Consider the following 50101-nt stretch of genomic DNA (forward strand, 5'->3'; position numbering starts at 1 on the left):
CCACCCAACAGCATAAAAACTGGTTGATTGAACGCTAGCCCTTTGATATCCCATAAGGCAATATCCAGCGCACTAATGGCCGCAATAACAGCTCCTTTTCGACCGAAAGCGACAGTCGATCGGTACATTTTTTCGAAAAGATATTCCGTATTAAGCGGGTTTTCGCCGATCAGGAGCGAGGCCAGTTTGCTATCGATGATCTTCTTGGTTACGTCGGGGCACAAACCTGCGTTGCCAATGCCAATATGTCCTTCGTCGGTTTCGATTTCGACCACCAGCCAGCTAAAAAACCGGAAAGCGGCCTGTGAATCCTGTTGAAAGTGAAGGGGGCTCAGGGGCGTCGCAAAGATGGTATCGCCTGTTTTAACCGGCCCGTTCCATTGATAGAGTTTAGCCCTGACGGCACGAATTTTCATGGTACGAATGAATTATACGAAGATGTCTAAATAGGTCACCTCTTCGGAAGTCGGTAGGATACCGTGCTTCAGGGAGGAGTTAAAATAAAGGCTATCGCCTTCTTTCAGTTGGTATTCAACCTCGCCAATCTGCATTTTCATCTGCCCCCGAATGACGTAGATAAACTCTTCGCCCTCATGTGACAGCTCATGCGGTTTGACTTCCCCTTTTTTACCCACGAAAAGAAACGGCTGCATTTTCTTCTCGTGATATTCCGACGCATAGGGATAAATGGAATACCCTTTATCCGTCTGCGTCAGGCTTTCTTCCGCTTTTTGGCGGGGTGTCACTATCGCATTTAACCAGCCGTCCTGTTCCAGTAAATTGGAAATCGTCGTACCCAGCGTATTGGCGATTTTGACCAAAGCAGCTACCGATGGAATCGTTTTATTATTCTCAATTTTGGAAATCATGCTTTTGGACAAATCACTGGCATCGGCGATTTCCTGAAGTGTCCGGCTCTGATTAATGCGGAGAATTTTAATCCGATCTCCCAGGTTCAACTTGGTGCTATTGTTGTCGATTGAAACCATATTTCTTTGTTTACTTCTGTTCAATATTGTTGAACGAAAGTAGCTATATTTCAACAGACACGAGGTAAAAAACAGGTTAAAATGGGATCGTTTACAGATAGATCACTCCCAGCTCAATTTTAGCAGTGATACACCCTGCCGAGGCAACGTGAAGGTTAGGTTTGCTTCTCCACCCTTTACCGTAATCGTGCTGGGTGCAGAAAGCTCTTTTAGCTGGCCTGCTTTTTCCAGTTCAGCAACCTGTGCCGTCGTTGGATTCTTTGGCGATCCCATTTTCTTCCAGACTTCATAGGAGTTGCTGTTTTCCTGATCGATGCGATAATGGTGAAGAACAACTTTCTTGTTGGGCAGTCCTTTCAATTGAATCGACACAGGAGCATCCGGCGCGGGAACATTATCATCATGGTAATTCCAGACCATCACGGCGGCCGATTTAGCATCCTTGGAAGCCAGCGCGTTGATGTCCGATTCGCCCCGTACGCTCTCATCCCGAACCCGAGCGTAATCATACGCTAAGCCGCTTTTAACCTCGACGCGTGTAGTCGGCATCATACCAAACATGCGGAATACGTTCAGCACAGGCTTATCGACGCCATTGGTAGCCAGATCGCGGAATCCCCGGAACCAGGGTTGGTTTTCGAACTCGAACGCCCAGGTAACCGCACCTGCCAGATTCACCCCACGCGACTGCGCCAAGTCATATTTCCGGGCGAATGAAGCGGCCGTATAACTGGAATACATAGTGCCATTCCGGTACGCATTCTGCGGATTGAAATCCTCCGAACAGGCGGCACAACCTTCTGGATCGGACTCGCCGATAATAATGGGTAGGTGTTTCAGGCTGGGGTACGAGGCAACAATTTCAAAGCCTTTATCGATATCCCGTAACTGCTTTCCAATATTCATCTGGACATGCCCATCCACGATCTTAGGCGCTCCTTTGGCGTGAAACGTGATGAAATCAATCGGAGCCCCTGTCTTACCCGTGACGTAATTTTTGCCACTTACGATGTGCTCCATAAACGCGTTGAAAAACTTCTGAGACTTTTCGCTGAGTGGGCCAGTTACTTCGGGTCCACCCATACGAGCGGTCGGTAATGCCCGTTTGACGGCATCAGACGTATAATCGTAGAGTTTAATGTACTCTTCGGTCGTACCTTTCCAATACGGGATGTCGGGCTCGTTCCAAAGCTCCCAGTACCAACTTTCGACTTCCTTCTGACCATACTTCGCGATGGAGTGCTTCACCCATTGGTAAACCAGTTCGGCCCATTTATTATAATCTTTTGGAGGATAAGCCCAACCGGTAAAGATATCATAGTTCTTATGACTGGGGTCCCAGCTGTGGCGGTACGGTTGCGGATTCGTAGAAAGCGCTTCGGGCATAAATCCAATCTGAGCAATAGGCTTCATGCCCCGCTCGATGAACGTATCGAAAATCTTATCGACGATGGTCCAGTTATAAACCGGTTTGCCGTTTGCATCTTCCGTGTACGCATTCGTCGATCCCCATTTGAGGGCGGCCTCTCCATCGCCCGTTACCAGCAAACTATGCACCCGAACGTAAACGGGTACTTTACTCAGCTTTGAGATTTCGGTCAGTAATTTCTTGCCGTCCTTCATATAGGTGTAGTTCGGCTCGTCGTAACCAAACCACGCCCAGATTGGTTTCAGCGGCCCCTTATCTTTGGCCAGATCCACCTCAATTTTTGTGGGTTTCTCGGTACTGGTCTGCGCCAGACTATCAGCACCGGGAAGGGAGATGAATACACAGGCACTCAGTGCCATTAACCTTAGCCAGGCATTGCATGTACGTTGATTCATAAAATCAAAAAAGATAAGAAATGTATTAAAAGCATTGATTGACAGAGCGAACAGACCGTTTTACGTATCGAGATAAAGCCATCAGCCACCTTAATTATACCCTGTATTTTGCTTGAGCGCCGTATTGCGACTTAGCTGGAGGGCAGGAATTGGAAACAGTACGTGTTTATCGGTAGCCGCTGAAATACCCAATTGTTTCGCGTTGGTAATCAACCGGTCATGACGGATCAAATCCCAGCGGTAATGCCCTTCGCCAACAAATTCACGGGCTCGTTCGGTTAGCAATGCATCCCGAAATTGCACCTGGCTGAGTCCGACCAAATCAGGGTAAACGCTGGCTGGCTGCGCATTCACCGTACCCACAGCCCGCGCCCGTTGACGTACTTTATTGATTGCGTCGTAGGCTGCCGGAGTTGGCGTACCCAATTCATTGATCGCTTCGGCGTAGGTAAGTAGCACGTCTGCGTACCGAATCAATGGATAGTCAACACCTTCCCGCAGGATACCCGTTGAAAAATCAACCCGGTTGAATTTGGTAAGGAAAGGGGCATACATTTTTACCGTATCGCGCACCAGATCCTTGATACCATTTTTATAATAATAGGGCATCTTATCGCGCACCGACCACCATTTCCGGTACGTATCGGGCGAGTTGGCAAAAAACTCTTTTCGCGCCTGAAAAATCACCAGATCTTTTAACAAGTGAAACTGGATGCTGGTACCATTTGACAACGACATTGCCGGAGGGCCGAACAAGTAGATCATCCGCGTTTGATACAGTTGCGATGTACTGTTGGAATTGCCCCCGTGCTGAATCGCGAAAATCATTTCTTTACCATTGCGGAAGTCGGGATTCACAATGTTTTCATAATCGGGCATCAAGTCAAACACTTTCGAATCGATTACTTTCTTCGCTTCATCAGCCGCTTTTTGCCACTGCCGCTGTTGCAGGTATACCTTTGCTAATAGCGATGTAGCCGCTAAGGAAGTCGCCTTGCCCGCTGTGTGATCGCCCTCGCTATACGGATTCAATTCACTAGCCGCCGTTTCCAGATCTTTGACAATAAAGGCGTAGACTTCCTCGGCCGTATTTCGCGGTTTATTCACTTCGCTCAGATCGGTCGTACCTTGTGTTTGCAAGGGAACACCACCGAAAATACGGACTAGATTAAAGTAGAAGAGCGCCCGTAAAAACCGGGTTTCGCCATCTAACCGGGTCTTGTTTGGAATGGTGGAAACGGCCAGTTTATCAATCAGGACATTCGCCCGGTTGATAGCGGCATAGTAATAATCCCAGGCCGTTGACAGTTCGAGTGCGTCGGAATTCCAGGAAAACGTGTTGAAATCGTTGGTAACACCTGATCGGTCGCCGGAGCCGTTTGCGGAGCCGCCCCCAATCAGGATACCCGCCGTTACGTCGCCCAGTGTCACCCACTGTCCATCACGATAGGTGTCGTCCCACAAGCGTCCGTACACGCCATTCAACGCCAACTGTGCCTGATCGCTGGTTTTATAGAAAGCGTCAACGGCTACCTGGCTGTACACTTTTTCATCTAATGCATCCTTACAACCCGTGCTTCCGGCGAGGAGTAATCCCACGCAGATGGCCGTGACTTTATTGGTTTTAAATAGGGTAATCATGGAAAAGGCTGGTTTAGGAGTTAAAAACCCAGTTTGAGATCAAGGCGCAAGGTGCGAGCCGATGGATACCCATAGCGATCCATGCCTTTGGCCGTATTGCTGGAACCGTACGAATTCAGCTCAGGATCATAGCCCGTATAGTTCGTCAGAACAGCCAGGTTATCGACACCAATACCAATCCGGGCGGTTTTGATAATCTTGGTGAACGACGGAATTCTGTAGGTCAGCGCGATGGTCTGAACACGCAGGAATGAACCATCCTCGACCATAATTGAGCTAACACGCTGAGGATTTGAAGCACCAGCACCCGGATAAATACCATTCGGATTCGTTGGCGACCAGCGATCCAGACGCATAGCCGAAACACCCACTCCGTCGAGTAACCACTGCTGCTTAGCCAGATTAAGCACCGAATTTCCGTACTCACCATACACAAATACATGCAGGCTAAGAGGGCCATACGTTATGTCGTTGGTCAGGCCGAAATTGAATTTCGGATTCGGATTGCCCAGAAATACGTCATCGCTCTCTGTATTATACGTACCGTCGCCGTTCACGTCTTTGTACCGAATGTCGCCGGGTTTGGCGGCTGGCATTGTACCGACTTGCTTGATTTCTTCCGCTGATTTCCAGACGCCTTCGTAAACCGATCCATAGAACTCACCGACCGAATGTCCTGGCTCCAGACGGGCCGTGTTTTTGTCGTGGGGCGTTACATTGCCACCACCAACCCAGCCGGTGTATTGGTACGGCGCACCACCCAGCGACAGGATCTCGTTGCGGTTGAAGGCAATGTTGAAGTTCGTTGTCCAACCTAGTTTACCCGTCAGATTAGTGCTGTTTACCCCAATTTCAATGCCTTTATTGAGCATCGCGCCCGTATTTTTCAGGACACTACTAAAACCCGTTTGAGACGAAATGGGGACATCAAGCAGCAGATCGGTCGTTTTCTTGTAATAGGCATCGACCGAAACATTAAGCCGATTTTTGAAGATAGCCAGATCGATCCCCAGATTGTATTCCTGCGTTTTCTCCCAACTCAGATCGGGATTAGGAATGTTATTGGGGTACGCAATCGGCACTTTTGAGCCGCCGAAAATGTAAGAACTGCGCGTTCCAAACGACGTACCAAGCAGTGACAGTGACCTATATACGCCGATGGATTCGTTGCCTGTTCGACCGAAACTGGTCCGTAATTTCAACTGGTCGAAAACACCTAAATTTCGGATGAAGGGTTCATCCCCCAGCTGCCAGGCGAACGCGACCGACGGGAAAATACCGTACTTATTATTGACGCCAAACTTCGAATCACCATCCGCCCGAATCGATGCCGTGAGCAAATATTTATCGTTGAAGGTATAGTTTACCCGACCCAAATACGAAATGAGTGTCCACTCGTTCTGGTTGCTACCCGGCGTTTGCGGGCTACTGCCAAGTCCTAAATTATAATATTGGAATACATCGCTGGGGAAACCGAAAGACGACGCATCCAACGTTTCGTTTTTCTCCCGCTGGTAGGTATAGCCAGCCAACACTTTGATTTTGTGGAGACTATTGATCGTTTTGGTATAGGTCAGCGTATTGGAGTTGGTAACGTTGAGGTTCCGCACTGCTATTTGCCGCGCTTTTCCACTCGCCCCCGCTGCCGCTTCTGACCCGATTGGATAGTATTCATGGTAACGCCAGTCGCGAATATCAGCGCCAATCCGAATATCCAAATCCAGCCCATCCATGATATTATAGTTGGCATAGGCGGTACCAATAAGCCGCAGCGTATTGCTCAACTGTTTATACTGTTCGGTCATGGTCAATGGATTTTCCAGACCACTGCCTAGCGGGAAGTTGCGCAGATTGTTTGGTATGCCGAGACTGTCCCGCGCCGGAATGGTTGGTGGCGCCTGATAGATCGCATTAATGACATTAGAAATACCTTCATAGCCTTTCGTATCCGTTGGAACGGTGTACTGATCCGTTACACTAAAGAGCAGACTTTCACCAACGCGTAGACGCTTGCTGATATCGGCGTCCAGATTAATGGTAGTGCCGTAGCGTTTGAAGCTTGAACCGGGCAAAATACCATCCTGATTCGTATAATTTCCGCCAATCAAATACCGCAGATTCTGCCCACCACCTGAAAACGCCAGCTTGTACGTTTGTCGCGGTGCGGCCTGAAATACTGCATTTTGCCAATCCGTACCATTCCCAAACGCGGCCACCTGAGCGGGCGTATAGGTCGCTGGTCGGCCTAGTAATGTAGCGCGTTCATTGGCCTGTTGCGCCCATTGTTCCGCATTTAAAAACGGAAGTTTGCGCCGGGCCTGCTGTACGCCAACCGATACGTCGAAATCGACATTATGCTGATTGGCTTTACCTCGTTTGGTACTGATCAGAACAACGCCATTGGCCGCTCTTGATCCATAAATAGCTGTTGCAGAGGCATCTTTAAGCACTTGCACCGACTCAATATCCGATGGATCAATCGAATTCAGTGGATTAGGAGCGCCCCCGAACGAACCAATATCTGTGCTGGCACTCGTTTGTGCACCACTGCTGATCGGCATGCCATCAATCACATAGAGCGGAGCACCACCAGCCGACAAAGAAGCCGTTCCCCGAACCTGAACTGCAATACCACCACCAGGCGCGTGTGAATTGGTATGTACCTGTACACCAGCAATTTTGCCCTGCAACGCTTTATCCGGTGTATTGATGGTAGACGTTTCAATATCTTTGGCAGATATGGAGCCAACCGCGCCCGTCAGATCTTTCTTTTGCTGCGTTCCATACCCGACGACAACAACCTCTTTCAACTGTTCTGCATTGGGCAGCAATTTGACATCGATAATGCTTTTGTTGCCTAATGAAACTTCGTGCGCTATGTAGCCCATGAACGAGAAAACCAGCGTCGCAGAGCCTTCTTTTACATTCAGCGAAAACGTCCCATCAGCTCTTGTCGCTGTACCGATCGTCGAGCCTTTCACCACGATACTGACGCCAGGCATGGGCTGATCGTTTTCGTCGGTTACCTTACCCGAAATGGTTCGATCAACGTTGTTCAGTACGTTGGAAGACCTTTTCTCGAATTGCGGGAGTATCGGTTTAGCATAATACGAACCGCTTTTTCGGCCAGTTCTGGACTCTTCGCCAAGCCCTGCTGCACATACCTCCCAAGCCCCTGAAACCAGGAAGGCCATGGAGAGAACAGGGCATAGGAATCTTGTAAAATCCCTATGCGGATTTTGGATAATTTTCTTCATGAAAGAGGTATGATTAGGGTTTAGGGCATACGTATCTGAAAAAGCAAAACGCCTTTTCCAGTACAAATAACATAGTTTATTAAAATTCAACAATGTTGAATACAAAGGTAAAAGCCGATTTTAGGAAGTCAAGCTTTTTACAATATTTTTATTTTTTATTAAACTATTACGAGTATTAATTTCAGCTAATAGCAACAAAAAAGCCTGAAAATCAGGCTTTTTTTGATAGATATAAACGCTTAAAAATGATGCTTATTTTTTTCGTTGGATAACCGATAACGCTTTAGCGGCAATCGATGCGGCCGTCAATCCGTACTTTTCCATAAGTTGCTCCGGTGTCCCACTTTCCCCGAACGAATCGTTTACGGCCACCATTTCCAGCGGGGTCGGATGGTTTAACGAAAGAAGCTGCGCTACGCTATCGCCCAACCCACCATTCATTTGATGTTCTTCAGCAGTCACGGCGCAGCCCGTTTTATAGACTGATTTTAGAATGGCTTCCTTGTCAAGCGGTTTGATGGTGTGGATATTGATAATGTCAGCCTCTACACCTTGTTCCGCCAGGAGTTTACCGGCTTCCAATGCCTGCCATAATAGGTGACCCGTCGCGAAAATGGATACGTCAGCTCCCTCATTGAAGACGATTGCCTTTCCGATTTCAAAGGGTTGATCGGCAGAAGTAAAGTTTGGTACGACTGGGCGCCCAAACCGCAAATAAACCGGTCCTTCGTAGTCAGCAATAGCAATCGTAGCGGCTTTGGTCTGGTTGAAATCGCAGGGGTTTATTACCGTCATTCCTGGTAGTGCCTTCATCATACCGATATCTTCCAGCACCTGGTGCGTTGCGCCGTCTTCACCCAGTGTGAGACCAGCATGGGATACACAGATTTTAACGTTCTTATTGGAATAAGCTACCGACTGCCGAATCTGATCCAACACCCGACTTGAGCCAAAGTTGGCAAACGTCGTGGCGTAGGGAACCAATCCGTTCAGGCTCAGGCCAGCCGCAACGCCAATCATATTTGCTTCAGCAATACCGCATTGGATGAAACGATCAGGGTTTTCTTTAATGAACGTATCCAGTTTCAGGGAGGCTACCAAGTCAGCGCATAAGGCAACGACATTCGGATTTGAACGACCTAATTCGGCCATGCCCGCGCCAAAACCAGAACGGGTATCTTTCTTTTCGGTAAATGTGTACGTTTTCATGGGATCAGAATTAGTAGTCGCCAAGGGTTTCTTCCAGTTGAGCTAGGGCTGCGGCCAATTGGTCATTGTTCGGTGCCGTGCCATGCCATTTATGCGTATGCATCATGAAATCAACGCCTTGCCCCATCTCCGTTTTCATGATTATGCAGATGGGTGTGCCCTTACCACTAGCCTTTTTAGCTGCTTTCAGCGTAGTGAGTACTTCGTCTAGATTGTTGCCATCCATGTGAAGTACTGTCCAGCCAAACGCTTCGTACTTAGCACCCAAATCCCGGTTATTCAGGACTACGTTGGTTGGTCCGTCGATTTGCTGACCATTAAAATCAATGATTGCAATTAGATTATCGAGTTGCCGATGCGGAATGAACGCTGCCGCTTCCCAGATCTGCCCTTCCTGCTGCTCTCCATCGCCCATTAAGCAATAAACCAGATGCGGATCTTTTCGAATTTTCTTGCCGTATGCAGCCCCGGCAGCTGCCGATAGTCCCTGCCCTAACGAGCCAGACGCAATTCGTATACCAGGTAAGTGTTCAGCGGTTGCGGGATGACCCTGTAGCCGGGAATCCAGCTTGCGGAACGTAGCCAGCTCACTCACAGGGAAATACCCTCGGCGACCCAGGACAGAATAGAGCACTGGCGAGATATGTCCATTTGACAAAAAGAACATGTCTTCGCCTGAGCCACTCATATCGAATATAACCGAATCCTGATCGTCTGTTTTCAAATCCATAGCCTGAAAATACAGACTGACCAAAACATCGGTGCATCCCAGCGAACCGCCTGGATGGCCCGATGACACGCCGTGTACCATCCGAACAATATCCCGGCGCACCTGAGATGCTACTTTTTTTAGTTCACTGGTTATCATATAATTACTATCTGTAGTTACTCAGAAACTTTGCTAGTCCGTTAGTGGTAAAAGGTGATTTAGATGTATTGATTAATGATACTTTCGAGCCATTCCTGCTTACCACTCCGAAGTTGAGGCTCACCATTTGCCAACGTATAACTACGTAAATCTTCCAGACTCAATTTCCCTTCTTCAAACGCCTTTCCCTGACCACTGTCGAATGAGCTGTACCGCTCCTGGCGAAACTTGAGGTAATCAGAATCCTGAAGGATAGCATCTGCCACAATAAACGCTCTCGCAAAGGCATCCATACCACTAATATGGGCTACAAATAAATCGTCTATATCCGTCGAATTCCGGCGCACCTTAGCATCGAAATTGATCCCGCCGGGTTTAATACCTCCGGCCTGATGAATAACCAGAGCAGCTTCGACCAACTCATATAGATTGATTGGGAACTGATCTGTATCCCAGCCATTTTGGTAATCTCCCCGATTGGCGTCAATACTGCCCAGCATACCCGCATCAGCCGCTACCTGTAATTCATGGTCAAACGTGTGGCCTGCTAATGTCGCGTGGTTTACCTCAATATTTAATTGAAAATCGTCGTCCAGACCGTATTGACGAAGGAAACCAATCACCGTAGCCGCATCATAATCGTACTGGTGTTTGGTGGGTTCCATGGGCTTAGGCTCAATAAAAAATGTACCGGTGAACCCTTGCTTACGAGCATAGTCGCGGGCGATGGTCAGAAATTGGGCCAGGTGCTCAACTTCCCGTTTCATGTTGGTATTCAAGAGCGACATATAGCCTTCGCGGCCACCCCAAAACACATAGTTTTCTCCGCCTAAAGCAATAGTGGCATCAATTGCATTTTTGACCTGTGTTCCAGCATAAGCCAATACCGCAAAATCAGGATTGGTAGATGCCCCATTCATGTAGCGGGGGTTCGAGAATACGTTGGCCGTACCCCAAAGCAGTTTTACCCCACTTGCCGCTTGTTTTTGCTTAGCATAATTAACAATCTTTTCCAGCCGACTCTCATAATCACTGGCAGAAGGACCTTCGTCGACCAGATCAATGTCATGGAAACAGTAATACGGAACACCCATTTTGGTTATGAACTCAAACGCAGCATCCATCTTCAGTTTTGCCCGTACATTGGCGTCCTGATCCTGATCCCAGGGAAATACGCGCGTTCCCGGACCGAACGGATCACCACCTGTTCCGCAGAACGTATGCCAGTAACTGATGGCAAAGCGCAGTTGATCGCGTAAGGATTTTCCACGGATAACTAACTCAGGATTATACCATTTGAAAGCTAATGGATTTTTAGATTTTGGTCCTTCATAGCCAATAGAACCAATACCGGGGAAAAATTCGCGGTCGCCCAGTGTAATAGTTGAGGATACTTGTTCAGCAGTCATATCGTAAATAATTCAGTGGTTTTCAAGAGATAATGTCAATGGTCAACCGCGTCTGCGTTAGCCATTCGCGATCTTGTTTTATTAATCTAACTCGTTGCAGAGTATCAAAAACAGTATCAAATAGCATTAGGTGTATTATTGACACTTATTTTTATCGCCTGTAAAAGTGGTACTTATTATTTTAAATGTCAAGTTGACATTCATTATTTTACACAAAAAATTGCTATGATTACTGATAGCCGTTTATCTCAAAATAGTACAGTTGTGGATTAATACACTTACAAGGCTAATTCAGAGGTGGGTATGAAACTTAAGAAGGCATTAGTGATTTGGCCATATTTATGATTATCAAACTGATAAAAGAACGCTCCCCGCTTTGAAAAGCCCTTTTGTTTCTCTTCCAGCTTGATGAGAAGATCCATCGACAGAATCTTCCGGCTAAAATTTCGCTTATCGAATTCTGTATTATAAATCGCTTCGTATAATTTCTGGAGTTGGGGGATTGTAAACTTTTCTGGCAAAAGTTCAAAGCCGATAGGCTGCTGCGCAGCCCTATACCGTAGTCGCTTGATAGCTAAATCGACCATGTCACCATGATCAAATAACAATGGAGGAAGGTGATAAATAGAAAACCAGTTGGCCTGATAATCCTCTGAAATTTTTGTCTCGTAGTCTGCTACTTTAACTAAAGCGAAGTAAGCGACTGAGATTGTTCGAACAATCGGGTCTCGATTCGGATCGCCAAACGCGTGTAATTGCTCTAGGTATACGTTCGTTAGGCCAGTTAGATCAAATAAAATTCGGGCAGCGGCTTGTTCAAGACCTTCATCAGGCTGGAGCCAGCCTCCCATCAGAGACCAGGTTTTATCCTCTACTCCCCTCTTGACAAGAAGCACTTTCAGCATTTCTCCGTCAAAGCCAAAAATGATTGAATCTAAAGCTAATAAATAAGGTTGCTGCTGTTTATATTGCTCTAACATGCTATGGAATTTCGGAATCTTTTGCCTCTGAAAGACAATATTTCATTTAATATCGAAGGTAAGACGAAATACCCCAATATTTTGCAGTTCAAACGAAAGGTATAGACAAAACAAAACCCCAACCATCGGCAGGGGCGTGTCATACACAATTATTATTATCCTAACTTTTAGACTTTTAGTAATCAGCCTAGTCACAAAACAAATCCCGGCTCATCCTTGGCCGGGTTGTCTGATGTTTACTCAACATTAAATACAGTTTGATAAAGCCATACAATTCGGTTGTAAAAATTCAGGTTACGGCACTCTCCTTTCTACGTTCAGTTCAAGTTACGGGGTACTTTTTTCTACGTCCAGTTCAAGCTACGGTACTTCTTTTCAGTTTGTTCAAGTTACGATTGGTACTCTACAATTAAAGTCAAGTTACGGTACTCTTCCTCTTAAAGTTTGTTCAAGTTACGGCAGGTATTAAATCCTTTATCCGATTCAGTGAGTCAAAATTAGAACGTGTAGCCGACAGTACTACTTCGAAAATTGTTCAACTAATTACAAATTCGCCATAATAAATAAATGCCTTATAGTCAGCATATTAACTAAAAAACAAAAGCATGATTTTTAGAGATTGTTACACCTATTTTTGATTTTGTTGCGGGGGGATTGGTGGTACAAAAGACGAAATCAAAAACCCCTGCCATCACTGGCCAGGGGTTTTGAGTTCTATAGCATGTCTATGGGTTAGACAGTATGATTTAGACTCAATCTGTCCGTGATAAGTAACAAAAAAACGCCAACTCTATAAGAGTCAGCGTTATATTCATTTTCCATGAGTACTAACTTATCGTCAGTCAGGGAATACAATCTTTATAGCTACACGGGGGCTTTATAGTGACCCGCTCTTTTATTACCCAGTTTATTTTTTCCCTGCCCTCCAAATCAAATATGCGCTAGCTCCTACTATACCAGCCACAACCAGCACGGGCACCCACCACGGACCTTTGTAGATAACTCCGTAATAATCTCCCGGCAATTCCTCTACTGTTGTTTTACCGTCCTTCATATGGATGTGTGTTTTAGTTATACTTGTCTGCTGGCAATACCGTGTTAACGCGATGGACGCCAGGGCGATGAACGTAAATATAATGACCTCCTGATACGTGTGTTTTTTCATCATGTTATCCGGTCTCAATTCGATCCGTCACCAGAGTTCAGAAGTCTCGACGGCTATACTTATTTTTTCACACTCACTTTTTTAGTAGCAGACTTAGCAGCAGTCGTTTTGGGAGGGCTCTGTTTTTCTACTGCAGCAAGCGCCTTTGGCTTTTTGGCAACCTCACTGCGCTGGACTCGACCCAAAGAAACTTTAACCGGGTTGTTGATGACCGCATAAAACTCATCCAGGTAGGTTAGTGTGCGCTTTACATAGACGGAATCCAGGTGAGGGTTATTCGTATAGAGGGCGTAAACCTGTGGTTTCAGTTGGTTGAACCGCTCAAATACCCGGTGAAACAACTCTGGAGAGAAGGCAATACTTCGGTAAACCCGTTCCCGTACCGAGGCCGTTCCAATGTTCTCGGAAGGGCGGGCATAGAAGGCATCGACGATGCCCGATTGGTCGAAATCGTAAGGTACCGGCACAGGATTTTTAATTGTAGGAACCGTTAGGAGCCGGATATTATGTCGATAGGGTACCGACCAATCCGTGTTGCCAATCAGGTACTCAAACACAGCCAGTGTAGCCATGTGCAGAGAATCCATGTTGGCCATGCTGATTTGCCGAAGTTTATTAGGTACTCCTCCATTACGTTTCATCAGATCGGATTCATCTTCCAGCAGCACTCCCCAACGGGATTCGGCAGGTCGTTTACCGGCTGAATCGACATAGTTTACCCGGCATAATCGTGCCCGAAAACTGTAGTCTGTGAGCAGATTGTAAAGCCGATACACCAGGTACTCCCGCACAACGTATTCCTCACCTTCGCAGTGGGTTACCAACTTTAGCCTGTTCTGGTTAGCAAACACGGTCTGACGGGCTTTCTTTTTGGGTACATCCAGATACAGGGGTGGAAACGAACAGTTGTTCCACAGCTTACGAAAGTTGCCGCGTACCTGGAGTTTTACGGGGAGTGTTACGGTGTCTCCCTGAGCCCCATGATACTTGAGCTGGGCAGAGTGGATCATCGTGGTGTCGCCCCGGTCTTTGATAATGCGCGGAAAAGAAGCCGTGAGGGTAAAGGCCAGTATCGAGTCGCTGCCGAAGAGAACATTGCGCTGCGTCGAATCAGGCAAGGAAGCGTTTTGTGCGAAGGACCCGACTGAAATCGCCAGTATAAGGATCAAAAACACAAGTAGACTTTTCATTGATAGGACAAATGGCTTATACCGAGGTTTCATAATCTCAGTAAAGATATTTTTAAATGTCGTACAAAAACGGATTCCGAACGTACGCATCCTGTATTCATCAATAAAAAACCGGACTAGAACAATCGCCTAATCCGGTTTTTATTGATGCTGACAACTAGGTGTAGCCAATCGTTAATTGGCTCGAATGCAACGGAAACCAATCGGGTCCATAACTGTCAGCGGGGCCTTCGGGTTGGTAGTCGGCGATTTGACATAGTAATCCGGTCGCTAAAAATCAGCGCACCACTTGAATGGTGGGAAGAAGACACAATTAATGAAGTAAGGCAGTATCGGCTTCTTTATGAATCTCGACCTGAGTGGTAATTCGTTTTCGTCCTGTTACTAATACCAGCAGGGCAATCGTTGAAGAGCCAGCCATTCCCAGCACCATTGGAAGAGCTGAAGGAACCTCGAACATACTAATAAATACCGAAATTAAGGTGCCCATTCCCATTTGGAGAGCCCCCATCAATGCCGAAGCACTTCCGGCATTTTGAGCAAAAGGAGCCAGCGATAATGCGGCTGCATTGGGGTTTGTAAAACCGATGCAGCAAAGAAACAGGAAGAGAAAAACCAGAGTGATCGGAAGCGTCAGCCAACCCGCCAGTGTAACGCCCAAAAACGTTAAGCCAATAATTACCTGACCAATCAAGGCAACGTTGACGATTTGTTCGCTCTTGTACGTGCGGAGCAATAAGGTATTTACCTGGCTTGCCCCGATGAAACCAACCGAAAGAGCAGCGAATATCCATCCATACACTTTTCCATCGGTATGAAACACCTCCATAAACAAAATCGGTGAGCCCGACACATAAGCAAATAAGCCGGAAAAGGCGATGGCGCTGGTGAAGGCATAGGTGTTAAATTGGGGTTCACGCAATACCTTCCAGAAATTAAGCAAAATCGGTTTGGGCTTCAGCGAAATGGACTTGTCGGGTGTATAGCTGGTAGGTAGCCAGAAGAAAACAGCAATTAAAATAATAATGCCCATCCCCATCAGGATAACAAATACAGTTTGCCAACCTAAGGCAGTGGTCACATAACCACCCACCGTGGGCGCAATCATTGGCGAAGCACCGACTACCAATAGTAAAAGGGAAAATACCTTGGCATTGTCCTTTACTGGAAACAAATCGCGTACCATTGCCACTGATGCCACTGCTGCTGCGCAACTACCGATGGCTTGAATGACACGCATAAGAATCAATCCGTCGATACTCGTCGTTAACGCACAACCTGCCGAGGCAACTATGTAAACAATCAGCCCGATATACAACGGTTTCTTTCGGCCAAACCGGTCAAGTAATGGTCCATAAAGCAGTTGTCCTACTGAAATACCGATGAAAAAACCGGACAAAGAAAGCGATACTTTGGCAGCGGTGGTGTGCAGATCGTTGGCGATGGCCGGGAAGCCGGGTAGATACATATCAATGGAAAACGGCCCCAGCGCCGTTAGACTACCCAAGATCAGAATCAGGAAGAAATATGTCTTTTTGGACATCGAAAATTACGGACTACTTTTACCTCAATCAACCCTGCCGTGTTCATACAAGTTCAGGTTCAATACGGTCTGAAACGGTTAAAAATTATCAAACAATTTCGGAGATTAGCCGACAGGTATATCGACGACGAAACTCCGCGAAGCCATACTCAACGGTAAAAATCGGGTACATTCGATTGGCATTATCCACCAGAAGCTTTACCAGGGTGAAAATCTCGGCGATGTAGAAAGGAAAGATTTTTTCATCAACCTGAGCGACAACATATCCGATTCGTTTAGCGCCCACAAACGAGTACAGGTGGAATGTATCGTGCGCCCTTCATAACGGTTGATCGTATTTTTCGACATAACTTCGATGCACTACAAGAGACTAATTCACGTTTCAGTAGCTGCTTTTGTCGCTTCATACAGAGTTACCTATGGGCATTCAGTAGGCTCAACTAGTTTTGACTACGAAATGATGACATAAACAAACGCTTCCTGACTATTCCATTATCCTCTTTTTATGAAAATTCTCGAACTTGACCTGTATAGTAACGACCTGGAGGCTACGCGACTTTTTTACGTTAGTCGATTAGGATTACCTCTATTGGTTCATTCAGCGGCCCAAATCACTGTATTAGTTGGACACACTCGCCTGACATTTCGCCTTGTCGACCAGCCAGTAGCGCCTTATCATATTGCGATCAATGTACCGAGCGATTCGCTGGATGTACTTATGTATTACTACGATCTGGATTACCTGCCTACGCATACGCCTGAAAAGACCGTTGCTTATTTCCCTGATTGGCAGGCCAAAGCCTGTTATTTCTACGATACGAATGGCAATCTACTGGAGTTTATTGCCCGAACGGAGCTCAACCTGAATAACCCAGCTCTAACCGTACCGGAATTATTCCAGGGCATTAGTGAGATCGGCCTGACCACGCAGGATGTCGCTTATACAAGCCACGAGATTCAACGGCGATTTCGGGTGAATCAATTCCATAAAACAACGCCAAAACCCGATTTCAATGCACTGGGCGATGATAATGGTCTGTTTATTCTGGCGAAGGAAGGTCGTCACTGGCTGTTCACCAACACAAAAGCAGGACTTAATTATTGTCGGGTTCAATTCACCAATGGCTCATCTGATGTTCAGCAGGAACTGTATTCGTATGAAGTGAATCAGTTACCAATCGGCTATGCGATGGATTATCGTCAACGCTACGTTTCGGAGAACGTGGATGCGCAGATGGCCATCAGTGAGTCGTGAATAATTTGTTGACAATTTTTTCCCCGTGTCGCATTTATTCAATACCCGGCCTATTCCGCGATCTACCTTTGCATAGTAATTAAACCAACAACTTTTTTAACAACAGTACTCATGAACAAAACAATCATTAATCCCTGGCAATGGCAAGACCAGTTAGGCTATGCACAGGCCGTTGAAGTTCCGGGCGGAAGCAATACCCTGTATTGCGCTGGGCAGGCAGCCATGAATGCGCAGGGGCAACCTGTTGAAGGCAGTATGAGCGAGCAAATCGAACTTTGCCTCAACAACCTGGACGCCGTATTGGAGAAGGCAGGATACGCCTTTCAGAATGTTGTACGGCTCAATTTTTATACGACGTCCATTGAGCAGTTTTTTGCCGCTTACGGTCAGGTTATTGATCGGTTGAAACGTAGCGGTTGTACACCATCCAGTACGTTGACCGAAGTACAAGCATTGGCTTTCCCGCAGCTCAAGGTTGAAATCGAAGCAACAGCAGTCAACTAACTCTTCGGCTCTATGTGTCAGACTATCAACCAGCTAAAGGGAGGCTGTAACCTTTGTCCTCGCCGGAACCCGTGTGTGGGAAAACAATCAGCCCTCAGCGCAACAGCCACAACGAATCAGGGCCGTTTGTCGCTTTATCCATTAACAATTAGTTCCTCTAAAACGACCAAGTCCAATGCAAAACCAACGTTATAACGTGTTCAATCAAATTCATAAAGGCCTGCGGGGTATGCTTTATGACTCGGCCATTCGCCTACAACAAACCGATTTTTCTCAGCCAGAAGCCAGTACAGTGGTTGATCAGTTAAAGCAGGTACTTCTTTTTTTTGATGATCACGCCGAACATGAGGACCGATTTATTCTGCCTCACATTCGCAAACACAACGCTCAACTCATTGATGAACTGGAAAAAGATCACGAGATCGATCATCGCTTAACCCAGACACTTTTTGATTATATTCAGGAGTGGACGGATACGCTGTCTGCTCCCCAGCGAGAAGCTATTGGCCAACGTATAAGTTTTGCATTCAGCGAGTTCATTGCGTTTAACCTCTACCACATGAACAAGGAAGAGAACGTGCTGATCTATCTGCTTTGGAAGCATTATACCGATGATGAGATTCGGGCAATGGAGCACGAGATTATAACCTCTATTCCACCCCAGACATTGATGGCCGAGAGTCGCTGGATGATGCGTTCCATCAACAACAAAGAGGTAATTGGCTGGCTGTCGGGGGTGAAACAGGGAGCGCCAGCAGAGGTGTTCGGCCACTTCCTGAAAATGGCTGAAGAGGAACTACCCGCCGAACGTCTAACGAAAGTACAGGCCGCGCTGGAACTGGCCTAAGTACAGGCATTCATCACATCCCCGTCTATTCACCGCAATGAACACAAGTTATCAGGAATTCAAACCATCGCCAGCCTTACAGCCTTTTGTGGAGTGCTACTGGCTCCATCATTTTGAAACGGTCGGCCAGGAAGAATCACCTGTTCAGCGCTGCCTGCCGTTTGGCACGTTGGAATTGATAATACATCTGGATGATAATCCGGCTTATGTGTTGATGGATAACAATTGGCAGAAGCTCCCGCAAGGTTTTTTTGTTGGCCTTTATCGGGGTAACGTGCACTGGAAGGCGGTAGGAAGCGGACGAAAGTTTGGTATCCGACTGAAGCCAGAGAGCTTACTACAGTTGTTCAATATCCCTGTGGCTTCGCTGTTCAACAACTTTACCGATCTGGATTCTTTCTTCGGCCGAGATATTAATCGGCTGGTCGAAAAAGTGTACGGTTTACCGGCTATTCAGGATGTGATCAACGTTTCAGAAACATTTCTCCTGGCGCAATTCCAGAATCTGACGGCCGAACGGAATTACCTGGTTGAAGCAACCCGGCTGATCCGGCAAACCAAAGGCAGCGTTACGATCGAAGCACTTAGCGAACAATTATCCATCAGCAGACGCCAGTTAGAACGTAGCTTTAAAGACTGTTACGGTACGTCTCCCAAGATGTATCAGCGCATTATTCGCTTCCGGAACGCGTATGAGTCGTTCCAGCAGACCTCAACGGCACCGAATTGGCTGGACGTTTCGTACAACTTCGGCTATTCAGATCAGGCCCATTTTATCCGGGACTTCAAAGAGTTCTCGGATGAAGTGCCAACGCTGGTCTATCAGGATACGGATCAATATTTTCGACGTTCCTGCCGACAATTTGCCCGAATGAGTGCTTAACTAGTAGTCATCAGGCCGTAAGCTAAATCACTCTTTTTTATCGAATTAGGGTCGATCTGAGGTTAAATCAGATCGACCACAGGATTCCTTTTTTCTAAAAACCATGAAACGTCTATTTAAAAAATTAAAACGTAAACCAAGCAATGGCCCTAAAAGCCGAGTACTGACTCGTCGCTCGCAGTTATGGTGGGGCCACGAGTAAGCATGGCTGCTATAAATCGGCTTCCATGAACAGTCAACCAATAGTTTTCTTTTAAAACCAACTCATAGTATGAATTTCAAACTGCCTGTATTCTCTTTTTTTCTGGTAGGCGGTCTCCTCGCAGGCTGTCAGGATCACCGGATTACCACTCCCGTTCAACCGACGATGACCACACTCGCTACCGGCTTAGTGGGACTAATTGGCGTGGAAACTGACGCTAGTGGACGGTTATTCGTCAGCGAGCAAGGGACTGGTAACAACGATGGTCGTGTATCGGAAATCACTCCGGATGGAAAAGTGCATCCGATCATTACGGGCCTGTACTCCTTCAAACGCCCTGATAATGAGCTAGACGCTACCGATCATCTGCTCGTAGCCGATGGTATGCTGTATGTTCTGAACGCCAAGGGACTATACACCCTGAATCTCGCATCCTACAAAACCGATAATGCACCAATTCCAGCCTCTAGTCTGACTCCCGAAAATATTCAGAAGTTCGTCATCGATTACACCTTTACCGAGGATACTGGCGAATCGCATCTGTATAGCATGACCCTGGGGCCAGACGGTGCGCTTTACTTCGCAGATGCAGCCGCCAACGCCATTATTCGTCGGTCGAAAACCGGCCAGTTAAGTGTAGTAACGGCGGTTCCTGGTATTAAGAATCCCAATCCAGCTGGCCCACCTCCAGGACCACCGTTTATCGAATCGGTACCAACGGGAATCACCTACGATGGTAAGCAGTTCGCTATCAGCACGTTGCTGGGTTTTCCGTTCCCGGCTGGCAAAGCCCTTATCTACCGGATGGACCTGTCAGGCAATATCACTCCCTTCCAGCAAACCTTCAACAGCTTGGTCGATATTGAAAATGATGGTAGTGGAAATTATTTAGCCCTTGAATTTGCCGCGTTTGGTCCAACGGGTTTCACCCCTAAAACAGGTCGATTGCTACGAGCAAAAGGGAGCAGCAGTGACGTATTGCTCAATAATCTGAATCTACCAACAGACTTAAAAATTATTGATAATCATACGGCATATCTCACCAGCATGGGAGACGGAGCCTTATTGAAAATCACATTCTAGTCTACTTTACCCCTAAATCCCCTTCGGCGAACGTCGCTCATATTCAGCTAAAGTCTGCTGAAGGAGATTTAGGGTAAATAGAACCTGATAAGGCGATTGTGAAATTGAATGACATTTTCGACATTTGTCAATGGCAATTACGACTTAAACGTACTCTATATAAGCTCTGATTCAGCGGTCTATATGTCCACCTGTTTCCTACCTCCCCGACCTTATTTTCCTACTTACAGTACCTATTTGGCCGCGGACCCGATTCGATTGCGCTGCCAGCACGCTTTTCCTAGCGTTCAGCTATGATACCTGTCAACGACTCTCGACTTCGTTGGCTTGGCCCTGTTGGCCTTTTTTTGTTCGGGAATATATTTTTCCGACTCTCGTTTTGGCTTCAGGCCAGTCCGCTTGCACGCGCCCACTCAGCAGTGGTCGGGTTGGGAGCGGGTTTTTTATTTTGGCAGTTAAACCGCGCTGTCACGCGTTATCTACAACGCAGGTACCCTGGCCTGGAACAGGCCCCTAAACGACTCCAACTGCTGCTGATACTGACTCCCCTACTCGTTAATGCAGCCGTCTTTTTTCGCTTCGGCTTTCATTTACTATTGGGCTCAAGGGAAGCACTTTGGCTCGGCCTGGTCGACTACGTTACATCGGTAGGTATTCAATTATTTTATCAGGTAGTATACATCAGTGTTTATGAAGGTGGCTATGTATTAACTCAGTGGAAACAAACGTATAAGGAAAAAGAAGAACTGATAAAAATTCAGTGGCAAACCCGTTTTAATTCGTTGAAGGGGCAGGTCAACTCTCATTTTTTATTCAACTCACTAAACGCACTTTCAGCGCTAATTGACGAGTCACCAGCGCAGGCCAGTCAGTTTGTTGATGAGCTGTCGAAGATGTATCGCTACCTGCTTCAGGCCAATGACCAACAATTGGTTTCGCTGCGTACGGAATTAGATTTTATTGAGTCTTACGCACACCTGTTGCAAACCCGACACGGCACCGGAGTTAGTGTACAGATGATGGTTGAGGAAAATTACCTGTCCAGCCCACTGCCTCCGTTAACCTTGCAATTACTGGTCGAAAATGCCGTCAAACACAATATCGTTCTGACCAATCGCCCCTTATTAATTGAAATAGCCACGACGACAACGGGTCAGTTACAGGTTCGAAACAATCTCCAGCGGAAACCCATACGTGCACTCAGTAATGGCGTTGGCCTGACCAATATTGTAGCTAAATACCGAATGCTAACTTCAACCGACATTATCATTCAGGAAGACAATGAGCATTTTACGGTTCTACTACCCTTACTCGACCAGATTTAACGAAGAGCGAACTCAGTAACATATTTGTTCATCTTCACCATTTCCTCAACTCAATCGCTCGCTGTTTATAACGGTTCGTACTTTACGGCCATTTGCTCCAACCCTTGCGCGCTTCAGACACCGCCTTACTCGACAATCATTTTCTCCGTCTGCCGCCTTACTCCATCTGTAATAATCACTGAGTAGTGTCCTGCTGGTAATTTTGAACTATCAATATCAATTGTGTTGATTCCTTTCTTAAGATTATATGCTTTTAGAAAGACCGTCTGACCACTTGTCGTAACGACAGAGATTGTTACCGATTGATCTATTGGATTATTGATGAGCAACTGAGCGACTCCATGCACTGGATTGGGCACTAACTGACTCAATAAAGCATCGGAATCTATTCGAACCGACCGAATCTTGGAATAAGTCACGCTGCCATCCAGATCAACCATTTTCAGACGATAGTATAAGGGAATTCCTACAGGGGCTGTCTGGTCAACATAACTATAGACTGTCGAAGCTCCGTTATCGCCCTTTGCCATTACCCAGGCCAGATTTGTAAACTCGTGTGCGTCCTGAGATCGTTGGAGTTGATATCCCGAAAACGCCTTTTCAGCGGTTGAAAGCCAATCCAATCGCACGGCTTGTGGCTCAGCTTTCACCTCAAATGCTACCAGGTTGACGGGCAAGGCAGCTCCCTGAACCCAGGTCGCAAAACTATGTGCTGGCACCGTTACCCGCAGCACACCGCCCCCCGATACCACGGGATTGCCGGTGGAGGTTGTTCCTGCTACTCTTGTAAACAGCACACCAGGCCCAACACCATTGCGCTGTATAACAGGAATTTCGACATCCATTGGCTGATCGCCATAGTTAATTACATTGAGTACTTCTTTGCCGCCTACGCTTCCAGTTGCATTATTCTGGTAAATCAGTGATCGCTTGTAACAACCACTAAAATAGTTGATGGCCGGTCCCCCAAATTTGTTAAGGTAGTCGATTCCCGAAGAGCCATTTATATACGTTTTGAGAACACTGATGAGTTGATCGATCTCCGTTTTCAAACCGCCTTGCGGCCAGTTTGGAAAATAGCTATATGCCTGGGGAACGCAGGCAGACCCATTCCACGTAGTTACCGCTGATGGGTAGCCGTAATAGTCAGGCCAGAAGATTGTAGGTACTCCCAACTGATTGTTGGTGAGCATATAAGCATAGCTATTGAGCGCATCGGCCCGATCATGTATAAGCGCGTCACCAAATGTTGGATCGGAACTTCGAAAGTCATGGTTGTTGAGCATGGTTACGACGTTGGTACCATTAAAACTACTCCCATCGTGCAAACTTCCGGTAAAAATGCTGCGTACATCCCAGGAATTAGGCTCGTTACAATCGGAGGATGTACTCACGCCATTCCCTCCATCGCTGGCTTTTTTGAGTTGATCACGGAGATTAAAGTCAAATACCTTTGGATTAAGACCTGCTCCTCCACAGGCATTTAATCGGCTATACACCTGATTCAACCAACTTCCCTGTGGGCCAGGGTCCTGTCCATACCATTCACCAACAATTAAGCTGGGATCTTTACCCGCTGAGTGTAAAGCACACAAAAGATCGCCCACAAACGAAGCCGGAAAATGCTTGATCGCATCCATCCGTAAACCCCGGATTCCGACTTGATCCCAACTCCAGATGGTCCAGTCGATCAGTTTCTGTTTGGTGTCTGGATTTTGATGATCGTAATCATAGAAATAATCCATACTCTGCTGACTATAGGCTGGCCCTAAACAGGTCGCATTGACATCGGCGGCTGGATCGCCAAGCCAGTTAGGGCGAAAATTACTACCGTTCATGCAAGGTCCACCTCCGGGTAATCCGCAGAAATTCGTAAAGGTTTGCGCCCGAAGCTTATAGGCTGGATTGAAGCCTCCACCTGCTGCAAACATATTCGCCTGATCGGCCAGATCGCGAGGAGAACCGTTTCCAGAAGAACCGAGCGGATCATACCAAATTTTCCAGGGACGGTGATTCGAATAGGATGTAATATCGCCTGGGTTAATATTGATCATCTGGATAAACAGAGTATCCGTCAAATTGAAATCAGCCATGCTGAGCGACACTTGGAATTCATCTGAATCGCCATTGCTATCAATTGTAACCTGATAATTTGTGCCCAATTGAATCGGGTAAGCTGGCCCCTGCTCAGGAGCAATAACGGTTGGTAGATTAATAGGTGCCCACCGCGAACCACCAATCTTATTTGTCGTTACGTAAAGCATATATTGGCTACCGACATAAGTACTTGTCCGCGAGCTAATATTGATGTAGTAATTCCCTGTGCCATTGCCAGTCGCACCTCCAACTGGTAGAATCATTCGATATCGATCCGACGGATAGGAATACTGGTAGCAATTCTGATTACTGGTATTGCCCGCGTGGTTCATAATGTAGTCCAGAACGGGGTCATTATTTTCGGGCAAACCGCCATCACGGTGGTTATATATCATATCGCCAACGACCTGCATACCAGCACCGGAAAAGGCAGAAACCATGTTCAGAATTTGCTGCTTGGTTCCTAAGGCCGTCATCGTACCAGCGGTCCCGATGTAGAGGTCCTTAGGATCATAACCTCCACTATTAGGACCGTTCCCCTGAAATGGAGGAGTCCAGATATGGGTAAATCCTGAAGCAGCTAACTGAGCGGCTTTAGCAGCCATCGTGTCGGCCCAGGCAGCCCCACACTGTGCTTTCGGAATATCATAATAAAACCCCTGCATCAGCACTTGCTGGGCCGTTACCGCCAGGAGAGATGCACTGTAAACCGCTACTAATGAAATAGCTTTTCGTAGAAAATTCATAAAGTTAGGGTAATTGAAAAAGCAGGATAGAGAACTGGCTTGCCTATTCCCCACCCTTCCGGCCATTCTTACTAATTAGTGAATCACCAGGCGTTCGCTTATCTGCACGGTTCCTTCCTGAAGACTAAACACATACACACCTCTGGTTAGCGTATTCTGAGGATACAAGCGATAGACCGAGTCGGATTCGAGTTGTAGATCAAAGGAGATTGGCTGGCCAACCAATGTCGAAAAGCGAAGGTTCTCGGGAGACGCATTTTTTAACCGGATTCGAATGGCATGCTTTTCGGTAGGATTGCCGAGCAATTCGAGTAACGGCTGACGCTCATCATACAGTACAGCGATGATTTTAGAGAGTGTCACTTTTCCATCCAAATCAACCTGACGAAGGCGATAGTAATTGATCCCTTTCGCTGGCGATTCATCCGAAAACGTATAATACTGGGTTGACGTAACAGTGCCTTTACCTGCGTTTCGGCCAATTGCTTCAAACGATTTAGCATCGGTACTGCGCTCAATGTCGAAATGACTATTATTCTGTTCTGCAGCCGTTTCCCATTGCAAATTAATAACGCCGTCGCCCATTTTGCCGTTAAAGGAAACTAACTGCACCGGCATTGGATTCTGCACAATTTGCCAGCATTGATAGTCGACCTCATAGCGGGCACGTCCATGAAAACCGGGTCCCATTGATACACGGGCGTCTGCATTTCCAGGCCCACGCGACAGATCAACACTGGCTGTAGCCGTAAAATCAATGGTAAATGAACCGCCTGACTGGTTGATACTAGCGGCTGGTACTGAGAACGTTTGCTGTAATGAAGTGCCAAACGAAGCGACATTCGTACCTACCGATGGATAATACCAGGATTGGTTAGGCTGCTGCATTGCCCAATCATAATTATTCCCATTTCCGGCATCAAAAACAACTAAATTCTGCGTAACGGTCTGCATTCCAGTGGAACCACTTCCACCGTATTGACTTGACGACCAACTCAGTTGGTAGTTAGCCGTAATATTAAAACTGGACTGCGCTCCTGAATTACCGCCGATAACCAGAAAGCGCAATTCATCGGCACCAACTCCTGACCCATCACAGACTGCCCCATCGTCAATCAGAATTCGGGCTGCGGTAGGAATGCACACAGTTCCGGTCATAGCCCCGTTAGAAATTACTGAGGCCGGGTTCGGGTTTGTCCATTCAGTTAGTGTAATGCGTCGAGTCGCTGTTGATGAAGCTGGCCAGTTTCCCCCTGCTGTTGTTCCTCCACAACCTGGATTTTGTGATACAGCCAAACTACTCCGATTGGCTCCGCTTTCACCAATATTGCCGAAAATCTGCTTTTGAATGACTGGACAACCCGGAACTGTCGTCGATGGCAAATCGGGTGGACATTCAATCTGTAATCCGAAGGAGCTATTATTCGTACTACAGGCACCAGTGCAGCCCGTTCGTTGTGGTCCAGTAGCATATGTGCTTGTACTAACCATCTGCCATACATAACCAGGAGCCGGGGTAATAGCCGGTTGTGCCGTTGCTACCTGTCCCAAGCCATATAAAAGTGTTATTACGCCAAGGATACGTTTTTTCATAAACATTGAGTGATACGTGCTATTTCGCAAACTTAATTCACTAAAAAAGTAGATTGCGTAAACAGCATGCGGGTTTAGTTACTAAGATTATAAGTAAATTTTTCTTGGTCGTAAATATATATTTTTGTATCTATAAAATTATTTTAGTTTATAAATTTTGAGAAAAATAAGTCTTACATTTTCTAATTAGTACTATCTAACTTATCATTTTTTTCCAATGACATCAGACGTGAGACTATCTTACCAATGTTTACGCCTAATAGCACTTTCTTATAATAAATTTCACCAATTCCTATTTTTATAAAATTTCATATAAGTATTTCAGCACAAAGCGATATTTATTTATACCTTAATGATCTCATAAAAAAAAGGTTCTTAGAATAACCCCCTTCATCGTGATACAGTTAGGTATTCGCCAACATAGCTATTTCTGTCTGCTTCTTAGCCTTTTTCTAAATTTAGCATGGATAGCGAGGGTCAAAGCCGCGAAGATTGATTCAATTCGGGTTACGGTGACAGAGGGAACGAATATGGCGGCCGACCTTTCGCCGGATAAGAAGTTAATCGCCCTTGATTTACAAGGAACCATTTGGGTTGTATCTGTAACTGGTGGCATAGCCAAACCGATCACCGATCCACTCGGCGATTGCCGCCAGCCCAGTTGGTCGCCCGACGGAACTCAGATTGCATTTCATGCTTTCTGGGATGGTCGATATCATCTCTGGACGGTATCAAAAAACGGAGGAAAACCTCGACAATTGACCACTGGTCTATACGACGACCGTGAACCACACTGGTCTCCTGACGGAAAATCAATCGTGTTTTCTTCGGATCGAAGTGGGAGCTACGACATCTGGCAATTAACGCTGTCAGACAATAAACTAACTCAGTTAACAACTAACTCAGCCAACGATTTCAATCCGGCTTTTTCACCCGATGGCCGTCAGATTGCCTTTATCTCTGATCGGCTCGACGCGCCGGGTGTCTACGTGATCACGCCGGGACAATCCGAAAAAATCGTTTCGGCCTCCAACGATAAATTAGCCAGTCCAGCCTGGAGCCCTGATGGGTCAAAACTGCTTTATAATAACCTTTCCAAATCGCAAAGTGGCTTAACTGCTGTTCCTATAGCAGGAGGAAACGCACAACTATTGACTGAGCCATCAGAAGATGTTTTTCCATTTCGGCTGTCCTGGATTTCTACCGACGAATATATATATACCGCCGATGGTCTTATAAAACGGTGTAAACTAGGCAGTAGATCAGCCGCTACCATTCCATTTCAGGCCATCATTACCCTACCTCGTAATACGTACAAACGCAAAACCTACGATTTCGACACTAAAAAACCACAACCCGTTCTAGGTATCAAAGGACCAACGATTTCACCCGATGGCCGTCAGATTGCCTTTGCGGCATTAGGCGATATTTGGATCTTAACCAAAGGCAATAAGCACCCCAAAGCGCTTACCAACGGCCCCTTCGTTGAAGTCGATCCTGCTTGGTCACCTGATGGCACAAAATTGACCTACGTTTCAGACCGAAACGGTACGATGGATGTCTGGATTCATGATATGAAAACGAGCCAGGAAAAGTGTCTAGTCGATATGGCTGACGATTTACACTTTCCTACCTGGTCGCCTGACGGCAGTAAGATCGCCTTTTACCAGAGCGATCCACGCAACGCCTGGGGACGAAGTACACTCTATACGGCTGATGTAACATATACAGCTGACGTTAATACGCCCAAAACACAAAAAATTCACGAGTCAGTTTTTGTACCCAGTCAGCCGAGTTGGTCCCCCGACGGCAAAACCCTTGCCTTATCAGCGCTGCACCCCTACTCATCTCGGTACCGTGAGGGAGTTAGTGAGGTACTCTTAATTTCATTTGACGGAAAAAACGATCGATACGTATCACCTGCGCCCGGCCATAGTTTGGCAACGCGTAGTAAAAATGGGCCTGTTTGGTCGCCCGATGGCACACAGATGGCCTACATTCTGGACGGCCTACTCTGGACTACAACCGTTACGGCTGATGGAACTCCCAGCGGCCAACCCCGCCAGTTGACTACCGAGCAGGCCGAAGCGCCCACCTGGACGGGTGATTCTAAACATCTACTTTTTCTGGCAACGGATGTCCTAAAAGAAGTGTCGCTGGCCGACGGGAAAATTGAAACAATTCCTATGGAGCTAACCTGGCAACTCCACCAACCCAGCGATCAGACGGTTGTTCATGCCGGGCGATTATTTGATGGTAAAGCCAATACCTATCGCCAGAATGTTGACATTTTAATTGAAGGACATCGCATTAAAGCCATCGTACCCCATCAGACAGGCAGACCAGGGAAGTTGATCGATGCCTCCACGAAAACGGTCATACCGGGCTTGTTTGAAATGCATACTCATCAACATGCCATGACGGGCGAGCGACTGGGCCGATTATGGCTATCCTATGGAATTACCTCCATTCGTGAGCCCGGCGCCGATCCGTACGATGCGCTGGAACGTAAAGAATCCTGGGCCAGTGGCACCCGCCCAGGTCCACGGCAATTCTTTACAGGTGGCCTTACGGATGGAAATCGTATTTATTACGGCGCGGCTACCAGCATCAACTCCGACGAACAGCTTGATCGTGAACTTAACCGCGCCGTTCGCCTGGGCTACGACCTGATTAAAACCTACGTCAGGATGCCTGATGCGATGCAACAACGCATAACGACTTTCGCCCATGCACACGGCTTACCCGTATCCTCGCACGAGATTTTCCCGGCTATGCGCTATGATGTTGATGCCGTTGAACACATTGGCGGCACCAGTCGACGAGGGTATTCGCCCAAAATCACGGCGATGAATCGAAGCTATCAGGATGTTATTCAACTCCTGGCCAAGTCAGGCATGAACATCACGCCAACAGCTTCCTTACAAGGTGGTTTTTTTGTGCTGGCCTCAAAAGATCCAAATCTCACCGAAAACTTGCAGTACAAGACCTTTTTCACGGAGGATTTCAGGAATTCGCTTCAGGCTGGAGCCGCTCAGATCACGAAAATAAATCCCGGATACCTGACCAACTTCGGCAATTTGCAACAAGGCATCAAGAAACTAATCGCTGCCGGTGCTCACGTAACGACGGGAACCGATAGTCCTTTTGTACCCTATGGCTTAAGCCTACACACGGAACTGCAATGCTTCGTCGACGCTGGTTTAACCCCCTATGAAGCTTTACGCTCGGCTACGCTCTGGGCCGCCGAAACGGTCGGCGTCAGCAAAGACCTAGGCTCAATAGAACCCGGAAAGCTAGCAGATATCGTCATTGTAAATGGTGATCCACTAAATAAGATACAAGACGCCCTCAAAGTTGAACAAGTCATCCGGAACGGCGAAATTTTCCATATCGATAATCTGCTCAAACACCCTTGACGATCAATCGGTTGATGATATTTAGTTTATGACATTCAATATTTTTTTCAGATTTTTCTTAGGCTAGGCTTGCAAAAAGAAACTTGAATCCCCATATTTGCAGTCCCAAACAACGGGCAAGGGAGTTTAGCTCAGCTGGTTCAGAGCATCTGCCTTACAAGCAGAGGGTCGGCGGTTCGAACCCGTCAACTCCCACCATTGAAAATCAAGCACTTAGCAGATAATGTTAAGTGCTTTTTTTGTTCCGACTAACACGTTTACTAACACAATTGCATAAGTACCTCTGAGAAATTGTATGTTCCAATCTTCTATACCCTCCATTCTATTAATAATATATATTGAATAGAAAAAATTATATGTTACCTAAAAGGATGGATTACTGGTTTAATAGCAAAGTTGCTATCTAATATAAGCATTAAATATATATAAGCTAATTCCCAGATGTCTCGCTTGAAGGATGAAATCCAGAGTAAGATTGTAGTTCCTCGATATGGAGAAGACATGGGCTTTAAGCCTGCTCCTGGCCGTTCCGCTCGCATGAAGCGCGTCAAGGCAACCAAATCAAAGCCCGAGCTAAAGCTAAGACAAGCGATTTGGAACGTAGGCCTCCGGTATCGTAAGAATTATAAGAACTTACCAGGCTCACCAGACATTGTAATTATCAAATACAAGCTTATTGTATTTGTTGACGGTGACTTCTGGCATGGCCATGATTGGGATGTAAAAAAACTTAGACTAAAACATAACGTAGGATACTGGATACCAAAGATTGAGCGCAACATTCAGCGGGACAGAGAGACTAACGAGGCCCTTACCTCGTTGGGATGGCTAGTCTTAAGGTTCTGGGAGCATCAGGTCAACCAGCATCTAGGCACATGCTTGAAAGAGATCTTAGCCAGCGTTGATGAAAGGTTTTTTGAGTTGAAATTGCCTGATATATAGCTCAAGACATGCAGGTATTACCCATTTTAAAATGCAGGGCTTAGTTTTTAGTATTAAATGCAGTAACCACAGTGGCAATGGATGCCATTATTGTAGTGACCTTATTGTAAGTATCAAATTGGTCAGGCTTGAGTTGTCTTTTTAAATTATCCAACTCATACAATACCTTTTGAATATTTGCTTCATTCAAAGCATCCATGACGGAAAAGCCACTGAAGAAATTTATGAGCTTCAACCTTCAAAATGAGAGCAGGACCAATTCTAGCAAGATTGTAGTTGTCGATTAAACCACGGTCTCCAAAGTCCTCAAGAATAATATCAATTGTATCCTCATCTATTGCAGTAGAGTTTATCAGGCCATTCCAATCAAATGGAGTCATCTGGCCGGGGTGTACATTGTCACAGAGCCATTGAAGAGTGTCATCTTGCATCTGTGAGGTAATAAGCGGAAGCATAATATTGGGCTTTGAATAGCGCTTAAATGTGGTTCAACTGGTCAATTTTCGCAAATTTAGAAAGTCATAGACTTGTCAGTTAGCTTAAGCTTTCAAATACATTGATTCTGAAGTCAAGGTGGGCGTAGCCATGCAAAATAGATTGTTTGTAGTAGGCTATAGACTTAAAAATGTCTTCGAACGCTCTAATTGCTGAATAGCTAATATTGTGAACTAAGAATATGGCGGTGGCCTGTGTTATCTCGATATGAGGGTCATCTGGCGCTGGATAAGTTGAGTGAAACTGAATTTCCGGCCTTGGAATGAAAAGCGTATCTGAGATAGAGCTATAATGAGTTGTAAAGTCATTCTTGAGAATGTAAGATTTACCTAGCTCACTAAATAGCTTATCATCGAAAATAGCTTGAAAGCTTTGTACACAAGGCTTTCCTTCAAATGGTCTCTTGTTAAGTATAGTCTGTATCTGCTCTTGCTGAGCATGTGTTAACTTTTGCCTTTTGACCCTTCATAAATATTGACTGTATTGCCAATTCTACACACAAACATAAAAGAAGGCATAAAGCCACTTGTCAGGAAGCCGTACAACAACAATTAATAACAATTTTATTCCGACTTTACAGAGTGCGTCACATTTTATAGAAAATGACCGAATTAATACCGCTCATCAAAATATTCTTCATCGTCAATGAATGTTCGCCTGGTTTGGCCACGAAACTCTATATTGCAATATAGATGGCTTTTTTTGTAAGCTTCAAGTTTACTTACGGCCTCAATCTCAATCTCTTCTTCAGCATACCCGTAAGTTGTTCCTGAGAAGGTGTCTTCACCTGGCTCACGGATTACTTTAATATAAAAGACCCTTGGTTCAGAAGACATCATTAGGTTGTTTATTAATTAAATTGGGGCTGGTTTGCAATTAAGTGCTCAATATAAACCATTGAGTACAAATCTTTATATATGCGATGAATGAATGGACTATTGATGAAGCTAGAAAGGAGTTACGGCACATTCGTAAACAAGATGCGAAAGGCACAATAAGCTATAGTTTAATTGACCTTGAACGGCTCATAAGCGATCCCAGATTCCCGAAAAGGACGAATGACGATTATATAGAGAAGCTACGGGCTTTAGCATCGCCGAAGCGCCTATAGTTACGAATTTTAGATGGTTACAGCTATCCGAAAAGAAATCATAATGCTGTAACAGCATTATACTTATAATAATTTATATTAACGCAATTTTAAAAGAGTAACAAAAATATAATGGTACTCCACGACTCGATAAACGGGCAGGCTACAACCGGCTATACCCCTACATTAATTCAACCAAAACTCAAATTTATTGACTTATTCGCCGGCCTTGGTGGCTTCCATAAATCCTTGTCAGAGCTAGGGCACGAATGCGTATTTGCTAGCGAGATAGATGTAAGCCTACAAAAGTTATACGAGCGAAATTGGGGCATCCTGCCCCAGGGAGACATTCGCCGTATCGTAGACCACTACATTGACCAAATCCCTCCTCACGATATACTTTGCGCTGGGTTTCCCTGTCAGCCATTCTCCAAAGCGGGTAAGCAAGAAGGCACGGATGACAAAGAAAGAGGGACATTGTTTGACGAGATCATTAAGATCCTAAAGCATCGAGAACCTAAGTACTTTATCTTAGAGAACGTAGCTTACTTAGCCAAGCATAAGAATGAGGAGACCTGGTCTAAGATGAAAAAGCAATTGGAGGGAGCGGGCTATACTGTTGATCAATGTATCTACTCTCCACATCAATTTGGAATCCCTCAGCACCGTCAACGCATCTTTATTGTTGGGTGCCGCGCAGGATTATCCCACTTTACTTGGTATAATACGACTCATTCTCTACTGAATGTTCCTGAATTTCTAGATAAAAATCCAATCATAAAGCGTGAATTACCCAAAGCAGAGATAGCCTGTCTAGAGTTGTGGCAAGAGTTTATTCAGGCCATTCCAGCTGAAAATCGCATAATTGGCGCTCCAATATGGGCAATGGAATTTGGGGCTACTTACCCCTTTGAGGGACGAGCTCCAGCAAACTTTTCTAAGAAGACGCTCAGTCAGTATAAAGGCTCTTTTGGCAAGAGCTTAGCGGACATGCCAAAGAAAATGCAGCTAAGAAATCTCCCTAACTATGCACGAGATCGAGAGGAGTTTCCTAATTGGAAGAAAAGCTACATTCATCAAAGCAGAGAATTTTATAAGCGCAATCAACCCCATATTGAGCAGATCGTACAGCGAATTGCCCGATATGAATCGCAAAGTTGGCAAAAGCTAGAATGGAACGTTGGAGAAGTTGCAGAGCGTGACATTTTTAAATACATCATTCAGTTTAGAGCGTCTGGCATACGTGTGAAAAAAGCTGACTTTTTCCCGTCGCTCGTATGCTCAAATACCCAAGTCCCAATTCTTGGCTGGGAGCGACGATATATAACTCGTGAAGAGGGGGCAAAGCTTCAGGCGTTAGAAGGAATAAAGTTGCCCGAATACGATACCACTTGTTTTAAAGCATTGGGTAATGCTGTAAATGCTCATATTGTTAAAGTGATTGCTGAAAGCTTGATCCATGGCAAGCAATACCATCAATCTCCAAGTCGGCTAAATCGTTCGAGCCTTAAAAGTGTCGTCAGCAGCAGTCAATTAGAGCTAGCTTTCGGGTAATGAGTACTACGCAGGAAAAGATTAGCATTCGCCCAGGAGTGGCTATGCTTGGCATTCTAAAGCACATCGAATACGATCATTGGTATGCTATTGCCGAATTTGTCGATAATGCTATTGACAGTTACTTAAAAAACGTGTCGGCTCTAAAAGATATAGAAGGTGACAGCTATCGCCTGGAAGTAGCTATTGAAGTGGACACGAGCGAGAGTTTTATCCGAATAAGAGATAATGCGGCTGGCATTGATGAAAAAAATTACGCTAGAGCCTTTCGGCCTGCTGAGCGTCCCTTAGATGCATCTGGCCTATCCGAGTTTGGCATGGGCATGAAGTCCGCAGCTTGTTGGTACTCTGATTATTGGACGGTGCGGACAACTGCGATAGGTGAGCCCGTAGAGAAATTGGTGGTATTTGATATGGATAAGATCTTCGAAGATAAGCTAGAAGAGCTTCTTGTTGATACTGAGCCAATCTCTCCATCAAAGCATTACACCGTCATTGAGTTATTGAAAGTCCATCGGATGCCACAAAAGAAGACTATTGCTAAAATTAAAAGCCACCTAGCAAGTATTTATCGAGACTTTATTCGTAGCAATAGCTTAAGACTGTCGCTTAATGGTGAGCAACTTACTTATGATGAGCCAAAGATCTTAGAAGCCCCCTCATATGACAACTTAACAGGCCCTTCAGTAATCTGGAAGCATGACGTTCACTTTCCAATCGATGATGCTTTGAGCGTCCATGGGTTTGTCGCCATTCGTGAAAAAGGATCAACCTCAGAAGCTGGCCTTGCTTTGTTTCGTCGCGGCCGAGTCATTCAAGGCAGCTTTGATGAGACATTCCGTCCACCACAAATCTTCAAGAACCCAAATAGCTTTCGCTATCAGCGGGTTTTTGGTGAACTGCACTTAAATGGATTTGAAGTAAGCTTTAGTAAGCGTGGCTTTCAAGCAGATGAGAACATGCAAATCTTCCTAGACTTGTTAGAAGATGACCTGGCTCCTCTACTTGAGCAAGCTGACCATTATCGAGTAAAAGCTTCTGAGACCGACTATAAAAATACCTCAGCAGTAGTTGTAAAAAATACTGTAGCTCAACTAGAACAAAACGCCCAAGAGATTCTCACTACTATACGTAGCTTGCCTGCTTTAGATCTTGATTTGAACCAGCCCTTAAGTTCAACAGAAAAAGCCAGCAATCAACTGTTTAAAGTCGAGTTTAACGACTCCACTTGGGAAATCTTAATCGAGATGTCGTTTGACCCCTCAATTAAAAATTTCTACGAGATTGGAGATCATTTAATCCCTCAGTACTTACTTGATCGGCAAAAAGATGTCCGTCAAGTTGGCATTCGCTTGTCCTTAACTCATCCATTTATGGAGTACTACGCAGGAATCGATAAGTCGCGCATGGAGCCGATCCTTAAGATTATTGCGGCTTTAGGATTAGCTGAGACGGTAGCTAAAAGCGTTCACAGCACTGGACAAGGGGAAATTCGTCGAAATTTTAATGCTTTAATCTCTAACCTTTTGACCAAACAATAATCCACAAGCCATGAGTGAGCAAATCCGAGTTATTCAACCTTCCACCATATTTTCTACTTGGGAGCCAATAAATATGGGCAATGAAGTTTTATCCCTTTTACAAGCAAAAGATCGCCATAACAACTTAATTGATCCGGAGGGTAGGCCAACTAACGCAGGCCTACAGATCATTAACGAAACAACTTCAATCCTAGAGCTATGTGGTGACCCAGAAACAGAGGTCTTTCGGGAGACAGGATTGGTCATTGGCTACGTTCAGAGCGGAAAGACTCTGTCATTCACGACGCTAACGGCCATGGCACGGGACAACGATTATAAATTGATTATCATTATCGCAGGCACGTCTAAACCACTTAGTCAGCAAACAACCGACCGATTGCAACAGGACTTACGGCTACCGAGAAGTGATCGGCGTTGGATGCTCATTGCCAACCCTAAAGGTACCGACCAGCGCAATAGCATAAAGGCAGTGCTAGATCAGTGGACAGACCCTTATTTTCCTCGCAATGAGTGCCAAACGATAATTATTACGGTGATGAAAAATGGAAGTCACTTGAGAAACTTAGACGCTCTGCTTCAAACCTTTAACCTCAATGGTGTCTCCACATTAATTATTGATGATGAAGGCGACCAAGCCAGTTTAAACACGAATGCGAAGCGAGCAGCTGATGAAGGAAGGCCGCTAACGGACGTCGAAGCAAGCACAATATACCGTCGAATTACAGACATTCGCTCCCGGCTTCCGCATCACACATTTCTACAATATACCGCTACTCCACAAGCCCCGCTCTTTATAAATATTCTTGACCGGCTTTCGCCAAACTTTATCAAACTCTTAACTCCAGGAGAGAGCTACACGGGAGGCCGGACTTTCTTCATTGAGCGGCCAGAATTAGTCAGGCCAATACCTACTCATGACTTAGATAGCGATGATAACCACCTCACTGCTATTCCTCAGTCACTGCTGGAAGCTCTGCGTATCTTTTATTTGGGCGTAGCCGCTGGATTTTACAATGGGGAAGCAAGCGGATCGAATCGAACAATGATGATTCACCCATCTCGGACGACTGGTGAGCACCGGGATTACCAAAATTGGGTAAATAATACTGTCAACAGTTGGATACGCTTATTGGATGAGCCTGAAGGGAACCAGGATAAGGAAGAGTTCTTATTAGTGATGGAGCGATCGCATGCCGAGCTTAGCTTGACCGTGCCCGGCCTACCGTCTTTCGCAGAACTTCAATCAAGCCACGTCCTGAATAGAGCGTTGCGATACACACAGCGTATTGTGGTCAATGCGAGAGCGGGACGAACGCCCGAAATCCCTTGGACGACTAACTATTCCTTTATCCTGATTGGTGGCCAGGCGCTTGATAGAGGCTTCACGGTAGAAGGGCTTACCGTCACATACATGCCCCGTGACATTGGGACGGGGAATGTAGACACCGTCTTACAACGGGCACGATTCTTCGGCTACAAGGGCAACTACTTAGGGTATTGCCGACTGTTCTTGCCAAATAGCGTCATTCACGCTTACCGTGATATCATACGGCATGAAGAGGACGTGCGTAATCGATTAGCAGAATATAATATTAATAACCTTCATTTAGATAATTGGAACCGACAGGCCGTCCTTAATTCCATGTTAAGTTTGACGCGAAGAAACGTCTTATATGACGAAGTCGTCAGAAGCATTATCAGAGGTAATCAGTGGACCGATATTAAGTCACCACAAGATACAGAAGAGCTAATTGGTGAAAACTTAGAAGTATTAATGACATTTGTTACTGAGCATCAGAGTTTGTTTATGCTCGATCCAGGCGATCCTCGGCGTACTGAAGAGCAAAAGAATTTGTTAGCAAAAATTGCCGTAAGAGATATATTAGACAATTTACTTAATAAGCTAAAATTCACTCGAGCAACGGACTCGAATAACTTCACATTAATTCGCAGCGTGTTGACTGACCGTGCAGATGCATTGCCTGAGCTTACTTGCAACCTATACTTAATGTCGGTCACTGACATTCAGCATTGGTCGCCAAGTATCCGGGGGATTGATGGAAGGGGGCAGATAAGTCAGTTGTTTCAGGGCTCTAACGTTAATACAGGCTATCCAGGCGCACGTAATATTATGGTTCCAGGCGAGATTAATGTTCAGGTTCATTTATTAAACATTCGTGATATGCTGGGGGTGGCTTATCGTCGCGTCCCAACCTTAGCGCTCAGTTTACCAAGTAGTCTAGAGAGTCACACGGTGCTTCAGCCAACGAATAGTAATGAATTTATACGACCTATTTAATACCATTGCTAGCCCTGATGGGGAGAATATGTATAATGCTGAGCCAGTTACTCCTTATTCACCCCATCGACTGGCTAAGACACAGGATTCCTATCCAGCTTTATTAATTCGAACGGAGCATAACTTTAGTCAGAAGCCACGGCTTAAGCTTCAGAATTTGAAAGTGCTTACAGACATTAAATGTCAAGTTAATACAGGGCTAGAGAGTTATGATGAGCTATTTACGGTCATAATATTTACTAGCTCTGATCCTGAGCTACAAAAATATTTCTTACGAATTACTGAAACTTTGATTGATGCCTTACCAGCGTTGCCAACCGAACAACATGTTTTAGAGATCTTGTTTCGATATACAGAAGTCTTTAAGTTATTAACCGAAGTTGCTCGGAAACCTGCACTGGGTCTATGGGCGGAATTGTTTGTTATTGCCGAAAGTGATATGCCAGCTTTCTTAGTTGAAAGCTGGCATACAAATCCGACGGACACATTCGACTTTCAGTGGGGAAATAATCGCCTTGAGGTCAAAGCAACAGTTCAGGATCGACGTATACATACTTTTTCAATGGAGCAACTTAACCCAGGTGAAGGTATTCAGGTAAAAGTGGCATCTATTATGACAAAGCAGACATCAACTGGCATTACGATTCTTGCTCTTGTTGACATGATTAAAGGCCAGTTAACTAACAGCCAATTACTAGAAAAGCTATTAATTCAAATCGCCAGAACGCTGGGTAAAGATTATAAGGAAGCAACTCGGCTAACCTTCAGCGATGACTTGGCTAAGGAATCTATTCGCTTTTTTGACAGCTTACAAATACCAAGGATTAGTCGAAATGATGTGCCTATAGGAGTTACGAACGTAAAGTTTCAGGTACAGTTGTAAGCCAATCAAAAAACCGACTGACGCCTACACAAACTAAAACCATTCTTGTCAATAGATGCATCGGAGTAAAAGGATTTGAGAATATTCCTCCCGTTAGTTTGCTAAAGCATTGATTTTTTATTTGTTACATAGCAATATAGCTCAAAACAATACTCAACAGTGGCCCCTAAACCTGACGAGAGATATATTGGCTTAGTTAAGTGGTTTCGTGATGAAGTACGGGATGCTAATTATGGGTTCGTCCATCATATTGAGCTTGGCGACTTATTTTTTCATGAGCGCAGTATAGAAAAAGGGCAGGTACTTAGCGCATTCACCGAGAACAAGGCTGTGACGTTTGCTATACATCCTTCCAGAAAGCATGTCGATAAATACGAAGCAGTAGGGGTTCGGCTACTCATAACCGAGCAAGACCATTCTTTCCTGCTACAGAATTTTCTGAGCAATGTTAAATCCCGTGGGGTGTATAGTGATTATCCCGTACTACAAAAAGCTTTACGCGAACGGATCATCACGTTGTTTAATTCGAACGCAGATGCCAGTAACAGAGAGACTTTATTTAGTCAATATCTTTCGTTCCTTGTAAAGAACGCTTCTCAAGAAAATCCTAATGGTACAAAAGCATTTTTAGAAGCAATGCTCAAGATCGGCAAGGATCTTTTTGAGCAATATTATTCTGCCATTACAGTTGAGCTATATACATTAATTTCAGAAGAGATAATATACGATCTATGGCTAAGCAGCTATCTTCCTAACTGCCCAATTGATCATGCTTCATTACTGATCATTCAAACCGGTAAGGCCCAGCGAAGGGTAATTTTAGATAAATGTACTGTTGAAGAAAGAAGCAATATCCTGTTCAAGGTCGCTCTTCATTACGAGCAACACCCATCCGAATGCAATCTAGAGAGTTGCTGTGCTCTTTTAGCGCTAACGCGGGAGTTCATGCCTGATAAGATAAAAGCGGTGTTTGAGGTTCTAGAGACGGCAGTAAGCCAGGAAGTGCATTGCGGAATCTGGCTAGAAGAGTTTACGGACAAATGCCCTATCTCTTATTTAATTGCTGTATTGCTGCATAAGGATAAAGCAAACCAGGACAAAATTCTACGGCGATGCACTGAGTTGGAATGCCTAGAAATATTAACGTCAGTAGCCAAGAATATTATTGATCAACAAGCTTGGAATCGAGGGGAGCATATAAAGTTGCTGGATCTAATAAAGGAATATATTTCAGGACATTATGATGGTATCATTGACATGATCACTGTCAGTCTACCTCCTTATCACAAGCTTGACCTGTGGCTGAAGGATTATTATGTCACTCTGGACTTCGATCAATACAAGCCTTATGTTTTTACGTTATCAGTAAACGACCAAAAAAGATTTGTAAAAAAAACTCTTCACTACAAAGCCGAAGGTCATGTAAAATTAACGGCGGAAGACTTACTATCATTGAACGTAATTGATTACGACACCAGTAAAGCGGCTGAAAAGATTGATGGCCAACATTTAGACTATTCCACAAGTATTATCCTCAATACAACCTCAGCGCTACTTCGACAGGTCAACTTCGATACAAGGTCATCTATTAAGGAAGAGGAGCGTAAATTATATAATATCATATTATCTCAATTGCGAGACCCAAACGATATTCTCGAAGTGACGGGGTATTTTGACAAATGTGAGGGGCGATGCTCAGTACGTAAGCATGTTCATCAGGACGACAAAGGCGAGATCGTGTCCGTTGAGCGGGAGTATGTCCGTTATAAAGTACCTGACCGTCATTTGGTTTGTGATGGTCGAAAAGCTGTCAATTTAGAGACGGGCGAAGCAGTACTCGATGAATCGACTAACGAAGAGTTCTGGTGGTGTGCTAATCAGAAGTGCTTTCAAGCATCGAGGCAGTTACATAAAGCGGATGAGTGGGAGAAATACACACTTATTGACATGCTTGCCATACTCGGCATCAATTACCGACCAAAAGAGCTTGAGACATACCTAAGCTTGATTAATAAAATTAACCGTTTCCTTAAGCATATGCGATGTCGAGGTTGTGAGCAGATCCTAAGGCCTATCAGACAATCTAATTATGCTTTCTACGGTGTTAATGATTTTCATTGCACGAATGAGGCCTGCTCAAGACATGGTGAGACTATTTATCTTACGCATTGTCTGAATGGGAAATGCGAGCAAGTGGTTGACAGTCGAGATTGTGTAAAATGTCGACCAGCGGAATATGACTCGGATCGGTGCGGCTGGTATGTCTGTAATTATTGCTACTCCTGTTGTTCGGATGATGTTATTGACAGGCGTAAGTACATTTTGCAGAAGACCGGACAGGAATATAGATGCCACCATCAAGGACATAGGGGGCGCTACATATGCTGTAATAAATGTGGCTTACCCATGCAGACCGATACATTCGATGAGGCTGAATACTCTAAAGCCTTAAACTGGTTTATTGCACAGGCCCAACTTAAGACTTCAAAATTTGTGATAAGTAGTGGTCAAAACAAAGCAGGCAAGTGGTGGTTCAGATTTTCTAGAGGGGAATTATCTCAATCTGAATTTAAAAAAAAATTGTTTAAGCTAGAGCGGTTAGGATTTAACATTCCGAACATTGCTGAAGAGCGTTTAGTACAGCTAGTGGCTGAGCCGTACAAAGTAAGACGCCAGGGGAGTGAGATACTCTTCTGCGAGACTTGTAACACAAAAGTGGATCTATCAGAAGATTTTGAGCGAACTGCAGCTATTAAGTATTTTCATAGCACTTACTTTTCAGATAGAGGTCAAACAGCTTATAAAGACTAAATCAGTAAATATCACCAACGCAGGTTTTCGGCAACTTGCTTTTTACACTGTATGTTGTCCACTTTCAATTGACGATATACAGGGGTGGGTTAACTACAATCAACCTGTGATTAGAAATTGAGGCCGGGGTGGGTTTCCCCACTAGTTGATGCCAAGTCAAAAGTAAAGCCCTAACCCCGATCTCTCTGTTTAACTGGATTTATATAAGATAAGACTTGCCATACAGAAAGGCTAATAAAAAGTATTTGGTAAATATATCTGACAAAAGCGCCCCTAGAGAGTTGTTTTAGTAAATAAGAAAGAGCAAGTTTTATAGCAACTTTATTTTTCACGCCCCTCAACCGCCACCCAATTTTGTCTATAACGAATGGCCTGCTAAGTTCTTACCTTCTAAGCGCTTGATCTCAGCATCAATAATCTCCCGTTCTAGCCGTAACTTGGCTAACCTAGTTCGCTCATAATCAGCATGGAAGTAGTCAATCGCTTTCTCAATGACCACTGCTTGACTTAACCCTAATTTCTCACTTAGATTCCCAATTTGCAATAAAGTGGAGAAGGGGACTCGTGGTGAAATTTTTCGTTTCATATCAATTAATGAATAAAGTATAGTTTTGGTTACGCCACTCAAACGCCAGTCCTTTTTCAGTCAGTAGTTCCATGCAAAGACTGTGCAAGTAGTAAAACAATGAAACCAATTAACTTTTCCTTGAAAATCAACAAGTTACCCATAAATGTCAGTAATTTCCAATGTTTGAATTAAAAGTCTATATATTCACCTAACATAGAAAACAACAAAAAATAGAGCTTATTGGCGTAAAATGGCTAGTGAGGGAGAAAAAGTAGGCTGAAAGGATTAAACCTTTTCTCTTGAACCATTGCGTACAGTTATCAGGTGTTCAAGGTTAAAATTTTATTTCCCTATTAGCGAAGAATTTACAATTCTCAGCCAGTTTTTCCCTTTGAGGTGGCTAAACCTAATTGATTGAAAGGCGGCTGGGTTCGTTGCCAATTGAAATAACTTGCTGCCGTTTGTTGCTTAATTGTATGTGAAGGATCCGGTAGTTTTGACTGATACCGCTCAGTTGGGTAATCCTCCAAATATTGGGGCAATTTCAGTAGTACCTCACTTTGAGTAGGGTTAGGGCCATTCTTTATCTTCATTGGGGTAGTTAGGCGTTCATCTATATTTGCAGCTACTCTACCGGTAGGCTCTATACGACCATTCGTTTCATTCTTGCTTCTGCCGTTTTTGCCGGGAGATTGACTTTTCGGTTTCGAAATTGGGACTCGTGCAATCGCTCCTGCTGGCAGTTCATAAGGGGTTATTTCTTTCCAGTTTATACCCGCGTCTCGGCATCGACTGAAGAAGGTTTTTAACTGTACTTCTTTGTAACTCCGCAGACAATGACTGTACTGACGGTCACAATTTGCGGGGTTGTATTCAGGATTAAATTGACTAATTACATGAAAGTATTCCCGCCCACCTTCCCCAAAGCTACTGGCCAAATCACAACCGATAGCGTACCAATAGTTGTACCCAGAAGTAATGTCAATGCTTCGGCGCCTAATCTCTCTAATGCAGGATTCAACCCGTTCTCGTTCAGTATTCGCATTATTACTTGGTGCAAAGTCTCGAGTAGAGCCAGGCCTGGGTTCGTCATATATGTCAAAGAGCATTACCTTTTCGGCAAAGTAAGCGTCAGGATCATAGGAGTAGCCGCGTAGACTAGCCACATTACGGGGTTTGTTATCGATAATAATGCCGTAGTAGGCAAACACTCGTTTAAGTGCATCAAAGTGCTTGTTATGCCACTCAGGGTAAGCAATGGGTACCAGGCCCCAATACCCTGTGCCAGATACCGATAATCCGCAGTAGGCAACAAAGGGTAACTTGGCTATTTGTGTCTTCAGGTCGGCATAATTGCGGATACGAGGATTATCTTTCAGGTCAATATCGAACTGAAGCACACCACTGTGGTGCACTAAATCCGACGCCTGTCGGTAGATGAATACTCCGCTGGGTGTAATAGCTGGCAAGGTCGCTTTGACCTCATCTCGTTTGAACTTGTCCGTCAACTGACGAATCAGTTCAACCTTCTCCCTGTATTTGCTATTGGTCAGCCAAGTATAGAGATTAACAGGCTTGGGATTGCCAGCTGTATTGTAATTGGCAAAGCACGATACCTCAACATTTAGCACTTCTTTAGCCAGAATGTATGTAGCCATAATTGTGTTAGTGGCAAGGTGGTAAAAATAGGTGGTAACCTGTATTGCCACCTGTTTTGGTTGGTGGCAATGGCAAAGACCATATAGGGGGTCTGCCACCTGCCACCAATAATTTTCACTTAAGTGGTTCAAAGCGGTAGTACTCGTTTTTGCCTTCACTATAGCCGTAAAGTCGTGCTAATCGCCCAGCGTTGTCAAACATTTCAGGTTGCTGATCTATTAATTCCTTCAGTCGGTTACGTATCGTTCGATCACTAGCATTGAACTCTTTCATTAGTACCATGACTACCTCCCCCTTTTGTACAGGGCCTTCACTCAGTAGGCTTTCCAGCCGCTCGGCTATATCTTCGACAGCCGCTTTGTGCGTGCGGTAGTTGTTGTGAGTTATTACTGCATCACTGCTAGCTAGTACCAATCCGTTTGCCTCATCACTAAATTGCAGAAATACCGGTTCAGGGCGCTTACTTCGACGCAGTTTGAGATACTTCAGTTTGATGAGTTCTGAATCTTCCCCTTTCTCCGTTTTCTCAATGCCAATTTGTAGGACTGTGCTGGCTTTATTAACGGCTTCTGTACCCGTATGCCCTCTTGCCTTATCGGTTCCTGGATTTTGGTGAATGACCAGCAGAAATGTGGCGTTGTGACGATCGCAGAGGTTACCTAGAAAATCAAACAATCGCATGGACTCTTTAGGATCGTTAAAATCGCCAATGGCATCAGTCACTACATCGATCAGCACAAACAGGTGCAGATTGGTTTGATCTCGGGCGTGGCCAATAAAAGCTTCTATTGCATCAAATCGGCGGGACCGGTCAACGCTTTTAACAGAAGTGAATCGAAAGTTAGCGGGCTTATCTTCGAGTTTGTAGCCTGCCTTTGACTTAATCCCCTGAATGGCATAAGGCAACTCTTCAGTTAGATTCCGCTCTGTATCAATATAGCAGACGCAGAAACGTTCTAGCATTGCCCGTTTAAACCCTAAGAACTTTGAATCGTCGTCGTTACCGGTCGTTAGCATTAACGCTGCTAGTTGTTCAGCTAGTCGAGACTTATGCGAGCCAAAAGCGCCCTGCACAATACTAATGGTACCCCGTCCAATAATGCCGATTTCCTCACGGGTAATCAGGGGCGAACTCCAGACCACGGCTTTGGTCGCTAGATCAGCTACAGATTCTTCTATGTCCATCATAACTTCCAATGCCTGATGGCGAAATGCTTCCAATTGTTGTTCTTTAGATTGCTGTTTCAGTTGCTGGCTATTAGTCGTCCGTTGGTGACTATCAGCAATGGTTGATTGTCGATGTTGTTCTGGATCAAAAGATCCATCAGGAATATCTACGACAATATAATCTGTATCTTTGTCGTGTTCTTGGCTCATACTAGTAAGTTTTCAACCGCCTTCGGTTCGCTCCCGTTGGCGGTTTCCTTTTGAGATAATCAAGCAAGTTGAGAGGGGAACTCCTCCTGAAACCAATCATAGAACTCCTGGAAATTCGAGACAACAACGCAAAAGGCTCCCGCTTTTTTGAGCTCAGAAATAGCATCTTGCTGTTCTAGTGACAGACGATCTTTGCCAAATTTGACTTCAATAAATACAGACAGCCCATTAATTACTCCCATAATGTCTGGTAACCCACTTCGCTGCTTTGAAGGAATGAATTTTTGCAGATCTGCACGGAATGTTCCTGTACTGGCAAGCCTGGTGGCGAAATAGCCAGAATATTTGAGATAGTCTATGATGGCCGTAGTTAAGTCATTGGCCGACTTATCGCTATATCGAGACTTAACCAATGCGAACTGGGGAACATTTGCATATTTCTTGGCCTTAGCTTCATTGGCTAACCGATTGAGATGTTTAAGCGCAGGTGTCATGGCTCGATAGGAGTTTTAGCCCAAGCCACAAATTTTTCCTCATCAATAAGTAGTCGTTTAGACTTTCCACGAATTACTACGCCCTCGGGCATTTCTTTCAATTTCCCATAGAATGTTGACCGAGGCCAGCCGGTCATTTCCATAATTTTTTTGGGAGTTGTAATACGCCGGTCTGTACCTGACGAAATAGGCTCAGTTGTTCTATTCCGTAGAAATAGCAATATCTCTAATGCTAAGCCCTCTAGATTAGAAAGTCGATTGTTTATCGACTGAAATGGATTTTCCATATGTCCTAGTCATTTTTTGAACAGGACAAATATTATATGAGCTTGAAGTGTGCACCTGGGGTGCAGGTGGGGTGCTAATTTTCAACTAATAATTTCTTTCTTAAAGTACCTATCTCTGAATCAGCCTGTTGTCTCTGTATTTCAGTGAGAAAAGGTTGCACTTTTTCAATGTCCTTGATAAGGTATTTTGTTTTAGATTTTGAGCCGTTCGGGTATGATATACGTTTAGCGGGTGTACAGAAAGGGAGATAGTCATTATATTCTGGCTGGCTTCTTTTAAGCATATCACCTCCTGTATAAAAATACTTTAAAATCTTTTGTCGCTTAGTTAAACTTGACTCTTTATTAGAAGGCGGTATAATTGATTCTGATTTTTTACTTGAAAATAGTGTAGCTGGCTCTGAATCCTCATTTGAAAGCGGTATGGTTGAGCCTAATTCATAATCAAATACCCTAGAAGTTAGATTAGCTAGCTGTTTTAGGTACACTTTCAAGTCATAAATAATACCAGGAATCGCCATACCTATTTCTTGTAATTCACCATCGATTTGATATGTATGGTCAACAATGTCTAGTGAATTAATCATATCCTTATAGCCACTAGCACCAAATTTATGTTTACGATTCTTCCAGCGTCTATCAAACTTATTAACCTGCTTACTCATCTCTTTATAGAAATTATCTAGTCTCAGCAGGTATTCTTGACGACTAGCATCTACATTTGGCGCATTAATGGAATTAGTTTCTACTTCTTCGATTAACTCTGGAATTTCACGATTATATTCCAATCTTCTATCTGAAGTTGCAATCCTAATTGACTTCAAATCATCAGATTTATACTTCCAAAAAAACTTTCGCTGTTCATATGTTGGCGGGCCACTATCCTCACCTTTATACTCTTGATAGAAGGCATCAAAATCAAAATATTGATGAAGTCTTTCTGGAAAAGAAAGCAGTTCGATCCACTTATTAAAGTGCATTTTAACTTTATTTAATTTTTTGATTTCTATATTGGGCATATTAAATAAGGGAATTGTAGGCATCATCAATAATGTCTGATGAAAAGGAGTCTAGATAAATGGCGGTAACAGCCTCGGTTTTATGGCCCATTGCCTGACCAATTATCGCTGCCGCTACTCCTGATTGTTTTAGGCTGGTTGCGAAGCTATGTCTAGCAACGTAGGTAGTTAATGGGGCACTAATTCTAAGTCTTTCACCAATAATTTTCAGGTTTTTGTTAACCTGCCCTAACACCTTATGAAGCCGGTTATTTATCTGCGTTTCAATCTTATGTTGATCGGAGTTTAAAATCGGGAAAATGTAGCTATCCGGACCAATATAGGTTTCAGGTCGATATTGCTCAATAATATCTATTGCCGTTGGCAAGAGTTTTAGAGAAAATCGCCCACGCGTTTTCTGCCTGATATAACTTAAACGAATGTTGCCCTCAGCATCAGTAGAGAGGTTACGCCAACGAAGCTTTGCTAAGTCAACAAAATTTATTCCACCAACATAGAAACTGAATAGGAAGACGTTTTTTGCAAACGTTAAACCTTGTATTTCAGTGGCATTTTTGATTTTAGCAACTGCACCTGGGTTTCGTATTCCTTTAAAGTCCTCGATGGCATAAATGGCAGTAGGTGTATAATTTTCAACCTTTCGTACCTCTTCACGACTAATTGCCCGTTTTTGAGTCGAGGTATCAAACTTGCCTATACTAAATTTATGTTTATCGGCAACGGTACGTGCAAAAGGATAAGAGTCAGGTTTAGCAAAACCATTGGCAATTGCCCGATTTAATACTGCTCGCAGAGTTCTAAATCGATTGCTTAGAGTATTGTCCGCAGCTCCACCCGCCCGTAATGTATTTTCCCATTCACTACAGAACGAAACATTTACTTTATCGAATGGTATATCCTGGGTATTATATTCGTCTTTTATAAATTTAGCTAACTGATTTCGAAGATCTTTATAAACAATGCTATTGCCTGTTTTTCGGGCGATCACTAGTCCATGGACAATGGTATCAATATAAGCTAGCAACGTAGTCTTTCGGGTCTGTTTGCGACTTTCTACTGCTTTACTAGCAACAGTAGCCGCATCATGTTGTTCATCAGTTTCAGCAAGGCTTTTGGCTGCCGTTTCATAGCGTTCGACTAACTCATTCAACCGGCTCTGCAAATCCCTTTTTAGGTGATCAGGATAGTTACGCCGAATAGACTGCTTACTCTCATCCCAGTATTTAGGGGCAAGTGTTAGACCTGTCGCTATGTACTTACGCTTGCGCTGTTTAGTAATACAAATAAAGAAAGGGCAAGTACCGTCCTTCTGCAAGTCATAAGTGCGATAGACGATACGAACGCTGGCGCGTGCTTCTTTATGATCAGTTGATTGTGCCATTGTGGTTGTAGGCAGACTATGTAGGCAGTGGGTTGTCTCTTCCTAACACGTTTACTAACACAAATCTAGCACAATAACTATAAACAACAAGAATCAATAAGACAAACACCATTTTTAAATATCTATATATTAGACATTTAAATAAAAACAGTTAATAACGGGTACTTTATAACCTATGCCTTACAAGCAGAGGGTCGGCGGTTCGAACCCGTCAACTCCCACTACTGGAAATCAAGCACTTAGCAGATAATGTTAAGTGCTTTTTTGATTTCAGGTACAACACTAGGTACAACAATTATAGAAGAGGTTGAGACGATTATAGAGCTTTTCAAGCCACAAGAATAACTAAATCTGAATGTGTACTAAGGTAATGTGGTTTTTAAACCGTAAGAACAACCCAAACAGGTTGTTCTTACGGGAAATAAGATTTAGTGATCTCTATCAGCTCGCCTACCTGGCTCAAAATGCACTGTAGACATAGTAAGTAAAATAGAACTACCTAAAAACAAGATATCTTTAAGGTAAACTATGTTAAATAAGACTATACGTCTTAAAATAGGAATGAATCCTAGCGTGTATTGTTGCAGCAAGAAAAAAAGCCCTGACACAAGAACAAAGGTGTTAATGCGTCGTAATACTTTGATTAAGTTCATGAATTGTCATTATCAGTTTTGTTGTTTGCTTGATTCAACAATTTAACAATTTCTGTCGGTTCTATATTCATTTTTTCGAGCCTTTTTCTTAAATCTTTTCTAAGTTTTCTATCTTCATTTTTCTCCATAAAATCACTTAGACGCTTCAAAAAGCCCTGAGTCTTAATATCTATCTGACCGGTCAATTTAGACTTAAAAACGAAATCGGCGCCAATTACGAAAGATAAGACTAAAGCCATTGTGACGATTGCCACAACAGAGGTAGTTATAAATTCTACTGTTCCAGGAGACTGGACATTAACACGTATATCAAAATCGTCCGGATCAATAACCAAATTTTCAGTTTCGCCAAACTCTTCTGTTAATTTAAAAAGATCGCTCCAGGCTAAATAAAAATCATTAAATTTTATAGGCTCCTGTGTTCGAACATTTATTGCTAAATGTCCTTGATTCTCCTTTAAAAACAAGGGATATAACTCTCTGTCAATAAAGCCCTCGCTGTAAGCATCAACTTTTGTTAATGCTCTATGTACAAATCTAATTCTATAAAATTGTGGGTCCAACATAATTAGCCGAACGTCCTTTTTAAGCCAATTGACTTTCCTGCGTTTTAGAAAAGGGCATGGATTTTCAACATTCGAATTTTTAGTGCCAGTATATGGTCTTTCATCTTCCACTTCTCCAAATGACAGTAAGTCAGAGTTCACACTTGGAATAATAACAATATCACCTTTGGCAATACCGTAAGTGAAATCGAGTAGTTGATTGCCTATATACCTTGGTTTCTTATGCTCTTTATAGTGATCGCGAATAATAACTGCCAATGCGTTCTGACTTTTCGGCTGTGAATTTGCGTAGGCAATTTCTTCGGTTTTGACCTCGTCATAACCAATTGCCACAAAGTTGTTGACTAGAAAGTGTACGTCGTCAAATGAAAGTGGACAAAAGGGGTGAAAAGGGGAAGAGACAATTTCCTAAATTGTTTCACTCAAACCAACTTGGTTATGTCCAATTCAGCC

Annotated in this window: 38 protein-coding genes and 1 tRNA gene (1 of these 39 running past the window's edge); 15 read left to right on the top strand and 24 right to left on the bottom strand. The window is 44.5% G+C overall.

The genetic code is table 11. The features are described 5' to 3' along the window. The 12 genes from ACYVE4_RS13760 to ACYVE4_RS13815 form a co-directional block, all read right to left on the bottom strand. Positions 1 to 416, bottom strand: partial view of an enolase C-terminal domain-like protein gene (locus ACYVE4_RS13760; protein WP_461040637.1) — the start only. The gene continues 754 nt to the left of window position 1, outside the view; the window shows 416 of its 1170 coding nt (coding positions 1-416); it begins with the start codon at positions 414 to 416; the stop codon falls past the left edge of the window. Between the two features lie 12 nt (positions 417 to 428). After that, positions 429 to 989: a helix-turn-helix domain-containing protein gene (locus ACYVE4_RS13765; RefSeq protein WP_461040639.1), complete on the bottom strand. Its 561-nt coding sequence runs from the start codon at positions 987 to 989 to the stop codon at positions 429 to 431. Between the two features lie 102 nt (positions 990 to 1091). Next, complete coding sequence (locus ACYVE4_RS13770; RefSeq protein ID WP_461040718.1) at positions 1092 to 2777, bottom strand: GH39 family glycosyl hydrolase; 1686 nt, start codon at positions 2775 to 2777, stop codon at positions 1092 to 1094. Between the two features lie 126 nt (positions 2778 to 2903). Next, positions 2904 to 4454 carry a RagB/SusD family nutrient uptake outer membrane protein gene (locus tag ACYVE4_RS13775; RefSeq protein ID WP_461040641.1) on the bottom strand — a complete coding sequence of 517 codons (1551 nt, stop codon included), beginning with the start codon at positions 4452 to 4454 and terminating at the stop codon, positions 2904 to 2906. Positions 4455 to 4474: 20 nt separating this feature from the next. Further along, positions 4475 to 7711: a SusC/RagA family TonB-linked outer membrane protein gene (locus ACYVE4_RS13780; protein WP_461040642.1), complete on the bottom strand. Its 3237-nt coding sequence runs from the start codon at positions 7709 to 7711 to the stop codon at positions 4475 to 4477. Between the two features lie 252 nt (positions 7712 to 7963). Next, positions 7964 to 8920 carry a transketolase family protein gene (locus tag ACYVE4_RS13785; protein ID WP_461040644.1) on the bottom strand — a complete coding sequence of 319 codons (957 nt, stop codon included), beginning with the start codon at positions 8918 to 8920 and terminating at the stop codon, positions 7964 to 7966. Between the two features lie 10 nt (positions 8921 to 8930). Then, a complete protein-coding gene (locus ACYVE4_RS13790; protein ID WP_461040646.1) occupies positions 8931 to 9788 on the bottom strand; it encodes a transketolase in 858 nt (285 codons plus the stop codon). Positions 9789 to 9847: 59 nt separating this feature from the next. Beyond that, positions 9848 to 11197: a xylose isomerase gene (xylA, locus tag ACYVE4_RS13795; protein ID WP_461040648.1), complete on the bottom strand. Its 1350-nt coding sequence runs from the start codon at positions 11195 to 11197 to the stop codon at positions 9848 to 9850. 278 nt (positions 11198 to 11475) lie between these two features. Continuing rightward, positions 11476 to 12177 carry an NUDIX hydrolase gene (locus tag ACYVE4_RS13800; RefSeq protein WP_461040650.1) on the bottom strand — a complete coding sequence of 234 codons (702 nt, stop codon included), beginning with the start codon at positions 12175 to 12177 and terminating at the stop codon, positions 11476 to 11478. Between the two features lie 907 nt (positions 12178 to 13084). Continuing rightward, a complete protein-coding gene (locus ACYVE4_RS13805; RefSeq protein ID WP_461040652.1) occupies positions 13085 to 13345 on the bottom strand; it encodes a hypothetical protein in 261 nt (86 codons plus the stop codon). 56 nt (positions 13346 to 13401) lie between these two features. Continuing rightward, a complete protein-coding gene (locus ACYVE4_RS13810) occupies positions 13402 to 14532 on the bottom strand; it encodes a hypothetical protein (protein ID WP_461040654.1) in 1131 nt (376 codons plus the stop codon). Between the two features lie 313 nt (positions 14533 to 14845). Next, complete coding sequence (locus ACYVE4_RS13815; protein ID WP_461040656.1) at positions 14846 to 16075, bottom strand: multidrug effflux MFS transporter; 1230 nt, start codon at positions 16073 to 16075, stop codon at positions 14846 to 14848. A 184-nt stretch (positions 16076 to 16259) separates the two neighbouring features. Between ACYVE4_RS13815 and ACYVE4_RS13820 the strand changes: the two genes are divergently transcribed. The 7 genes from ACYVE4_RS13820 (at position 16260) to ACYVE4_RS13850 (ending at position 22174) form a co-directional block, all read left to right on the top strand. Continuing rightward, positions 16260 to 16400: a hypothetical protein gene (locus ACYVE4_RS13820; RefSeq protein WP_461040719.1), complete on the top strand. Its 141-nt coding sequence runs from the start codon at positions 16260 to 16262 to the stop codon at positions 16398 to 16400. Positions 16401 to 16580: 180 nt separating this feature from the next. Further along, the gene (locus tag ACYVE4_RS13825; RefSeq protein ID WP_461040657.1) at positions 16581 to 17330 is read left to right on the top strand and encodes a VOC family protein; all 750 of its coding nucleotides are present in this window, start codon (positions 16581 to 16583) and stop codon (positions 17328 to 17330) included. Positions 17331 to 17441: 111 nt separating this feature from the next. Continuing rightward, complete coding sequence (locus ACYVE4_RS13830; RefSeq protein ID WP_461040659.1) at positions 17442 to 17834, top strand: RidA family protein; 393 nt, start codon at positions 17442 to 17444, stop codon at positions 17832 to 17834. Between the two features lie 175 nt (positions 17835 to 18009). Continuing rightward, a complete protein-coding gene (locus ACYVE4_RS13835; protein ID WP_461040660.1) occupies positions 18010 to 18681 on the top strand; it encodes a hemerythrin domain-containing protein in 672 nt (223 codons plus the stop codon). Between the two features lie 37 nt (positions 18682 to 18718). Continuing rightward, complete coding sequence (locus ACYVE4_RS13840; RefSeq protein ID WP_461040662.1) at positions 18719 to 19564, top strand: DUF6597 domain-containing transcriptional factor; 846 nt, start codon at positions 18719 to 18721, stop codon at positions 19562 to 19564. Between the two features lie 271 nt (positions 19565 to 19835). After that, positions 19836 to 20849 (top strand): ScyD/ScyE family protein, encoded by a 1014-nt coding sequence (locus ACYVE4_RS13845; protein WP_461040664.1) that lies wholly within the window; start codon positions 19836 to 19838, stop codon positions 20847 to 20849. Between the two features lie 293 nt (positions 20850 to 21142). Further along, a complete protein-coding gene (locus ACYVE4_RS13850) occupies positions 21143 to 22174 on the top strand; it encodes a sensor histidine kinase (RefSeq protein WP_461040665.1) in 1032 nt (343 codons plus the stop codon). A 125-nt stretch (positions 22175 to 22299) separates the two neighbouring features. Here the strand turns inward: ACYVE4_RS13850 and ACYVE4_RS13855 are convergent, their stop codons facing one another. Together ACYVE4_RS13855 and ACYVE4_RS13860 are read right to left on the bottom strand one after the other, a co-directional pair. Then, positions 22300 to 25017 (bottom strand): T9SS type A sorting domain-containing protein, encoded by a 2718-nt coding sequence (locus tag ACYVE4_RS13855; protein ID WP_461040667.1) that lies wholly within the window; start codon positions 25015 to 25017, stop codon positions 22300 to 22302. 75 nt (positions 25018 to 25092) lie between these two features. Then, entirely contained in the window at positions 25093 to 26610 is a 1518-nt protein-coding gene (locus tag ACYVE4_RS13860) for a hypothetical protein (protein WP_461040669.1), read from the bottom strand. Between the two features lie 395 nt (positions 26611 to 27005). Between ACYVE4_RS13860 and ACYVE4_RS13865 the strand changes: the two genes are divergently transcribed. The 3 genes from ACYVE4_RS13865 (at position 27006) to ACYVE4_RS13875 (ending at position 30971) form a co-directional block, all read left to right on the top strand. Further along, entirely contained in the window at positions 27006 to 30029 is a 3024-nt protein-coding gene (locus ACYVE4_RS13865; protein WP_461040671.1) for an amidohydrolase family protein, read from the top strand. Between the two features lie 120 nt (positions 30030 to 30149). Then, positions 30150 to 30227 (top strand) — tRNA-Val (locus ACYVE4_RS13870). Positions 30228 to 30470: 243 nt separating this feature from the next. Further along, positions 30471 to 30971, top strand: coding sequence for a very short patch repair endonuclease (locus ACYVE4_RS13875; RefSeq protein ID WP_461040673.1), 501 nt, complete (start codon positions 30471 to 30473; stop codon positions 30969 to 30971). 182 nt (positions 30972 to 31153) lie between these two features. Here the strand turns inward: ACYVE4_RS13875 and ACYVE4_RS13880 are convergent, their stop codons facing one another. After that, the gene (locus ACYVE4_RS13880) at positions 31154 to 31426 is read right to left on the bottom strand and encodes a hypothetical protein (protein WP_461040675.1); all 273 of its coding nucleotides are present in this window, start codon (positions 31424 to 31426) and stop codon (positions 31154 to 31156) included. Positions 31427 to 32077: 651 nt separating this feature from the next. Continuing rightward, positions 32078 to 32305, bottom strand: coding sequence for a hypothetical protein (locus ACYVE4_RS13885; RefSeq protein WP_461040677.1), 228 nt, complete (start codon positions 32303 to 32305; stop codon positions 32078 to 32080). Between the two features lie 383 nt (positions 32306 to 32688). On the opposite strand from ACYVE4_RS13885, the gene ACYVE4_RS13890 reads away from it, so the two are divergent. The 5 genes from ACYVE4_RS13890 (at position 32689) to ACYVE4_RS13910 (ending at position 41644) form a co-directional block, all read left to right on the top strand. Then, entirely contained in the window at positions 32689 to 34110 is a 1422-nt protein-coding gene (locus ACYVE4_RS13890; protein ID WP_461040678.1) for a DNA cytosine methyltransferase, read from the top strand. Continuing rightward, entirely contained in the window at positions 34110 to 35651 is a 1542-nt protein-coding gene (locus tag ACYVE4_RS13895) for an ATP-binding protein (RefSeq protein ID WP_461040680.1), read from the top strand. The genes ACYVE4_RS13890 and ACYVE4_RS13895 overlap by 1 nt, the downstream gene beginning before the upstream one ends. 10 nt (positions 35652 to 35661) lie before the next feature. After that, positions 35662 to 37950, top strand: coding sequence for a Z1 domain-containing protein (locus tag ACYVE4_RS13900; protein WP_461040682.1), 2289 nt, complete (start codon positions 35662 to 35664; stop codon positions 37948 to 37950). Continuing rightward, positions 37928 to 38833: a PD-(D/E)XK motif protein gene (locus ACYVE4_RS13905; protein ID WP_461040683.1), complete on the top strand. Its 906-nt coding sequence runs from the start codon at positions 37928 to 37930 to the stop codon at positions 38831 to 38833. Before ACYVE4_RS13900 ends, ACYVE4_RS13905 begins: the two co-directional genes overlap by 23 nt. Positions 38834 to 38992: 159 nt before the next feature. Beyond that, positions 38993 to 41644, top strand: coding sequence for a S1 domain-containing protein (locus tag ACYVE4_RS13910; RefSeq protein ID WP_461040684.1), 2652 nt, complete (start codon positions 38993 to 38995; stop codon positions 41642 to 41644). 358 nt (positions 41645 to 42002) lie between these two features. Here the strand turns inward: ACYVE4_RS13910 and ACYVE4_RS13915 are convergent, their stop codons facing one another. From ACYVE4_RS13915 to ACYVE4_RS13950, 8 genes are all read right to left on the bottom strand, one after another. Continuing rightward, positions 42003 to 42230: a hypothetical protein gene (locus ACYVE4_RS13915; protein ID WP_461040685.1), complete on the bottom strand. Its 228-nt coding sequence runs from the start codon at positions 42228 to 42230 to the stop codon at positions 42003 to 42005. Positions 42231 to 42586: 356 nt separating this feature from the next. Further along, positions 42587 to 43870, bottom strand: a complete 1284-nt coding sequence (locus tag ACYVE4_RS13920; protein WP_461040686.1) for a BT4734/BF3469 family protein — start codon at positions 43868 to 43870, stop codon at positions 42587 to 42589. A gap of 115 nt (positions 43871 to 43985) precedes the next feature. After that, complete coding sequence (locus ACYVE4_RS13925) at positions 43986 to 45248, bottom strand: AAA family ATPase (protein WP_461040688.1); 1263 nt, start codon at positions 45246 to 45248, stop codon at positions 43986 to 43988. A 59-nt stretch (positions 45249 to 45307) separates the two neighbouring features. Further along, positions 45308 to 45742 carry a VRR-NUC domain-containing protein gene (locus tag ACYVE4_RS13930; protein WP_461040690.1) on the bottom strand — a complete coding sequence of 145 codons (435 nt, stop codon included), beginning with the start codon at positions 45740 to 45742 and terminating at the stop codon, positions 45308 to 45310. Next, entirely contained in the window at positions 45739 to 46029 is a 291-nt protein-coding gene (locus ACYVE4_RS13935; RefSeq protein ID WP_461040691.1) for a hypothetical protein, read from the bottom strand. Before ACYVE4_RS13935 ends, ACYVE4_RS13930 begins: the two co-directional genes overlap by 4 nt. A gap of 74 nt (positions 46030 to 46103) precedes the next feature. Next, positions 46104 to 47048: a hypothetical protein gene (locus ACYVE4_RS13940; protein WP_461040693.1), complete on the bottom strand. Its 945-nt coding sequence runs from the start codon at positions 47046 to 47048 to the stop codon at positions 46104 to 46106. A 1-nt stretch (position 47049) separates the two neighbouring features. Beyond that, positions 47050 to 48429 carry a site-specific integrase gene (locus ACYVE4_RS13945; RefSeq protein WP_461040695.1) on the bottom strand — a complete coding sequence of 460 codons (1380 nt, stop codon included), beginning with the start codon at positions 48427 to 48429 and terminating at the stop codon, positions 47050 to 47052. 649 nt (positions 48430 to 49078) lie between these two features. Next, positions 49079 to 49981 (bottom strand): hypothetical protein, encoded by a 903-nt coding sequence (locus tag ACYVE4_RS13950; protein WP_461040696.1) that lies wholly within the window; start codon positions 49979 to 49981, stop codon positions 49079 to 49081. Positions 49982 to 50101: the final 120 nt, after the last annotated feature.

The organism is Spirosoma harenae (assembly GCF_054776975.1).

What these genes read in the sequence shown, in the direction of transcription:
- ACYVE4_RS13765 (WP_461040639.1), bottom strand. Translation starts at nt 989, where the DNA reads ATGGTTTCAATCGACAACAATAGCACCAAGTTGAACCTGGGAGATCGG.
- ACYVE4_RS13770 (WP_461040718.1), bottom strand. Translation starts at nt 2,777, where the DNA reads ATGGCACTGAGTGCCTGTGTATTCATCTCCCTTCCCGGTGCTGATAGT.
- ACYVE4_RS13775 (WP_461040641.1), bottom strand. Translation starts at nt 4,454, where the DNA reads ATGATTACCCTATTTAAAACCAATAAAGTCACGGCCATCTGCGTGGGA.
- ACYVE4_RS13780 (WP_461040642.1), bottom strand. Translation starts at nt 7,711, where the DNA reads ATGAAGAAAATTATCCAAAATCCGCATAGGGATTTTACAAGATTCCTA.
- ACYVE4_RS13785 (WP_461040644.1), bottom strand. Translation starts at nt 8,920, where the DNA reads ATGAAAACGTACACATTTACCGAAAAGAAAGATACCCGTTCTGGTTTT.
- ACYVE4_RS13790 (WP_461040646.1), bottom strand. Translation starts at nt 9,788, where the DNA reads ATGATAACCAGTGAACTAAAAAAAGTAGCATCTCAGGTGCGCCGGGAT.
- xylA (WP_461040648.1), bottom strand. Translation starts at nt 11,197, where the DNA reads ATGACTGCTGAACAAGTATCCTCAACTATTACACTGGGCGACCGCGAA.
- ACYVE4_RS13800 (WP_461040650.1), bottom strand. Translation starts at nt 12,177, where the DNA reads ATGTTAGAGCAATATAAACAGCAGCAACCTTATTTATTAGCTTTAGAT.
- ACYVE4_RS13805 (WP_461040652.1), bottom strand. Translation starts at nt 13,345, where the DNA reads ATGATGAAAAAACACACGTATCAGGAGGTCATTATATTTACGTTCATC.
- ACYVE4_RS13810 (WP_461040654.1), bottom strand. Translation starts at nt 14,532, where the DNA reads ATGAAAAGTCTACTTGTGTTTTTGATCCTTATACTGGCGATTTCAGTC.
- ACYVE4_RS13815 (WP_461040656.1), bottom strand. Translation starts at nt 16,075, where the DNA reads ATGTCCAAAAAGACATATTTCTTCCTGATTCTGATCTTGGGTAGTCTA.
- ACYVE4_RS13825 (WP_461040657.1), top strand. Translation starts at nt 16,581, where the DNA reads ATGAAAATTCTCGAACTTGACCTGTATAGTAACGACCTGGAGGCTACG.
- ACYVE4_RS13830 (WP_461040659.1), top strand. Translation starts at nt 17,442, where the DNA reads ATGAACAAAACAATCATTAATCCCTGGCAATGGCAAGACCAGTTAGGC.
- ACYVE4_RS13835 (WP_461040660.1), top strand. Translation starts at nt 18,010, where the DNA reads ATGCAAAACCAACGTTATAACGTGTTCAATCAAATTCATAAAGGCCTG.
- ACYVE4_RS13840 (WP_461040662.1), top strand. Translation starts at nt 18,719, where the DNA reads ATGAACACAAGTTATCAGGAATTCAAACCATCGCCAGCCTTACAGCCT.
- ACYVE4_RS13845 (WP_461040664.1), top strand. Translation starts at nt 19,836, where the DNA reads ATGAATTTCAAACTGCCTGTATTCTCTTTTTTTCTGGTAGGCGGTCTC.
- ACYVE4_RS13850 (WP_461040665.1), top strand. Translation starts at nt 21,143, where the DNA reads ATGATACCTGTCAACGACTCTCGACTTCGTTGGCTTGGCCCTGTTGGC.
- ACYVE4_RS13855 (WP_461040667.1), bottom strand. Translation starts at nt 25,017, where the DNA reads ATGAATTTTCTACGAAAAGCTATTTCATTAGTAGCGGTTTACAGTGCA.
- ACYVE4_RS13860 (WP_461040669.1), bottom strand. Translation starts at nt 26,610, where the DNA reads ATGAAAAAACGTATCCTTGGCGTAATAACACTTTTATATGGCTTGGGA.
- ACYVE4_RS13875 (WP_461040673.1), top strand. Translation starts at nt 30,471, where the DNA reads ATGTCTCGCTTGAAGGATGAAATCCAGAGTAAGATTGTAGTTCCTCGA.
- ACYVE4_RS13880 (WP_461040675.1), bottom strand. Translation starts at nt 31,426, where the DNA reads ATGCTTCCGCTTATTACCTCACAGATGCAAGATGACACTCTTCAATGG.
- ACYVE4_RS13885 (WP_461040677.1), bottom strand. Translation starts at nt 32,305, where the DNA reads ATGATGTCTTCTGAACCAAGGGTCTTTTATATTAAAGTAATCCGTGAG.
- ACYVE4_RS13890 (WP_461040678.1), top strand. Translation starts at nt 32,689, where the DNA reads ATGGTACTCCACGACTCGATAAACGGGCAGGCTACAACCGGCTATACC.
- ACYVE4_RS13895 (WP_461040680.1), top strand. Translation starts at nt 34,110, where the DNA reads ATGAGTACTACGCAGGAAAAGATTAGCATTCGCCCAGGAGTGGCTATG.
- ACYVE4_RS13900 (WP_461040682.1), top strand. Translation starts at nt 35,662, where the DNA reads ATGAGTGAGCAAATCCGAGTTATTCAACCTTCCACCATATTTTCTACT.
- ACYVE4_RS13905 (WP_461040683.1), top strand. Translation starts at nt 37,928, where the DNA reads ATGAATTTATACGACCTATTTAATACCATTGCTAGCCCTGATGGGGAG.
- ACYVE4_RS13915 (WP_461040685.1), bottom strand. Translation starts at nt 42,230, where the DNA reads ATGAAACGAAAAATTTCACCACGAGTCCCCTTCTCCACTTTATTGCAA.
- ACYVE4_RS13920 (WP_461040686.1), bottom strand. Translation starts at nt 43,870, where the DNA reads ATGGCTACATACATTCTGGCTAAAGAAGTGCTAAATGTTGAGGTATCG.
- ACYVE4_RS13925 (WP_461040688.1), bottom strand. Translation starts at nt 45,248, where the DNA reads ATGAGCCAAGAACACGACAAAGATACAGATTATATTGTCGTAGATATT.
- ACYVE4_RS13930 (WP_461040690.1), bottom strand. Translation starts at nt 45,742, where the DNA reads ATGACACCTGCGCTTAAACATCTCAATCGGTTAGCCAATGAAGCTAAG.
- ACYVE4_RS13935 (WP_461040691.1), bottom strand. Translation starts at nt 46,029, where the DNA reads ATGGAAAATCCATTTCAGTCGATAAACAATCGACTTTCTAATCTAGAG.
- ACYVE4_RS13940 (WP_461040693.1), bottom strand. Translation starts at nt 47,048, where the DNA reads ATGCCCAATATAGAAATCAAAAAATTAAATAAAGTTAAAATGCACTTT.
- ACYVE4_RS13945 (WP_461040695.1), bottom strand. Translation starts at nt 48,429, where the DNA reads ATGGCACAATCAACTGATCATAAAGAAGCACGCGCCAGCGTTCGTATC.